Raw genomic sequence first — 57,671 nt, forward strand, 5'->3', positions numbered from 1 at the left:
GCCTCCCGTGAAAAAGCGTCTTTTTTGCAAAAACACTATACCACGGGCCTGCCCGTGAAGCTCATTTATTACACATGCTTAAACACCCAAAAAACACTTTTGCAAGTGGCTCAAATCGTCTGAAACTCTACCCACATTTCGGATTAATCTGAAAACTTAAAACTTGTAACCTCGAGGCGTTAAAAACCATCCATCAACAATCTTTGAAGACCTATTCCCGCTAATGACAATACTTGTCATTTTGATCTCAAGGTCAAGAAAATGGTCCACATCCGATAGCCGGATAATCTCTTCATCCATGTTCACCGCAGTGCCTACGCCCACCAGTGTAGCCCCGGCTTCAACGGACGAAACCGGGGCTACGTGCCAGCCGTGCCGATAGAAAATGTCGCACTCTAGAATTTGAGCCAAATCTTTTACTGTTAATTACCAGCTAGTTACATATCAGGACTTGACAAAGTCCCGTCTTGTTCGTTACAAGCAAAACATGACGCACTGGTCAGTCATTACATTTTAGGGTTATACCATTCGATTCTCATGATTGGAGATAGTCATGGACATTTCTCTTGAAACAGCAATCAACAGCGTAGTCAACAATACTAGGGCCCATCGCGATACTTTCGCCATCCCTGAGCTGATTAAAATTTTGAAAAATGAACTCCGCAAGCTGCCCAACGATGACGCTGTCAGGTCTGACGCGACCCGCTCAATAGTGGATATGGCAGCCAAGGCTCTCATGGCGTCACCGATTTATTCCGACACTCTCATACGCGAGTTCTACAGAAGCGCGATCGATTCCGCCGAAGCTAATGGGGTCCCCCGGGAACTTATTCTTGAAGACCTGCTTTTCCAGAGCCTGAGGCGGTCGGTTGAAGGTGAGACATCCAAAAGGAAAAAGCAGAAAGATGTCAGACACAGAATACTGCAGGCAGCGCTGACAGAGTTTTCCGACAAAGGCTTCCACACTTCTACAATTGATTCCATAGCTGATCGGGCCGATATAGCGAAGGGGACAGTTTACCGTTACTTCAAGACCAAAGAGAGCATTTTCACGGCCCTCAAAGAGGACACAATGTCCGAATTTGTCGAATTGGCTCGAAAAGACCTGAGTGTTCAGGATGATGTGCTTACCATAATTGAAAGTGTAATCAAAATATATCTCACCTTCTTTGAACAGAATTCTGCTTTTTTTAAAGTAATAATTCAGGAACACAAGGATTTCGGTAGAGAGTTCTCTGAAAAGTTTATCCAGGAACTGATCCTGGCCCTGCCTGGTCTCAAACGTCGATGCTGGAAAGCTTCACGCTCTGGTCGCCTAAAGCAGATGAATTACTTTACCGTGTTCTATGGAATAATCGGCTTTCTAAATGGAGTCATTCAAAAGTGGCTGCGAGAAGGGGCGGAGGGGTCTCTCCTCGATGAAGTCGATACTGTAAGGGAAGTGCTGTTTTATGGCTTCGCTATTCCTCCCAGCCAAGCTTTCAACACAAATCCGCTTAAGGTGATCTCATGAAAACGATTTCCGAACTTAATATCGTTACGCCCATAATTTTTGTCAATCCGTATTTCAACAAGGACTTTTCGTTAATTGCCAAGGTTAATCAGGCAGGTGGGATCGGAGTAATAGACCACGTAACAGTGGGTCCCGCTAGTTTTGAGCCCGATGACTCAACACCTTATGGGATAAGGGTCCATGTCGATGATCCTTTGCTCGAGGGTTCCAATAAACGAATAAAATTGGCGATTATTCCGCTGGAAGACAATCATCGCCTTGTCTCGTTTGAGGACGGTTTTTTTTCAAAACTGTCAATTCCGGTTTTCGTGGAAGTGGGAAGCGTCTCGGACGTTGCGAATGCCCAAAGAATGGGAGCTGCCGGCCTCATTGTTCGAGGTTCTGAAGGGCCTGGTTGGGTAAGCCCAACTCACGGTTTTGTGTTACTCCAGCAAATAATTCAGATAACAAAACTTCCCGTGTTCCAACAGGGAGGGGTCGGCCCTTACACTTCCGCCGGAGTTATTGGAGCAGGGGCTTCCGGAATAGTTCTAGATTATCATCTGTTGTTAACAGATGAATCGGCTATAGATTCCGAACTGAAAATGTTTTTAAGCTCACTCAACTTACCGGGTTCCACAATATTGAATGAAATCTCAGGACATCACTTCCGATCCTACTCTCGAATAGGCACAAAGAAAATCCGTGAACTCAAGAAAACAGAAGAGTCTCTTGCTGTAGATGAATCTACGCAATACCAGAAACTCATTTTTTCACAGATTGGCTACCCTACGGCTAAACCAGACAGCGATGATTCAATCTTCCCGTTTTCCGAAGACCTGATAATCAACAAGATATTGCTTCAAAAATGTCACTCGGTTTCTGAAGTTATCGCCGCATTTGATAGCGCTATGAAACTGTGCTCCGGCGCTTGGCCATTTAAAGAGGGATCGCCACTGAGCGTTGAGCACGGGGTCAGGTTCCCCGTTGTGCAGGGTCCGATGGCTCATGTAAGTGACAACTCTGATTTTCTGAAAGCGGTTAATGACGGGGGTGGATTGCCATTCCTGGCTTTGGGCAATATGCCAGGACCGATAGCTCAGCAGACCCTTGAGCAGGCACGCGAAAAAAACGGATCAACATTTGGAGTAGGCTTGATAGGACTCGAGATCAATCGTAGCCGGTATGAAGCCCATCTGGAAATAATGCGCTCCAATCCCCCCAAATTTGCGATCCTAGCTGCCGGCGGTCCAGAACTCGCCTTAACCATTGAAGGTCTTGGCGCTCGATGCTACCTGCATTGTCCCTCACCCGGAATCCTATCGGAGGCGTTGAAGGCAGGGCTCAGACGATTCGTCTTTGAGGGCGGCGAGTCCGGCGGGCACATCGGAAACCTTTCCAGTCTCAACTTGTGGAACGCAAATCTGAACCAATTGGAAGAAGCTCATAAAAATGGCCTGGATTTGAATGAGGTAAGTGTTTTGCTTGCCGGTGGAATTGGTTCACCTCAGGGGTCTGCATTTATAGCGGGCATGACAGATCATCTTACCCAAAAGGGACTCAAGGTTGGACTTCAGCTTGGAACGGCTTACCTTACGACAGCGGAAGCAGTCAATGCCAAGGCCATTACTGATTCCTACCGGAGGTTGACTCTCGAATCTCGTGACACCGTAGTAGTAGGCCGGACAGTAAACACTATGACAAGAGTCGCGTGTTCGCGGATGGCCAATGAGCTTGTTGAACGAGAGCTTGAACGTCTCCGGGCCGGGATGCCGCTGCGGGACCGTAAGGAACTTTACGAACAGGATAACCTCGGCGGTCTTCGTCTAGCTTCAAAGGGATGCGCCATTGATCCTGCGACTTCACAATCCGATTGCCCCCAATTTTATGAGTTAAGCCCTCACGAGCAAGTAGAAAGAGGCCTATACCTGATGGGACAGGTAGCCTGCCTGTTAAACGAACCGACTACCATTGCTCAGGTCCATGAAAACCTCATTTTCAAAGGACAAGAAATCTATAGAAAACCAGCTAGCAAGCTCGAATTTGTTGAACCAGCTCACACCGGGCCATCAACGCAATTGAGTCCTTTCAAACAAGTTGAAGCCATTCAAACAGGAGTTAACGCTATGAATTCTAATGAACTCGGCGAGAATTCCGAACAAAGGCAAATAGTGGAACTGAATTCTGACAATGAGCCAATAGCAGTAATTGGAATCGGGTTGCGTCTTCCGGGATCCGATTCACCGGAAAAGTTTTGGCGTCAGATAGTTGAAAAAAAGAGTGGCATAGGCCCAACACCTGATGAAAGGTGGGGCTCGGTAGATCTTTACTACGATTCGGACCCGCGGGTTCCGGACAAAACCTATTCAAAGATAGGTGGATTTATTTCTGATTTCAACTTTGATCCTCTCAAATACCGGATTCCTCCGACAGTAGCACAAAAAATGGACCGGACTCAGAAAATGGCCGTCGCTTGCGTGGCTGACGCGTTGACAGATGCAGGGCTTTCTCCTGAAGCTCTCAAGGGACAGCGGGTAGGAACTGTTATCGGAAATAGCATGGGGGGAGAAATCACTGATTTGTACGCAGAAAGGGTAGGATTACCTAGAACTCTGCTGCGGATGCGTGAAGCGATGGACGCGGCAAATGTTGATTCATCGATTAGCGAGAAAATTCTCGACGATTTCCGAGGCCGTTTCCTTGCCGGACTTCCAGAAATTACTGAGGACTCCTTGCCCGGTGAATTGGCTAATGTGATTTCCGGCAGAATTGCCAATGTGTTTAACCTCGAAGGCCCTAACTTCACGGTAGACGCTGCATGCGCATCATCTATGGCGGCAATAATGAACGCTGTCTCAAGTCTACGATCAAGAGTAATGGATTGCGCTATTGCCGGGGGTGTTGACACCTCGATGCAACCATCAATATTCGTGAAATTTTGCAAAGTCGGCGCCCTTTCGCCGGATGGAAGCAGGCCCTTTGACGCTGCGGCTAACGGCTTTGTCATGGGCGAGGGCGCTGGTGTCATGATTCTGAAACGACTTTCCGACGCATTGTCCAGTGGAGATAGAATTTACGCGCTAATTCTTGATGTGGGGTCGTCTTCCGATGGACGAGGCAAGGGCATAACAGCGCCGAACTCTGCGGGCCAGGAACGGGCAATCCGAGCTTGTCTGGAAAATTCAGGTGTGGATCCAGTCACAATCGGACTCATTGAGGCTCACGGAACCTCTACCGCCGTTGGCGACAAAACCGAACTTATGATTCTTGACAAATTCTTTAGGAATGCCGGATCTCCGTCGGGCTCAGTAGGAATCGGATCCGTAAAATCGCAGCTTGGACACTTGAAGGCGGCAGCCGGTTCAGCAGGCATGATTAAGGCAATTCTCAGCCTTTATCATCGATCACTGCCGCCAACCATAAACGTTACTAATCCTAACCCGTGCATAGACTGGGAATCGTCACCTCTTTCCCTGGTTACATCATCGCGCCCGTGGAAGTCTACCAAGGGGGTTCCGAGACGAGCTGGGGTAAGCGCTTTCGGATTTGGGGGCACAAACTTCCATGTTGTTCTTCAGGAATACTCACCGGGATTACAACTTGTATCGTCCAACAGACCGGCGACACTTCCTTCCGTAGAATTTGCCAAACCCAACTGGCCCAAGCCTGACAACTTGAATGTCAGTGGCGAGATTTGGGCTATCGGAGGTAATAACACAGAAGAACTAGTTCGAAAAATTGAGACGGTTCTCGAAACAATCAATCCATCAACTTACAAGACACTAGCCTCGTCGCATCGAAACGAATGCCGGAGTTTCCAGTTGAGATTCGGTTTCGCCTCAGCGGATATTGAAACTACCTCAAAAAAACTTGTGTCAATACTTGAAGCTTTACAAGACCCGGCAAAGAGAGGCTTCCTGACTGCAAGAGGGGTCCATTTTTCAGAGGGTAAACCCTCAAAGAGTTTGACCGGCGCCGCGTTCCTTTTCCCAGGTCAAGGGTCCCAGTACCCATACATGCTGAGGGACTTGTGCGACAGGTTTCCTGTTGTAGCGGAAACCTTTAATGAAGCTGATAACATAATGAAGGGGCTTGGGCTCAAGAAGATAAGTTCCCTCGTGTTTCCAGATCCTGCTGAACTTGCGGAACCTGGCGCAAATGACGTCCTGAAGGACACCCAGAATTTACAGCCTATGATATTGACGGCGGACACAGCCATCTTCCGGCTGTTGAAGCAAATGGGGTTGTACCCTGTGGCGTGCGCGGGACATTCATTAGGGGAGTACGCCGCATGTGTCGCATCGGGTGTTTTCACTTTTCCAGACGCATTGGAAGCAGTGGCCGTTCGTGGCCGGGAGATGGCGAGAGTTAGCATAGCTGACCCTGGTTTAATGATGAGCATTCCTGCGGACGCCAGATTAGTCGAAGAAGTTATCGCTCAGGTGGATGGATATGTAGTGGCGGCCAACAAGAACTCCCCAAAACAAACTGTCATTTCCGGTGAAACTGCCGCTGTTAAGAGAGCTGGAGAGCTTTTCCGAGAGAGAGGCTTGGAGGGTATGCTCATTCCTGTTTCCGCCGCTTTTCATTCAGGTGTTGTCGCCCCCGCCAGGGAACCGTTTATGAAAACACTCGAAAAGCTCTCGGTATCATCGCCGGCGATAGCCATAATCTCGAATGTCACTGGTGATTACTATCCGGTCGGACCGGGCGCTCCTGCACGCATTAGAGACCTCCTGGGCAAGCAGTTTGCGGCGCCGGTCGAATGGGTCAAAACTCTCAGAAGATTGCATGGGGATGGGATCCGCGTCTTTGTGGAATGCGGCCCAAAGCGTGTAATGACAAATCTTACGATCGACACCTTGTCCAAGGAAGTAATCGCGTTACCCACCAATCATCCCAAGAAGGGTGGAGTTCTGCAATTGTTAGAATCGCTCGCAGCCTTAATTGTAGAAGGCTTTGAGTTGAATATTCACGCTGCGGAGATTCCCCATCAAACTCCACATACGGAGCGATTGCGACAGCGAACGAATCTGGCCGTTGTACCTACCGGTATCGAACAGGGCCATCCACAGGATGTTACGGTTACTGTCACTGAGAAAGCGACTTCTCCATTGGATGCGCTTCTCGACGCCGAATTGGAGGATATTGCATCCAAACCCGAATTCACAAAGTTTGTAGAGCTTCAGGGAAACCCCATCAGGAGCCTTATAAAATCGAGCTTCAACACTTATGTAGATAACATTTTGCCTCTCCAAAAAACGGTTACAATGGTGAAAACTGAGGAAATTAATTTCAAACCGGTCGTCATTTCAGGCATGGCGGCAGGTCTACCGAGCGACGTTCGATTTCCTTTTGACAAGGAAAATCTGGATGACCTTATCCTTGGGAAAAATTTCATCAAGAAGGTTCCGGAAAACAGTCGTAGGGAAATGCTCGAAAAGAACGTGGAAAGGCTTTTCAAAGGCCCGTCCGGGGAAGCTGAATTACAGATCGTTCACGACGTATCCGAAGTCATAAAGCTAGCAGGTTTTTTTGAAAACGACGATTCTCTAGTTGAGGGATTTGGGCTGGAAAGACGTCTCATTGAAGCAATGGATGTTACGACCAGGATGGCCGTTGCTACCGGGTTGGAAGCTCTCAGGGAAGCAGGGATTCCATTGGTCCAACAAACCAGAACAACCAGCGCCGGTATTGAATTACCTGAGGCATGGGCGTTGCCACAGGCTTTAAGGGCAGAAACAGGGATAATTTTTGCCTCGGCCTTCCCGGGCATGGCATCACTGGTCGATGAAGTTACCAGAGAAGCAAGCGCTCGTTTCGGCGCCGGGGCCAAAAAGAGACTCATAGATTTCTACACTGGAATTGTCCAACGGATAAAAGACGATGACGAAAAAGAATCCATTACCAGATGGTTCACCCAAGAATTTGACCGGTTGACTGGATCAGGTTCCGGAGAGTTGTACACATTTAATCGGAATTTCCTGCTGAGAGTAATGAGCATGGGACACGGCCAGTTGGCGCAGCTCATTAAGGCCCAGGGGCCCAATACTCATGTTGACGCAGCGTGCGCAGGAACAACCCAGGCGATTCTTCTCGGTAGAGACTGGATAAGAACCGGGCAGGCCAAGAGAGTGCTTGTGGTGGCGGCTGACGACGTCGCAGGCAGGCAGCTTTTCCCGTGGATCGGTTCCGGGTTTCTGGCAATGGGGGCGGCAACCACTAACGCGAATGTAAATGAAGCGGCGTTACCCTTTGACGACCGCAGACATGGTCTGATACTGGGGTCGGCCGCGGCAGCGATCGTCCTGGAGAGTGAGGACCTGGTCAAGAATAGAGGCATGGACCCAATCGCCTCCATTGAAGCAGGAGTAATCGCAAACAGTGGCTTCCACGGTACACGCCTTGATGTCGATCATATTTCTACCGTAATGGAGAAGATGATTTCAAAATGGGAAGAGCAGTCCGGAGTTTTGCGCAGTGAACTTGCGAAGAAAATGTTCTTCATGTCACACGAAACATATTCTCCTAAACGTGGTGGGAGTTCTTCCGCTGAAATAAAGGCTTTGCGTTCAACTTTCGGGTCGGCGGCCACCATCATTCCAATAGCTAATACAAAAGGATTTACGGGTCACACCATGGGTGTCGGTGTAGAAGACGTAGTCGCATTGAGATGCCTCCAAAAACGCACGTTGCCGCCAATCCCCAACCTCAAGGTCCCCGATCCTGAATTTCAGGACATGAACCTTAGCTCTGGTGGCCCTTGTGACGCTCGATATGCTTTACGTTTAGCCGCCGGTTTTGGCTCACAGATAGTGATGTCTCTCTACAAAGTAGCTTCCCATGAAGAAAATCGTGTCACTGATTACGGGGCCAATAGAGTGTGGCTAAAACAAATCTCCGGGTACGAGGATCCCGTAGTTTCAATTGAAAACAGAACTCTAAAGGTTTCAGAACGTGTTATAGCGGAAAAACCTAAAGTGGAGGGCTCTCCTGAAAAGGTAGCGGTTTCGAGCAAAGTTCAGGTCGAAAAAAAGCTCCCAGGTTCCGGTTCTGAGACAGGAATGGAGCAAATCAAGCAGATCATACTGTCGCTGCTGTCCGCAAAAACAGGCTACCCACCCGATATGCTCGACACTGGCCTTGATCTGGAGGCCGACCTCGGCATCGATACCGTCAAGCAGGCTGAATTTATTTCTGATGTGCGGGATAAATTTAATATCCCCAGGATAGAGGGCCTAAAAATAGCGGAATTCCCCACGATTGAGCACATAATTGGTTTCGTAGCCGAACACACCGCAACATCGCTCCAACCGGCAGAAGATGTGAACCAAAGACAGATATCTGTTCCTGCGGAAAAAGCTTTAACGGACGAACTTGAAGTTCGAACAAAAATACTTGAGTTGCTTTCAGCCAAGACAGGCTACCCACCTGATATGCTGGACACTGGACTCGATCTGGAGGCCGACCTCGGCATCGATACCGTCAAGCAGGCTGAATTTATTTCTGACGTGCGGGATAAATTTAATATCCCCAGGATAGAGGGCCTAAAAATAGCGGAATTCCCCACGATTGAGCGCATAATTGGTTTTGTGCTCGAGAAGAAAACTCCGATAGTCGCTGTACCAGTAGTACAAGAGATGACCGAGTCAGTTCCGCTCGCAATGGTTTCCGGAAATATCCAAACTTACGAAGCCAGACTAGTTAAGATTGATACTCGAGTAACATCGGCGTTTCCGGATGTGGATGAAATAGTTATTTTCGGCGCAGATGATTTGTTTTTATCAGAGATAAAGAAACTAGTACAGTCTATAATTGTGACGCGGTTGGACGGGCCTATTGAAATTCCGTCTCGACAAAACAAACGCGTCGGGGTCATTAATGTCACAACTGCATTTAACATGCAGACCGCTCTGTACCCTTCTTTCGAACTGTTTCGAGCCCTGGCGACAAGTTTTGAGGACGGGCCGGTCTTCTTGGTAAACATCGTCTCCGAAGACGGGGCATGGGGATTTGAAAATCCTCAACAGACAGGATACATCAGCGGGGCAATAACGGGGGCAGCCAAATCATTTTCCAGAGAGTATCCCAAGACCGTGTGCCGATGTCTCGACATTTCTCCGAGCATACTGGAAACACACGGTCCTAAGCTGGCCATTCAAAGTCTTATTGAAGATTTTCCTCTCGAAACCGGGGTGGCGGATAATCTTGAATTCCGGTGTATTAGATTCGCCCCTCCACGGACCACTGAGCATGAATCCGGCTCAGTCAATCAAGGCGAGGTCATACTGGCAACCGGTGGGGCTCGCGGCATAACAGCGGCCTGTTTAACAGGGATTGCAGAGCAGGTTCCTGTTACCTTTGTCATACTGGGGCGCACTGTATTGTCTAGCCGAGCCGAGACCTTGTCTACATTTGGGGCAGACGAATGGAACCAGGAAAAAATCAGGATAATAGAGCGTTACAAACGTGAAGGAAAGCCACCAACTCCGGTCTTGGTGGAAAAAGAGTTTTTCAGGCTAAAAAATGAGGTCGAAGTTTTTCAAAATGTCAAAAAACTCAAAAGTCTTGGATCCGAGGTGATTTATAGGGGAGTTGATATCGTGGATTCGGAAGCTGTGGATAACGTAATCGCCGAGATAGGACGACTTTGTGGTCGTGTGGATGTGTTTGTTCATGGAGCTGGTATCGATATAAGTCGGGCCCTTCGCTCGAAAACGATGGATCAAATAAAGTTGGTTTTCAACGTCAAGGTCGAAGGAGCAAGAAATGTTATGGCGGCTCTTGACAGACACGAATTGCCTCCCAGGAGGATAGTAGGCTTTGGAAGCGTTGCAGGCCGATTTGGCAATATGGCGCAGATTGATTATTCTGCCGCTAATGACGGCCTTGCCCATTTGTTACGATGGCTTGCCAGGGAATACGATATCCGCTCGACAGTCATAGACTGGGCCCCTTGGGCCGAAATAGGAATGGCTACTAGAGGAAGCGTTCAACAAAGCCTTGAAGACGCCGGTATAGACTTTATACCTCCGGAAAAAGGTGTGTCAGCCTTTATGCAGGAGCTAGCCAGATCGTCGTCATCACCTGAAATCCTGGTGGCGGGAAAGCTTGGACCTTTTGAAGAAGACGCACTCGTCACCCTTGGTGAACAATCAGAGAAAATCTTTTTCCTGGCGGGGCAAAAAGCAACTATCGAGTCTTTGATCCCGGGCGAACATCTAAAGATGAAGATCGAACTCGACCCGTCTCACCCGCTGCTCAATGATCATCGAATCGATCGAGCAGCCGTGTTCCCTGGAGCGGGCGGCATAGAGATTATGAGAAAAGCTGCGGAAATTCTTGATCCTTCCACGTCCGAAATGGTGATTCAAAATGTACGGTTCATGCAGCCGTTGAAGATATTCAAAAACGAGAAGTTTGTGGCTGAAGTTGATGTTTCCCGAGTTTCCGATCCTATGATCAAATTTAAGGCCCATATATCCAGCAGTCTTTTGGATAAAGAAGGCCGACCTTTCGGGGAGCCAAGATTCCATCACGAACTGTTTCTCGCTTCAGGCGAATCCGCCCATATAGATGTGCCGGATCACAATTGGAAACAGACTATCTTTGTTCCGGAACAAGAGATTTACTCGGTATTTTTTCATGGTCCTGCCTTTCGATTCCTTGATTATATTTCAGTTGAAGGAAAAGGTAAGGGAGTCCGCTTCCGATTCAAGGACACTGAGCATAGGCCGGATATGTTCCCCGATATTATTCCAGCGGCGATTGAAACAGCTTTTCAGGCTGGAGCAGCATTCGGACTGGAATCTTATGGAGTAATACCTCTACCCGTAGGAGTAGAAAAGATTGTGATTCTGAAGCCAAATGGCGCCCCGACTCACGGAGTTGTAATTCCGACCAATATGATTTCAAAAACTGGGACAGAGGGTCGTACTAAGATACGGTTTGACGGAATTCTTAGCGAAGCCGACGGGACTCCTGTGATTTTCTTGAAAGGTTTTGAGATGGTAGAGTTACAAAGGGCAAATTCCTTTCCAAACCGGATTTTTGAAGAAATTTGTCCCATCGATGAGCTTGGCGTCAAATCAGACCAGAAACTGGACTTGGGAAAGTCCTTCCAGCTAGATGACGTTGAGGCTATTCTTAAAAACGCTACTCCGAAACGTCGCAAAGAGTGGATAGCCGGCCGCATGCTTTTGGGGAGAGCCCTGGACCGGTTGATGTCGAATAACGGCAACGGGTCCAAGAAAGGCCTAAAGCTCCAAATAGGATCAAACTCTTTGGGTAAACCTGTCGTTTATTCTTCTAAAGACCCTAAGTCAGAATTCGCCCAAGTCACTGTGACCCATTCAAATGGACTGGCAATGGCTTCAGCGACGTTATCCTCAGCATTTCAAGGAGTTGGCGCGGATATTGAGAAAGTAGAGAAGAGGAACTCTTCATGGGGAAAGGATTATTTTAATGATTCTGAACTTGAACTTGCGGATTCCTCTGGTGATCATGCCAGGCAGTTGACGCGTATATGGAGCCTCAAGGAAGCTGGACTAAAGGCTCTGGGCGTAGGGTTGAGATATGACTTGAGGGATGTCCTTGTAGTTGGAATTGACAAAAACGGTAAAGCTAGACTTGAATTTAAGAATGAGGCCGGTAAGTTTGTGCGTGATAATGGTTTGAATGAAGTTGAAGCGCGAGTTGAGAATATCGGCGACAGTGTTCTGGCAAGGGCGTATATCAGGAGATAATGATAAGATGTTTTATCAATTTCTGTGGTACTATTAAGAATTGTTTTCCTGAGCGCTTTGTTTCATAATCAAATTTGATTTTCAGGCCTCCGGAAGTAGAAGCTAGATCTCATTTGAGGGCTAGGCGAGGTTGTACAACATACAATCCTGGCTAGCTGCGTGGCTGTGGCCTTATGCCCAATTATGCGTTAGACATTTCTTCCAAAGACATAAGAGACCATCTTCCCGGTCCGCTTAGGCGTCTCGCTGATGAAAAAGACATTATTCATGAGTTTGAACAGGGCGCTTTGATTCTTGACAAAGAAACTTCAGCCAACCATGTCGCTTATGTGGTTTCAGGATCAGCCGGTGTTGTCCTAAAAAATGAGGATGACGAAAGGATGGCTGTAGATGTCTGCGGTCCCGGCGATATATTTGGCGGGGTTGAATTTTTTACAGGTGTGCCCTGGAAATCGGACACGGAACTAATTGCGGATGAGTATGTTATTGCATTAGTCATTTCATCTCTTGACTTTGAAAATCTGATTCGCCTCAATCCGGATTTCACAGTCAACCTGACGAAGAACCTTGTTCGAAAGATAATGTCTCTTGATAGGCTGATGCTAAGGAGCAAACAGAAGCGGAGGGCGCTCCACTCTCTTATAAGTCAGGAATACGAAATATTTCCAGATTATGTGATCGGGGAAAGCATCCGGAAAAGTCTGGCCCCCAAAATTGAAAGGCTGGCGGAATCGGATGGCCCTACGTTGGTTATAGGTGAGAGTGGGGTAGGCAAAGAGTTAATTGCTCAACAGATGTACAAAATGAGCAGGTATGCCAAAGAGGTATTCCTGGTACTGGATTTACATCGTGCTTCCGACAACTGGCTAACCGGTTCACTAGAGGGCTCCGGCAAAGAAAATGAATCCGAAATCACGGAAAAACAGTTAAGGCTGATTTTTGGACATGAAGAAGCGGGCCGTGACGGATCAATCAAAGAAACTCCCGGTTATTTCGAATTGAGCGACGAAGGAACGCTTCTCATACGCGGGATTGAGAAACTGACCCCTGTATGCCAAATGAAGCTTATGGAGGCAATAGTCACGGACACCTTTCGACGTCGAGGGGGGTTTGCTCAAATGCGAGCAAAGGTCCGTCTGCTGGCCACTACCAGGCTTTCCAAATCCCAAATTACATTGGAGAATCATCCTTTAATTTTTGGACTGCTTCAGAGATCCGTCACTATACCCCCGCTTAGACAGCGACGTCGTGAGATACCCGGTCTTATCCGCTATTATTTGAAAAAATATCAGGAAGAACTGGGGCGAGAATTGAGCGATCTACCTAGAGAGACGCTGAAAACACTTCTCAACTACAGTTGGCCTGGGAATGATTTGGAACTTTCAATCACATTGAAACGAGCCATACTTGTTTGCGAAGGGGGAGTTTTAAGGCCCCAGGACATATACTTTGACCTTCAGCACGTTCAAGGCAAATGGAAGGTAAATCTTTTCAAGTTTGCGTCGATCAAAAAGGCGTTTCTCAGTCCCCTATATCCGGCTTTGCTCCAAAGCGCCGTAACTCCATTCTTTTTTCTCATACTATTGTTCCTGTTCTTGGGGCCATCCGATCCTTTAAATAACCCTGCGGCCCTTATAAGTTGGGCTCTTGGATGGCCGATCCTAATTGGAGGGTCCCTTATATGGGCCAGATTCTGGTGCTCATTGTGTCCGATAGGGGTAATCTCGAATCTCGCCCAGCGCTTGGTTTCTTTCGAAAAGCCATTCCCCGCTTTTTTGAAAAGACATTCTGATTTTCTTATTGCGGGAGCGGTTCTTTTTGTTATCTGGTTCGAAACAGCCACAAACATTAGAAATTCGCCTGCCAAGCTTGGCTTGCTTCTTCTAACAATGCTACTGTCCGCCATACTTGTGTCGATCGTTTACGAACGTCAGTCGTGGTGTCTATACCTTTGCGGCCTGGGTGGAATGGTAGGAGTGCTTTCAAAAACTTCTTTTTTGGAACTCCGCGCCAACAGCGCTATTTGCATATCACAATGCTCCTCAAATGAATGTTACCTCGGAACAAGCGAGAATGTCGGATGCCAGTTTGGGCATGCTGGGCCTAGGTTGAGGAGCAACCGGGTTTGTAGATTATGTGGCCAGTGCGTCAAGAACTGCCCTCATTCCGCGATAACTCTTAATCTACGGCTACCTGGTGAGGAAATATGGCAACTCAGCCAGAGACATGCGGGTACAGCTTTTTTGGTTCTTGGAATGATAGGGGGATTGTTTAGCGAGATGGTGAGCACAATGCCGGAGTATAAAGCGCTAGCCGTACAGACACCCTTTTCTCCGGTTGTATTCTTCACCATGGTCTTTTTAACGATTATCATCAGCCTCAACCTGATGACCCTGGCGGCGGCGCAGCTATCCCGACGGATTTTTGGCGATACGTTGAGACAAAATTTCGCGCGTTTCGGGTTGGCTCTACTTCCGATCACGCTAACCTGTTTTCTAGCTTTTCATGTATATTATCTCATTAACCTTGGCGTGCAGATACCTATCCTGATAAGTAAGTATTTTGACATAGAAATTCTTAGAAGTTTGATCATAACGGTTGAGCCGGACACAACCAGGCACATTCAGTACGTGACAGTCTTGATTGGGTTGGTTTGGACTCTAATCACCGATTTCAAGCTTGCTCAATGGAGCGACAAATCATGGTCCAGAAAGTTTCTAGGCCTGGCGCCTCACGCCTTGGTCGCAATAGTTATTTCTGGCTTGATGATAAAGGCCGTCAATGCGTTCTTTTACAGTGTCAAGTGATATGAACGTTCTCGGGGTATAAATTTGGACCTTTTAGAATCAATACAGTCCACTATGGACCAATTGGAAGATCAACTCATACAACAGTTGCGTAGTCGAGTTCCCGTCGCTTTTGAAATAGGCGCTCACATTATGAATAGCGGAGGCAAGAGAATCAGGCCTCAATTAACGGTTATAGCAGCGAGAATGGGTGGCTACACGGGTATTCACGCTGTAACGCTGTCCGGCGCGATTGAGTGCATACATACGGCCACGCTTTTACACGACGATGTAGTGGATTCTGCGGACACGCGTCGAGGCAGACCAGCGGCAAACACCCTTTGGTCGAATGAAATGTGCGTCCTAGGAGGTGATTTCATACTCGCCAAGGCGTTTACCGCCCTCACATCGATCCAGAACCTGAGAATACTGGAAATTGTGTCACGAACCACTGAGCGACTCAGTGAAGGTGAGCTTTTTCAAATGATGAACATAGGCAACATGGATTTTAGCGAAAAAGATTACCTCCAAGTCATCACGGATAAAACAGCGGTCCTTATGGAGGCTGCCTGCAGAGGGGGATCAATTCTGGGCGGCCTTGATTCGGAGAAAGAAGAAGCCCTGGCCAGGTTTGGTTTCAACCTGGGGATCGCTTTCCAGATGACGGACGATGTCATCGATTACAGGTCCGAAAAAGAGACGATGGGGAAGAACCCTGGAAAAGATCTGGAAGAAGGGAAATTGACACTTCCGTTGATCGCTTCTCTGAGAGGGGCAAACCCTGAGGAAAAGGCTGCGGTAAAGGAGATGATTCATGGGAAGACCGTGACGAATGAAGATCTTGCATGGGTGCGGAAATTTCTTGATCGCAGAGGCGGACTAACGGAGACATTGTCTCGCAGTAGAGACTACCTCAACGCAGCGGTGGAGTCCTTGGCCATATTCCCTGATTCCGAAGAGAAAAGGGCGCTAATCAAGCTCTCAGATAGAATATTGCACAGAACCTACTGACCATTTCTTGACATAAGGGAGCCAGATTGGTAAACAGCGCATTATATGTTTGTTTTTTTGGGGACTTTTTAGAGTGATTTTGTTTGTCCGTTTCTTATTAGTGACTATACTTGCCGTTCTAATGTCGGGTTGTCCTGCTTTATGGAACTCCGATGTCAAAGACAAAAGCGTTTCGCCTGAAGAGCTATTCAGCAAGGCCAAGGACAAACTAAAGGAAAAAAGCTATGCCGACGCGGTAAGTTCTCTTGAACGATTGAAATCGGCTTACCCCGAATTTAAGCAAATGCCCCAAGTCTATTTATCAATAGCTGACGCTTTCTACGATGAAGGTTCATACGACAGGGCGATAGCAAGATATTTGCAGTTTCTCGAACTTTATCCCGCCGACAAAGACGCCTCCAAGGCTCGCTATCAAATAGGCATGTCATATTTCAATCAGATCAAAGGAACGGACCTTGATAACCGTGTGGTCAAACAGGCCATAAGGTCCTTCAAAGCAGTCTCAGAAGCGCCGGATGCCGGAGAATGGGGAAAAAAGGCCGAAGAAAAAAGTCGGGAGTGCCAGAGAAAACTCGCTGACAAGGAGTTGTACAAAGCTCGCTCTTATATCAGTCTTGGAAACTATAAGGCTGCTCGCTTGGCTGCTCAACGGGTTCTCGATCAATATCCTAAGCTGGGCCTGGATGACGAAGCCAAGCAACTTCTGGCAAATATCAAAAGCAAGTAGTTCCTGCCTTTTTGGTTATCTACACGTTCTTGAAAACAAAAAGTGACGATTCTGGGTTCTTTTTAATTCATTGAGATTGTTCTTTTGATGGTCTTGTTGGAGGAAGCTCATGTTCGAAAAAAATATTCTCTGTATTGGCGCAGGTTACGTGGGCGGCCCTACTATGGCCGTGATAGCGCGCCATTGCCCCGAGTATAGAATCATGGTTGTTGATCTGAACCAGGAGCGTATCGCCCAGTGGAATTCATCTCAGTTGCCGATTTTTGAGCCGGGCCTCGATCAGATAGTGTCGCAAGTTCGCGGAAAGAACCTTTTCTTCAGCACTGAGGTTGATGATCACATTGAAGAGGCCGACATAATCTTTGTGAGTGTAAACACCCCTACCAAGACATTTGGCATGGGAGCAGGGAAAGCGGCGGATTTACAATTCTGGGAGAAAACTGCCAGACAAATTCTGAAAAACAGTTCACGAGGAAAGATAGTTGTTGAGAAAAGCACTCTTCCCGTCAGGACGGCGGCGGCGATAGGGCGAATACTTGATTCAAACGAAAAAGGGATCCACTTCGAGGTTGTATCCAATCCGGAATTCCTCGCAGAAGGAACGGCAATCAGGGATTTGGAAAATCCGGACAGGGTCCTAATCGGGGCTCGGCAGACCGAATCCGGTCAAGCGGCCCTTCATGAAATAGTCAATATTTATAGACATTGGGTGCCAGAGGACAAAATAGTTACTTCTAATGTGTGGTCCAGTGAACTGTCAAAATTGGTGGCTAACGCATTTCTTGCTCAAAGAGTGTCATCGATCAACACGATCTCGGCTCTTTGTGAAAAGACCAACGCAGACATAGAAGAAGTCGCTAGGGCGGTAGGAATGGATTCCAGGATCGGCCCCAAGTTTCTCAAAGCGGGCGTTGGTTTTGGTGGTTCATGTTTCAAGAAGGATATTTTAAACCTGACTTACATAGCTGAAAACTATGGGTTGTTTGAAATTGCCCGATATTGGGAACAGGTCATACAAATCAACTCTTACCAGCAGCGAAGATTCGCCAACCTTATAATCACTAATATGTTTAATACCGTTGTGGGCAAGAAAATAGCAGTGTTCGGTTTTGCATTTAAAGCCGACACGGGTGACACGAGGGAGTCACCGGCAATACAGGTATGTAGATCGCTTCTGGAGGAAAAAGCCGATCTCGCCATTCATGACCCCAAAGCTTCTGAAGGAGCCAGGCAAGACCTGAAAGATTACCAAGGGAAATTTACCCTCGAGTCCGATCCTTACAATGCGGCTTTCGGAGCGCATGCTATTGTGATAACTACCGATTGGGCTGAGTTTGCAAAACTTGATTACCATAGAATTTATAAAAACATGGAAAAGCCCGCCTTTATTTTTGACGGCAGGAATCTGCTCGATCACAAACAAATGTTTGAAATAGGATTTACAGTCCACCGGATAGGCAAACCGCCATTGTCACGATTGTGATAGATGTGAATTTTTCGGCGTCATAGTCTCTCCATCGTAATCTCGGAGAGATTCGCAGAATACTCGACAGTTGATGTTCGGCTTAATTGACGACGTTCAAACAAAGGCAGGGACGCCTGATAGACTGCCCGTGCCTTTGTTTGATCCAAAATAAGTTGTTAATTACTTGTAAACTCCCTCGCCAACCTGTTGGCGTATAACCTTTTTATTCAGTTTACCCACACTGGTCTTGGGTATCTCCTGAACCAGAAAGAACCGGTCCGGTATCGCCCACTTTGATATTACGCCTTTGTCAGCAATTCCCTGCATGTAAGCCCGTAAGACATCCTCGGAGAAAGTGTGGTCAACCTTCTGTACAACCAGGGCTACAGGTCTTTCCCCCCACTTGTCATCAGGAACACCTATGACAGCGACTTCAGAAATTGAAGGATGTTGACTTATGAGACTCTCCAGTTCGAGCGATGAGATCCATTCACCACCAGTCTTTATAACATCCTTGAACCGATCTGTGATCTTCACATAGCCTTCAGGATCCATATTGGCAACGTCACCTGTGTGAAGCCATCCATCTTTCCATAGTTCCTCAGACTTCTCCGGTGACTTGAAATAGCCCTGGGTAAGCCAAGGAGTTCTTACAACTATCTCCCCTGTTGTTATCCCGTCATGCGGAACTTCTTTTCCCAGTGAATCAACAACTTTGAGGTTCACCAAAGGTGTCGGCAAACCTGTTTTGGTAATCACATCGATCTTGTCTTCTAGACTCCAGTCGGCCATTTTTGGCTTCAAATTGGCGGCTGTAAGGAGTGGACAGGTTTCAGACATACCGTACGCCGCAATAATTTCGATGCCCAAATCCATAGCAGCCTTTGCTAGCCCCCTGGGCAAAGCGGATCCTCCAATTACGACTTTCCAATTGCTCAAATCTACCTGTTTAGCCACAGGACTGGAGACTAACATGTGAAGAATGGTCGGAACACAGTGTGAAAAAGTCACTTTTTCGGTTAGAAGAAGCTTGAGCAATAATGCCGGCTCATATCTTCCCGGATATACCTGTTTACAACCCAAAAGAGTAGCCAGGTAGGGAATGCCCCACGCATGGACATGGAACATAGGTGTGATCGGCATATACACATCGGCGGACTGGAACCTTACAATGGACGAAAAACCGGAAAGGGCCATAGACATGTCGAACGTGTGAAGCACAAGTTGTCTGTGACTATAGTACACACCCTTAGGATCCCCTGTTGTGCCTGTTGTATAGAAAAGGGTAGCCATAGTATTTTCATCAAAATCCGGAAATTCAAAATCGGGAGAAGCTTTGGCAAGCAATTCCTCATATTCCCCGGCGAAATTCAGGCTCGATTTTGGGCCTTCGTCGGAATCTTTCATCAGAATGATTGTTTTGACTGTCTTGAGCTGATCCTTAATGCTCTCAACGAGAGGCGCAAACTCTTCATTGACAAGTAGAACCGTGTCCTCAGCATGGTTGACCGTATATATTATCTGTTCGGCTGAAAGCCTGATATTAACGGTGTGAAGCACTGAGCCCATCATCGGAATAGCGAAAAAGCACTCCAGATAACGATGCGAATCCCAATCCATGACTCCAATAGTGTCGTCAGACCCGACACCCAAATCGGTTAGAGCCGAAGCCAACCTGTTTATGCGCTGGTACAGATCTCTGTACGTCATTCTCAGTTTATCCCGGTATACTATCTCTTGGTCTGGAGCGTAAAGAATAGGCGTAATCAGAAGATTCTTGATCAACAGGGGGTATGAGTACGCGCTGGGTGTTCTTTGAATCAGTCTGGGCTTCTTGTCCATTATAAGACTCCTTGAATTTTTTGTAGAAACGGGAATTTTGCCTTTTTCGGGTAGTCTTTATTTTGGAGCGCCCGGAACAACCCGAAAAAGAGCACAGATAAGCATAGAATTATTAGTCTAATAAGATTGATCCTCTTGTCAACGAATTTAAATATGGTAAAAGGATTCATCAAAGTCAGGATTGTTTTCGTACTTTTTCATGAAAGAAGCTGGAAATTTGTCCAGGTTTTTAAGTATATAGGGGTTTATTTCAACTCCACTGCTGGCGAAAGCTTCGACGATCTTTTCAGGGTTGGGCGGACAACTTTTCACAAATATCACGTCTTTCAAGTCACCGGTGTTTTTGTTCGCTTCGAAGAGACATTTTCCAATCAATATCGATTTCTTTCCCGGCGTAGGTTTCATGAGCTTGCCGGTTAAAACCTCAACATTGGGCCACGGCGCTCCTTTCCAGGACATGGCAATGGTAGTCAATACCGCTCCGGTCAGCAAAGAACAATATGTGCACAGACTCGAATCATATTTTGGGTATGAGACGCCGGAGATTCCCATTTTTGCCATCGGCGCGGGAAGCGAATTGTCTTGAGTGTAAGGGAAAGTATATTCATGGAAACTTGCGACGGATTCTATATTGAGGCCCCTGACCTCGATTTCGGACATGTCCGTGGGTCTTGAGCTGAACTCTGCCGCTTGTTTCAGATGAGGAACCTGATCCGGTCTGTATCCCAAAATCTGGGCCCCGACGAAATCGGCTGAAAGAACATCCCACGACGCAACGAGAAGGTTCGTTCTTCTGGCTTTCCCATCGAACCCTGGTCCTCTTTCATTAGAATAGACACCGTCAATGAGGGTTAACATTTTGGGAAAATTTCTCATCAATGTTGAAACATAGAAATTAAGATCCCTCTCTCCGCTGACAGTGTGGCACTTTTTACGTGAATTGATGTCAATAGTTCCCTTGAGATTCTTGACTCCCAGACTGACAACCGCCTGAGCATGCGTTTTCAAGACGGGTAGGTTGATGACGACATCGCTGTGTAGAATATCTGTATTGAAATTGAGGCTAACGCCCTCCCCAACATCGACTTTTTCAAACGGCCGATCAAAGACATTGATGAGTCTTACTCCAAATCGCTTTTCCAAAGATGTGTAACCTAAATAACTGTAGGCATGGGCTTGGGTCTCCCTGTCTTTGGGATCAAGCACGACCGTTCCTTCCCCAATTGTTATGTCGTCTACTCCCTGATCTTTTAAAAGCTTTACGACATCCATTACGACTCTGGAGGTAGTAACTACTCCCCATTTTGGGAAAGGCGCCGATTTGCTCCAGAAAACAATATTGGGTTTTATAAACACCTTTTCAGATTTCGAAATTTGGCTAATTCCACCGGCCAGTTCCACCACATCTCGAACAGAAATAAACGGAGTCTCATATCGAGCCACTCCGACCACTTTCTTTTCCATTTAACTACCTTCATCCGGGCCACATGGCCCTGGTTATAAATGACTGACGCTTGATCAGTCATCCAAACAATTTTCATCAAAGTTCACTGTGAGGCCATCATTTTCGGAAAGACGTTCTAACAGCCCTTTTGTCTTGGGAAGCTCATAGTGGAAGAAATATTTCATGGTTACCAGCTTACCACTATAAAAAGCTCTATCCGACTCGCCAGGAGAAGAGTCAATACCCCTGGATGCAACAATAGCCTGTTTTAACCATTGCCATGCGATGGTGACTATCGAGAACAACTCCAGGTATAAGGTGGCGTCCGCCAGAAAATTCTCGATCCGGCCTGAAGAGCCTATCTTGGTCAGGCCAAAGGTAATGTCTTTCAACGAATTGAGAGCATCTTCGAGCCTATCGCCGTAAAGTTTGAGCAAGTCCCTGTTTTGGGCTGATCTTATGGTCGCCCCAACTTCTTCAAGAAACAGTAAAAAAGCCTTCCCACCGTTCATTACGATTTTCCGGCCCAGTAGATCCATACCCTGGATTCCTGTCGAACCCTCATGAATAGGATGTATCCTGATGTCTCTATAGAATTGCTCCAGAGGGAATTCATCACAGAAACCATAGCCCCCAAGGACTTGCAACCCCTGACTGACCGATAGTACTCCCATTTCCGACGGATATGTCTTGGCTGCCGGCGTGAGTAGATCCAAAAGCAAGCTGTAACGTTCCTTCAGGTCGCCAGTTCTGACATGCGCCAGATCGGAGTACAGACAACATTGGAGAACAAGGGATAGAGATCCTTCAACTACAGCTTTCTGGAAAAGTAACATTCTACGCACATCACTGTGTTCGATGATTCTGACAGGCTCAGACTCAGGATTCTTTTCCGACACTTTTCGACCCTGGCGTCGTTCCCTGGCGTATTCCAGGGACGCGTGATACGCTGCTGAAGCTATCGCTGCCGCGCCGAGGCCCACCTCTAACCTGGCCTCGTTCATCATTTGAAACATGTAAGAAAGACCCTTGTTCGCTGCGCCTACCAGATAGCCATGGCAGTCGTCGTTTTCTCCCAGACTGAGTTGCACTATCGGCGCCCCACGATAACCCAACTTGTGGTAAAGGGCTGAAACATTGACATCGTTCGAAACCAGAGCGCCTTCCTGATTGAAGCGTCTTTTAGGAACCACAAAAAGGGAAACGCCTTTAGTCCCTGGAGGAGAGCCCTTAATCCTTGCCAACATTAGATGAACCACATTTTCAACCGCATCATGGTCGCCCGCTGAGATAAAGATCTTTTGGCCTCGTATTAGGTAATAATCTTTGTCAGTATTGACAGCCTGTGTCCGCAGATCTCCCAGTGAACTTCCGGCCTGCGGTTCAGTAAGAGCCATTGTGCCCTGCCACTTCCCCGAGAACATTCGAGGAATGAATTCACGTTTAAGATCCTCCGACCCAAAAGAATCAATCAAATGAGCCGCCCCGTACATGAGCAAAGGATATACGGACGCTGAATAATTTGCCGCGCCAAATATGAAATGGCAGGCGGACGTTACTGTAAAGGGTAGTTGTTGGCCATCAAGTTCATATGAAGCGTTTGCGGCTATCCATCCCCCCGCCCCACATTCTTTTATAAATTCTTTAACTAATGGGTGAACGCGCACTGCGCCGTTTATGAATTCGGGCGGATTTTTGTCCATCTCCTGAAGTACTGGTTGAAGAAGAGCCTTCGATATCTTAAGCGCCGTATCCAACGCGAGATCAAAAGTCTCCCTCGAATGATCGGAATAGTACTCAAATTCTGTTAGACGTTCAGTGTGGAACATTTCGTGAAGCAAGAATCTTAAATTCCTGATACTGACGAATTTCTCAGCCATATGGAATCCTTTCAATCATAATCTTTTACATTTATGAAAGATTAAGCGAGTTGTCCACCCGAAAAGCCCTGCTTTCTAAAATCTAATTTCCGGTGATTAAATTTATTCAGTTGAAGGTTACTGAAAAAGAAAAAGATATTCAATCAAACTATTCTGTCGTATGAGGTGAGAAACCGGGCTGACGCGGTTCTCAGGGTTGTCCGCGCTGTCCCTGAGAACCGGAGTAAAAGGATATTATTGGCTTAAGTAAGAGCCTGTCTAAAAATTTGGCTCATCAGTATTTTACAAATTACATTCCTTTGGTAATTTTATCCCACAGAGAAAGGATATCAGTCGTGGCGCTATCTTTTTTTTCATCTAGCTTCTTGTTCAGCGCCGAGAATTGATCGGAAAGAGCCTTCACCTTCTCTGAGAGTTCTTTGCTCCCTTTGTCCTTAAGGGATTTCAAATTTTCACCGGCTTCTTTTACATAGGTCTTCGCGTCGGTCCAATCTTTGTTTTCAACACTTTTGAGAGCGTCCCACAAGTAGGATCTGGCTCTCACTATCGGCGCATCCCATTCATCATATTCAAAAATAACCAATCTGTTCTGGATGTCGGCTAGGCTTTTGTTGGCAAGCTCGCCGTCCTTATTGTTAATAGCTTCAGCCGCTTTCTTCAGATCCAGTTTGGCCCCGCCCACATCTAAAGACGCTCTCGTAAAAATAAAATCTACATCCATCGGCGCCGAGCCGTTCTTTGCCGCAGCCTGAGCGGCAGCCTCCTTTTTCGCCTGTTTTATAGGTAAGAGCACTGACTCTGCCTGATCCATTTCCGCGTATATTGGGACTATCAATTGCTCCACTGTACGTTTGTCCGTGTACGTTGTGTCTCCAGATTTTATGTCAGCGTCAATCTCGTAAGTCGGAGCGGCGTTTTCGATGATCTTTACTAAAGTGAGTCCCTTGTCCACTTGTTCTTTCGCCGCATCAAGCTTATTGTCCGCAATAGCCTTCCGAGCAAGATTGACATGGCTCAGTAGTCTCCCTGCAGCTTCAGATAGAGCCCTGTGTTCCGCGTCAGAAAGTTTCTTCTTGGGGGTAATTTTTACATTTGATGTGATACTATCGTCGGCCATTGCCTGTCGTTGAGCCGACAAGCTAAAACAAAACAGACAGACCAATAAAACAAGACCAAGAGTTTCTAACTTTTTACCTGTCATTAATAATTCCCCTTTCTCTAGTCGAATTTATCGCCAAGCTCCAGAAAACCCGCTTCGGAAGATTTTTGCTCGCTTGAGCTTACCGACAAACCAATCTTGTTTTTGTTCTTGAAGGGATCGCTTAATCTTGTTCTAGAAAAAATTCAGAGCGACGAAACGGGCTATGGCCGGCGCCGAAGTGAATCCGGGACTGTCTATCCCGACAAGATGTATGATGTCAGGGCAGACTTTGTCCCTATCTATGGAGAAATCCGAGTACCCATCAAGTCTGGCCTGAATCCCTCCAAAATTTGGGGATAGGTCGCAAGACTTCAGGCTTGGGAAAAAATTGGTATCTTCAACAAAAAGGTCAGTCTTGGGCATAGGGGTCTGAAAATCCGTTGGGCTTTTTACAGGAGTCAACCTGGGGCCTACCATCACGATGTCACTGATGGCGAAGTGGCCGTCGAAGTAGTCAAATGTAGGAGTAAGATGAACTCCAACCGTCCGTTGAAGACCAAACGGAGTCTTCGCAGTTTTGGGCGTCGGGTAAATGTTTGTCCCATTCAGATACAGATCTTGTCTCGATTTCCGATTGAATTTCATGGAATCCCCTCTGATTAGCGCGGCCTTGAGTGGGAAATCGCAGTCCATCATGCGAGCCACACCGACACCGTTGACACCTGCTGCGTTGACAATATTTTTAGGTTCTATCCAATCGGTGGAACCATCACGATATCTGATTTCCATTCTGGGTCTGTTCTTAACAAGAGTCAGTTTTACCACTTCAGTCCCTGTCATGAACTGAACACCCTGGTTTGAAGCCAGGAAATATACTTGCCTAAGCAGCGAAGTCGGTTCGAAAATCCCCGAACTTGGAATATAGAGCGCCGAAGCGGCAACCACATTTGGTTCGATCTCACGTACCCGAACTCCCGAAATTTTCTCGACATCCGGAACCCCATTCTCCATGGCTCTTAGAAGATATTGATCCAGTTCATTTTCTTCCTGTTCGTTGAAAGCTACCATCAGTTTTCCAACTTTTAGAAATGGAAGTGAATGTTTTCGGCAAAATTCTTCCCACAGCCGGTTTCCCTCGACGCAAAGCCTCGCCTTCAGAGGCCTCGTGAGCAAGTCATAATTTAGTCCAGCGTGGTTAACCCCAGAGTTTCTGGAGGATTGGTTTTCTCCCTGAGTTATCCCGGGGTTTTTTTCAAAGAGAAATACATCCTGGTTCTTTTTTGAAAGTTCCAGAGCGACCCAGCATCCAACAATCCCTCCACCTATGATTGCGACCCCGATTTTCTCAGACAATCAATCCTCTCCCTCTGGCATTGCGCCTATTGATAAAGATCCTGAATTGTACCATCGACAACCTTCCGATCCCTTTAATAGCCTGTATATCAATTTCTGACTAATTGTGAATCAAGTTTTAATCTCGGGCATCTATATAACCGAAACAAAGAATAATAAGCCCAACTGGAGGATATATATAATGAGCGCATCGAGAGAATTTGTAGGGGCCATAGTTGATGGCCTAAATGAAAGAATTGAGGAACAAGGTAATCGTCCGAATATAGAAGTCTGGCCGGATGAAGATGGTTTTGGCAGATGGGTAGCGTGTCATCGTGACAAAGTTCGATCAACAGTTTGCTCTACTCCTGAATATGCGGATACGCCTTTCTGTGGTCGAGGATTTCATTAGTAAGGAAATAAATTATTACAATTATAATTGTTGAACTGGCCCATCTCGAAGTGGCAGACATTAATTAATATAGAATTTTACCACAACGGGATGGGCTAATTATTACGATTATATGTTCCTCAAATGTGCAGGAAACTCATGGCTAAACAAGCTAAATTGACAATCAAGTCATTAAAAATCTTCTCAAATTCTAACAGCCCTTCGGATTAATCTGAAAACTTAAACCTTGTAACCCCGGGGTGTTATAAACCATCCATCGACAATCTTAGACGATCTGTTCCCAATGATCACAATACTTCTCATGTTGATCTCAAGGTCAAGGAAATGGTCCAGGTCCGATAGCAGGATAATCTCTTCATCCGTGCCCACCGCTGTGCCTACGCCGACCGGTGTTACCCCGTTCCTATATTTCCTGAAGATCTCAGCGGCTTCATCGAGTTGTCGCGTCCGCCCTTTACTCCTGGGATTATAAAGAGCCACCACAAAATCAGCCCCGGCTACGGCTTCCAGTCTCTGTTTAATCATAGACCATGGGGCCAATAAGTCGCTCAGGCTGATACATGCGAAATCCAGCATCAAGGGGGCCCCGAGTCGAGCCGCTGTAGCGGTAGCAGAGGTAACCCCGGAGACAATTTCAATAGGAAAAGACTTTGCTGAGCCGCTCGCAAGCTCTAACGCAAGACCAGCCATTCCGTAAATCCCGGCGTCACCGGACGATACCAGGGCAACCGTGGCTCCCTGGTCGGCTCGATCAATGGCCGCTATACACCTCTCGGTTTCCTTGGTCATGCCGGAGGAAATGAGTTCTTTTCCTTCAGTAATGTCCTTTATTAGATCTAGATAACGTTTGTAACCAACAACGACCTGACTTTGCGTCAGCGCCAATTCCGCGCGCGGGGTTCTGTCCAAAGGGCCGCCTGGTCCTATTCCAACTACAAAGAGTTTTCCTTTGCCACCGCTATCGTTATCCCGTCGAAGATCCGCTTCTCGATTATTAATTTTGTCCTCCTTCCCGCAAGGAGAGCCGCGGGCTCCGCCACCGCAGGTAAACCAACCCTATTTTCAACAAAATCCGAATGTTTGAATTTAAGAACGCAGTTTCGTATCTCTTCAGAAGATATTATTCTCAAGGGTATTCCCAATTCCTGAGACGCTCTCACAATCCCTTCTTCAGCGGCTTTAATATCGGCTGAACTCAACATCCTCACCTGACTGAGGTTGAGATCAGCCTGGTCAAGAGTAACCCTAATGGCTTTTACGATCTCTTCAGATCCAATTCCCTTTCGGCAGCCTATTCCTACGATGAGAGTTTTGAGCGCTTCTGTGGTGGTTGTGATCACTGGTTCGGCCGACAAGATGTTTGCGACCTGCAAGGCGAGATCATTGGCGCCACCCTCATGTCCACTGACCAGACTTATGGACCATCGTCCCAGGACATCTACAACAACCACCGCCGGGTCCTGTTTTTTGTTTCTTAAATGTGGGGCCACAGAGCGAACCGCTACTCCACACGGGGCTATATATATGAGTCCTGAGTGTTGTGAAAAAATCTGCGCTGTCAACTCATACACACTGGTAAAGCGTTGAGCTTCCCATGCCCCTGGAACACTCGTATGCAACCACATCCCGGAGCCGGAAATATTGGACTTCAGTTTGGTCGCTACGTTAGCGCCTTCCTTGGACAGGGTAATGACTGCGACCGTCATGACTCCTTCCCAATGCGATACTCGTGTGAAAAAGCCGGATCATAGAGCCTGGAGGGAGGAATATCCCTGGATAGGGCCGGACCAACTATTATCATGGCGGTCTTCTTGATCCCCGCTTCAGACACTTTTGTCGATATATCGGCCAGAGTCCCCCTGACAATGATCTGATCCGGCCACGACGCTCTGTATACCAGGGCTACCGGACAATCTGATCCGTAGTGTTCGCTCAGTGTGTCCGCCACATCGTTCAACTTATGAGTTGAAAGGAATATGCACAAAGTCGAGTGGGTTCGGGCCAATATCTTTAGGTCCTGCTCCTCAGGCATAGGAGTGCGTCCAGATGTGCGTGTAAGGATTATCGTCTGCGCAAACTCGGGCGCAGTCAGTTCAGTCTTCAATGCAGCGGCCGACGCCTGAAATGAACTCACTCCGGGTATTACTTCATAATCTATACCCAATTGATCCAATTCATTCATTTGTTCCCTGATAGCGCCGTAAATGGAAGGGTCTCCAGAGTGTAAACGCACCACATCAATGTCCCTGTTTTTTGCTTCAAGGAAAAGTCCCTTGATTTCCTGGAGGTCCAGATTGGCTGAATCATGCATTTCGGCTCCTGCAGGCAGGAGACTGAGAATATCAGGATTTATCAATGAGCCCGCATAGATACAGATGTGAGTTCGGCGCAGCAATCTATCAGCCTTGACCGAGAGCAATTCGGGATCGCCAGGCCCGGCCCCAACAAAAAAAACTTTCATGAGATCTCCTCATCACTTCCGCGAACCAACATCACTGACAAATAACCCCTATCCTCAGCGCCAGTTTTCAGCGTCCTCAAGTCCTTGACGATTTTCTGATTTTCCAGTCCCACGTGAGAAACAAACACACCGCGTCCGAGAGCGGACGAGTCTTCCAGAATGTCAAGGATTCGATCAAGACGCTTGCCGATTTTCATTAATACAACAGTTCCTCCAGCGCCAATTGCCCTCTTGACTTCTTCGAGATCATCCGCCGTCGGGACAATGGTAACTGACTCTTTCCCTTGCCCTACGGGAAATTCCGAGACTGCGGCCGCAGCGCTGAAAGCCGTAATTCCCGGGACAGTGACTACATCAACGTCGGGGATTCTTCTACGAAGCGCCTTGAGCATATAGATATATGTCGAATACAGAAAAGCGTCCCCCAGAGTCAGGAAACAAGCGTCTGAACCGCTTTCGAGGACCTCGCCGATCTGCCGGGCCGAATCTTCCCACCGTCGGTTGAGTTCCTCTTTATCTGTTGTCATTGGGAAAACTATTTCGTGAATTTTGGCTTCCGGGTTGACATGCTTGCCGGCGATGGTGAGCGCTAGGCTTCCGCCCTCCTGCCTGGCTTTAGGAACGAACACATGAGAGCATGATTCAAGGATCCTGACACCCTTGAAAGTGATCAGGTCGGGATCACCCGGTCCCACTCCTATACCGTATAAGACGCCTCGTTTCATATGTTAACACTTCTTTCGGTTACAGGTAAATTCCGGATTTACTCATAGCCATGGACTCGTATCCCCGTCCTCGCCCAGCAAATCTCCAGCCATAGTCACTAGAACGACAGTGACGTCGAACCGTTGCCCGATCCGGTCGTAAATCTTGCTTCGGATCCGAGCTGATAGCTCGTCAGCCAATTTCTTTTGTTCCGCAGGCGGCAGCCCTCGAAAAACGCCCTCTACCGTCAGGGATTCTGGTGGTCTTGAACCGAGAACCCTTTCAGCAAGTTCCATCACCGCAGGCACGGCGCTCGGTGATCTCGATGAGTGCGTATCCCACCAACCGGCCATAAGTTTTGCGAGTTTCCCCGGATGTCCCAGCGCCAGCAGCCTTTCGAAGTCAACCTCTGCAGCGAGATCAAGCATGAAACCCCACTCATTGCTAACTTCGATCACCTGTTCATCCGCAGGTCTGAACAGCTTTTTAACCGCCTTGTCTCCTATTCGTCCAGGAACAAATGCCGGAAATTTAACTTTACATGCCACGGCCACGTTCAAAGCGCATTTTAGGGCGTCCTGAAGAGCGGCGCTGCTAAAAGGTCGTACTATACCTGATGTTCCCAGGATGGACAGGCCGCCTTCAATTCCCAATCTCGGATTAAAAGTCTTTGAAGCAAGCTCTTCTCCGCCTGGGATAGAAATAGTCACGATAACTGCGCGATCCGTAATGTCCCTGATCGCCGTCCTTATCATTAGCCTGGGTACGGGATTCACGGCCGGCTCACCGGGAGCCACTGAAAGACCTGGTTTTGTAACTGTGCCGACACCTCTGCCCGCCCTGAAGATTACATCATGGCCATCCGTCCATTGGACCAACACTTTTATCGAGCAGCCATCCGTAACATCCGGATCATCTCCGGCGTCCTTACGGACACAAGCCTCGAAGAAGTCTTTGCCGCCGTCCATGGACACGATCGGAATTTTTACGTTTGAGCCATCTGGTAAAGTTATATTTACTTCTGAGGGTGATGGTCGGCCGCAAAGAACCATTGTAGCGGCTTTGGCCGCGGCTGCCGCGCAGGTTCCAGTAGTAAAACCGGTCCGTCCCGAACTCATTGAAGCTCAACCTCCGGATGCCTGGTAATGACATCTTCCGGGATGAGTTCCAGCAAACGCATACGGGCTTCACCTATAGTCAACGGCAGCCCGTTTATAGGCACACCGTCGCTCTCTTTCATCTTGTGAAGCAGAGCGGCTATGTATGGCAGTCTCAGGCAGGCCTGATTTATCATTTCATGATCACAGAATATTTCATCCGCAGGCCCCTGTTTGAGCACTTTTCCGTGACGCAGCACGTATATTCTGTTTGCAAACAGTGGCAGAAGGTCTACCGAATGGGTCGCCAGAATAACCGTGATTCCCTGCTCACGATTCAGACGATTCAAGAGTCTCATCATCAGGGCCTCTCCAGCCGGATCAAGGCCTGCGGTAGGCTCGTCCAAAATCAATATTGAAGGTTTCATGGCCAGTACACCCGCCATGGAAACACGCTTCTGTTCACCGAAACTCAAATGATGAATAGCCCGGCATCGAAGTTCGGAGGCTGCGACGTTTTCCAATGATTCCGTCACACGTCGTTGAACCTCGTCTCTGTCCAAACCCAAATTTTTGGGCCCGTAGGCCACATCTTCTTCCACTGTAGCCGCAAAAAGCTGGTCAACAGGATTCTGAAGAACCAATCCAATCTGACTGCACAAATCCTTTCTTGACAATTCTCTTATGTCATGTCCATTGACCCTGATCTTTCCCGCCTGAGGAGTAAGGAGTCCCACCAGAGTCTTTATCAGCGTGGTTTTTCCTGAGCCGTTGGATGCCAACATCGCGACAAATTCGCCGGATTCAACCCAGAAATCAACATTATCAAGGGCGCGGGTTCCCTCCTGGTAGGTAAAAGCCACACCAGAGGCTTCAATTGCAGGCGTCGGCTTCACCTGGACCACCATTCAACTATGACGTACGACATTAACACCATCGGCGCCCCGACAATAAGACCGGTGATCTCAGCCCCGGTCATTTTGGGCAAAGGATCAAAAATCAACTTTCCATGATATCCTCGGAGGGTCATCGCCTCATATGTCCTCATTGCCTGGTCCATTGATCTGGTAATAACGGTTCCGGCAAGGACACCCATTGATGAAATCGATTTACGAACGCTTGAATATCCCAGACGTAGCTTTTGCGCCTCCGCCACATCCACTGTCTGGTCCGCCAAGGTGAATGAATACCTGTAAATGAGCAAGGCTATCTCTACCCATGTTTCAGGGACCTTGAACCATCTCAACGCATGGAAAATCCTGTGAGCCGGAGTTACCGAACCCAGAAGCAAAATAACACTAACAGCCCCAATAACCCTGGATCCCAGTAAGGCTCCGTGAGCGAATCCCTCTCTCGTAGCTGTTAGAGTCCAGCCAAAGAGCGAAAAAGAAAACAAACTGTGGCCGGGTGCGCTGAACGTCTGAACGGCGACGAGAGCTGAAACGATTCCCATAGGACCTAAGAGTCTGACAATGACCAACTTCATCGGTATGCGTAACGCTATCATAGTCGAGACGCATGCGGCAGACACAACAAGAGGAAATATAATCTGTGTCGAGAATATAACGGCTAGAATCAAGCATGAAGCGACAATCATTTTCACGCGCGAGTCCATTCGCGTAAACACATTGTCCCTGCATGCGAAAAAGTCGGAAAAAAGATCAAACATGCGGTAACCGTTCAACGGGCTCTGATTTAGGTGGAAAAAGTTCCCGATATCGATACCCAAATATAAAGCCGCCTACAGCGCCTGCCACGAGGAAACAAAAAAGTAACAAATCTCCCTGATCTACGTTGATGAAAGGCTCAGAAGGCTGTCTACCCGCGTCTTTAGCGAACTTTTCAATTACGGCTTCATCGGTCCCTACCCATTTTGCGTCCTTTTGAAGAAAATAGCCCAGGGCTGTTCCGACGATCAAGGCTACAATCACACCAGCGACTAGTTTTTTCATGCTGCGCCTCCTTTTGCCAACATTTGGAGAAATTCCGGGCGGCGAGAATGAATAAAAGAATAAGCTCCAGCCGATACGAACCCTTCAAGGATTCCAAGCGGGATCTGGGTCGGTGTAAAGGCGAGACATATTGTTACAAACATTTTCCAGAAGGATCCTTCAAAATGAAGCGCTCCAGTCAATATGAACGCTGTCACGCCGTATGTAGCCCAATCGGAGATCAGGCCCGCGAGAAAAGCCGATATGACCCAGGAAGCCCCAAGCCGTCTGGCCAGAACGAATATTCCGTATCCGGCGAATGATCCAGCAACACCCATGGAAAAAGTATTAGCCCCTAGTGTAGTCAATCCCCCATGAGCCAGGAATAGGGCCTGTAGGGTCAGAGCAACGCTGGAAACAACCACGCTCAGCGTAGGACCAATGAGTATAGCGGCGATTCCCGTTCCGCAAGGGTGGGAACATGTTCCTGCCGTGGGAACCGGAATCGGCATGCAGGATATAATGAAGACACCTGCCCCTACAAGACCTACCAGCGCCTTGAGATGGGGTTCTTTCTCACTTCTGATCCGCAGATTCCTCAATCCCACAACAATTAACGGAAGAGACGCGAGGAACCACAGGACAGCCCATCCCATGGGCAGTATACCTTCTGCAATATGCATGGCGTGAACAGGTTCAACGGCGGCCCATAATACAATGACCGCCATCAGTGTTCCGACGATCCCAAAAAAATTGATCATGACTGACCCTCCTCAATGAGGCGCATCAGGGTTTTGCTCAAAGAACCTGGCAGCGTCTTCCGGAGTCATGGGGACAAATTCGTGCTGGCCTGGGGGAACAGGAAACTGTCGTCTCGGGGGTAAAACCAGTTCCCGGACGTCACAGATATTTTTTGAGGATGAGATCCTTTTCTCTACAAGATCCACAAGAGCGTCATCGAATCCCAGGTTTGCGCCCAAAACCAGTTTAATTTCCGGGTAATCAGCCGCGATTTCCTGCATCATCTCCGGGATGTCCAGCACAAGGTGCAGGCCATCGTGAAGAAAGTATGGAATGACCATTACATCTGTCGCCTCCTGAATAACACATTTCTTGAAGATTTCAGGAAAATGGGGACCAAGTCGGGACATATAACATATCTCTACAATACCATAACCATACTTTGCTCTCAGGCCCTCAGCCACTCTCTCCATGTGCTTTCCCGCGTCGGGCACGCGGCTTCCATGTCCCATGAGAATGATAGCCTTTTTATTTGAATCACCCAATTTTAAGCCTCCTTATTTAGCTGACGCAAGAGCGCAAAGGGCGTGAATTGCGCTAACGGCTAGAGGGCTACCACCACGACGACCGGCCACCGCTATATATGGGATGTCAAGCGCCATGATTTCGTCTTTGCTTTCCACAACATGGACGAATCCAACAGGCATGGCTATGACAATAGCGGGTTTGATACCCTCTTCAACAATCAGGCGGTTCAGTTCCATCAATGCGACGGGAGCGTTTCCAAATGCGGCGATGGCTCCGTCCAACATCGATTTTGCCTTGCGCACAGCGAAGAGGGATCTGGGAAGTCCGCTCTCTCTCGCAGCCGCAGCGATGTCCTGGTCAGCGACGTGACATACCAAATCTTCCGATGAATATCCCGGATAGACCTGCTGAAGCCTGGCCATGGATAAGCCGGATCGAATCATGTTGGAGTCGACGAAAATCTTTGCCCCTGATTTCAGCGCCCTCCGTGCAGATACTATTGAATCCTGGGAAAACCGTATGAAGTCAATCAAGCCGAAATCAGCCGTTGTATGAACCATTCTCCGAACCACCTGCCATTGATCGGGCGAGAAACCGTCTGACCTGGCCTCGGAGTCAATAATTTCAAATGATCTGGTCTCAATCGCTTCGGCGCTCATAGGGTTTTCGTACAAATCCCTTATTAGAGGTTTTCTGGTGGAGTGAGATTTAATAGGCGCCTCATCAACCTTGTTTTTCATGGTTTCTCGCTTTTGTTAGCATATCGACAAAATGTTTTACCAGTTCAGGTTTGGATGCAAAATGCCCGTGAACATAACTGACTAGAGTTTTGTCGCGCTGAAATCCCTCAAGCTGGTCAAGATTTGCTCGTCGTCGCCTGACTCTATAGGCCATGTTCCACTGGCCATCTTGAACAGGATTTCCAATCAGTTCCGAATAATGAAACTCATGCCCTCTGAATTGTTGTCCCGGGACCCCGAAAAGAGACTTTCCTGTAAGGGTAACCTCGACATAACCCAGGGACTTGCGTCGAGTCAGCATTCTGGTCCAATTCGGAAGTAACCCAACGAGTTCAAATTTGTCTCCATTCCTGGATTCAATTCCTTGGGACAGATACATCAAGCCACCGCACTCACCGTAAATCGTTCGGCCTGCTCGAGCAAAACTCCTCACCGAATGGATCATTTCCTGGTTTCTGGAGAGTTCGTCCGCATATTCTTCAGGGTAGCCTCCTCCGAAATAAACTCCGTCGAGCCCCTCAGGCAAGGATCTGTCCTTCAGGGGTGAAAACTCCTGCAGCTCACATCCCTCGGAAGCGAAAGCCTCCAGATTATCCTGATAATAGAAATGAAAAGCGGGATCTCTGGCTACGCCCAGTCGGGCTATAGTTTCAACATCCTTTAACCGCTGCTTCTGAGCGGTGGAAGAAATTTGTGGAGCGCTTCCCGCGAGGTTGACAATGTCGTCCACGCTGCCGTGTTTCTCCATGGCGTGAGCCAAATCATCCAGAATGTGATGGCTTAAAATCTGAGAGTCAGCGGAAACCAGCCCAAGATGCCTGCTAGGCAGTCCGGGGAGAGACCCTCTAGGAAGAGCCGCTACGATGTTGGGTAGTCGAAAACTCTTGAGAGACTCGGCCAACCAGTCCCCATGCCGTTCAGAACCTACCTGGTTGGCGACAATTCCGGCAATATTTATGTCAGGCTCAAAATCGGTGTAACCTTTTACAAGCGCCCCAACGCTTCTAGACATCCCATGTGCGTTAATTACAAGAAGTGTGGGAGCTTGCAGCCATGAGGCGATTTCGGCTGTAGAGCCTTCGCAGCCTACCGGGTCGCTGCCATCATAAAGGCCCATTACACCTTCGATGATCGAAATGTCAGCCTCAGACGCTTTAGCTTTGAACAACCGCTTGACGTAATCTTCCCCTGTCATCCAACCGTCAAGATTGTAGCAAGGGCGATCGGAAGCGATAGCCAGATACGTGGGATCAAGGTAGTCAGGCCCTACCTTAAACGTTTGCACTCGCAGGCCACGCTTTTTGAGGGCGCTGACGAGAGCGAGTGTAACGGAAGTCTTTCCTACTCCACTGTTTGTTCCCGCAACTACTATCCTGGGGCAGGTTAAGGACAATTATGTTTACCTTTGGATGTCGCTCTTGAAGCCTAAAGGCCGATTATTCCGTATATCCGCTCCATGTCGAGACTTTGACGGACGGCATCCGCAAGCCTGTCCAGAGCGGGCTCTAGATCATATATGGCCATGACTTTTCGTTTCGGGGCGAGACCACGTCGTTGACGAAGCCTGTCTATGAACCATCTTCGAAACTCGTCAGCATCGAATATCCCGTGGAGATATGTTCCCCATATCTGTCCGTCCCGAGATTTTGCGCCGTCAATCGAACCTGATCCCATCCTCAGCACGGGCTCGACATTTGAGCCTGAACTTTTTCCGTGATGAATTTCATAACCGTGCACAGGTAAACCGGACTCAATGTGTGTGCATGTGGCTCGGGTCAATGTTTTTTCAGGCGCAAGCATTGTTGTCACACCCAGAAAACCGAGTCCCTGGAAAGTCTTACCGTCTGATTCCAGACAGTGCGGATCGGATATTCCTCCTCCGAGCATCTGGAAGCCTCCACACACTCCAACCAACTCTACTCCCTGCTCCGTCAGTTGTTTCAATCTACCTTGAATACCTGTGTTTTTCAGGTAGGTTAAGTCTCCAATAGTGTTTTTGCTGCCAGGCAGGATTATCGCGTCCGGATGATTCAGGTCACTAGGGGATTTGACAATCTTTAGCGAAACGTCCGGCTCGGCTCTCAAAGCGTCAAAATCAGTAAAATTCGAAATGTGGGGTAGGTCTATCACAGCAATTTCTACAGAATCATCATGCATTATTGAATTATTAAACAACCCATTCTTGAAACTTACCGAGTCCTCTTCCGGAAGTCCAAGATCATGAAAATACGGCACAACGCCAAGCACAGGTTTTCCTGTGTGGCGCAAGATATAATTCTCCGCGTCCGTCAGAAGATCTTTGTTACCTCGAAAACGATTGACCACAAAACCCGACACCAAAGATCTTTCACACTCCGACAGCACTTCCATGGTCCCTACAAAAGAGGCGAAAACGCCTCCCCTATCAATGTCTCCTACCAAAAGAACAGGGGCCTCCGCATAGCGGGCCATCTGCATGTTGACTATGTCATGGTGTTTAAGATTGACTTCCCCCGGACTACCTGCGCCTTCCATTACAATTACGTCATATTCCTGTGCCAGGGCGTCGTAGGCCGCTTTTACAATATCGAACGCCTGGGGTTTGTACCGAACATATTCGATGACATCCATGTTACCCACGGGCTTGCCCATGACAATTACCTGACTGCCCGTATCGCTGTTAGGTTTAAGAAGAATTGGGTTCATGCGAACATCAGGATCCAGCCTGCACGCCTGAGCCTGAGTCACCTGAGCCCGGCCCATTTCTCCACCGGATATTGTAACAAAGGAGTTTAAAGACATGTTCTGTGACTTGAACGGCGCTACCCTGTAACCATCCTGGAGCAAAATCCGGCCCAAAGCAGCGGTCAAGACACTCTTGCCCGCGTTTGAGCTGGTTCCCTGAAACATTATTGCTGGAACTCTCTTTTTGCTGGATGGCTTACGAACGATTCCCAGGGCTCTTCCCAAGGACTCGATCAGCCTGTCATTTTGGCTCTCAGTTTTGACTGCCACCCTGAAAAAGCGTTTGTCGAGACCCTGGAAGTTGTCACAGACCCTAATTGCGATCCCATCCCCTAACAGTCTACTTGCTAGCGTAACAGCGTCAATGCCGGCGCGATCAATTCTTGCAAGAAGGAAGTTGGCTTTGCCGAGGTAAACGGTTAACCCGTCCATTGCTCTCAGTCGCTCTTCCAGAATTTGCCGTTGTGTGTTTACTAATCTCCTGCTCCGGTCAACATAGTCCCGATCTCTTAAAGCGACAGCCCCTACCGCTTGGGCAACTGAGTTTACCGACCAGGTGGGTTGGATGAGTTTTACTGAGGCGACTATTTCCAGTTCGCAAATTGCGCAACCGATTCTCAGGCCTGGAACAGAGAAAATCTTGGTTAGAGACAAAAGAACCAGGACATTTTCAGGGCGCTTCAAGGTTAACGAGTCAAAACCTTCTACAAAGTCTCCAAAAGCCTCATCCACAACAAAAAAAGTGGAAGGATTCCGGTTGGCGAGTTGCCTGAAAGCCTCTGAATCAATAAGTAAGCCCGTTGGGTTGTTGGGAGAACACACAAAGACAAGTTCGTCTCCCCTTAGAGATGACTCCAGACGTTTAAGATCCGGGATGAAGTCGGAACTCTCGTCCAGAAACAGAATGTCGACATCCAGTCCGGCGGCTTCACACGCGAAAAAATAATCCGAGTAAGAAGGCGCCAGAATCAATGCCCTCGGTTTTCCCAATGCTCTAGGCAATAGATGAAGGATTTCCGATGATCCGTTACCCACTAGAACCTGATCCGAGGAGCATTGATATCGTTCGGCCATTGCCGCTACCAAGTTCAAAGATTCCGGGTCGGGATAATGGATTATTGATTCAAGTGTTGCGCTCACTACCGGACGCAGCCAATCAGGTAAGCCCATAGGATTTATGTTGGCGGAAAAGTCTAGAATCTTATCTGCAGGAAGTCCTGAGATGTTCATAAGATGTGTAAGATTTCCGCCGTGCTTGGACGTTTTCATGGATTTCCCGGAGCCTGTTTTGCGAGTCAAACCCCAAAATTTAAAACTAATGAAATCTGAACTACTCTTGAGCCTTGGATACCGAAGCTTCTTCAAAAGTGGCGACTTCCGTCAGTATCCGAACTGCCGCCTCAACCAGTGTCATGGATAATGCTGCGCCGGTTCCTTCGCCCAGTCTCATGTTTAGATCTATAAGAGGATCCTTGTTCAGATGCTGAAGAGCCGTTTTATGGCCCTGTTCAACGCTACGATGCGAAGCAATCATGTAATCAGCGGCGCTAGGACAAATTGCGTGCGCAATGAGCGCAGCCGCAGTGGATATGAATCCGTCTATGAGTACGGGCTTCTGAAGGGAAGCCACCCCCAGTATGAGACCGGCGATTCCGCCGATTTCAAATCCACCGACCTTGGATAAAATATCTAGACCATCTTTAGGGTCAGGATTGTTCACTTTCAGAATTCTTTCTATGACCTTGACCTTCGTCTGGAACTGGGTATCGTCAATTCCTGTGCCGTGTCCGGTGACTTCAGAAGGGGCTGATCCGGTGACCGCGGCGACAACGGCGCTGCTGGGTGTAGTGTTTCCTATGCCCATGTCACCAGTGCCGAAAAGGTTGTAAGTCGAACCTAGATCCAGAGCGATTTGGATTCCCGCTTCTATTGATCTCACGGCCTCATCTCGAGTCATAGCAGGACCAATGGCGATATTCGAGGTTCCAGGTCTGATTCGCTTTGAAATGAAACCCGCGTGGTCCTTTACCCCCTCAATTGCGCCGGCAACTCCCATGTCAACCACCACAACGTGTGATCCGCTGACTCGCGAGACAGCGTTTATTCCCGCCCCACCATTTATAAAGTTGTAAACCATCTGCACGGTGACTTCCTGGGGGTACTTACTCACACCTTCCATCACCACTCCGTGATCTCCCGCCATTACTACAACCACTCGCTTGTCTATTTCGGGCTTGGTGGATCTAGTCATGCCCGCCAGATCAAGAGCCAGATCCATCAGACGACCTAGCGCCCAATAGGGCATGGTAAGCTGGTCTAACCTTTCCTGAGCAATTTGCCGTGATCTTGAATCAGCAGGTATAATTCGTTTTAAAGTCTCGTCAAGAAGGCCCATTAATCAATTCCTTTCTAGCTGGCAAACCTGTCGATTCTCATCGACCCGGCGTTTTTGATGGATGTCAGGACTGTGAACTTGGCGAGCAAACGTCAGGATGGGAAGTGGGATGCAGGGCGCAAAAAATCCTCGAGAAAATTAATCCCCGAGGATGCCGTTTTTCATCCCATTTGCCAAGCTCTCGGTCCGCGAAGAGCCGACATCTCAAGTCATGGGCAGGTCTTCTGACTTCCGGTTCATCCTAATCGCCGTCCTTCCCATCCTTTCGGACAGTGGCGTCACACGGCTTTCGTCCCCGGTCACAGCGGCGGGTCCGCAACGGATTTTCACCGTTTTCCCTTGGTCCTCATAAGGACAGCCCATGAATAATCTCACTAAAATTAGCAGAGAGATTGGGTGAAGTCAACAGCCGGAACCTGACCCCCAAGAGAGAGGTATTGCGGAGACTGAAACCGCCTGGTAAGGACAAAACTTTCAAAAGGTTCAAAACAACTGTTGCGGGATAGTGACCGCAATGTTTTGTTAGCAGCCCAGTTCCTGGGTTATCGCTAGAAGGGCCTTTGCGCTTTCACCAAGAGCCGCTTTCTCAATTGGAGATAGAGTTGGTCTCAATGTTGAGATGACTCCAGACGCTCCAACTACGCGCGGTAAGGAAAATGTGGCGCCGCCAAATCCATCAACCTCCGATGTTGGAGCCGATACGGTGAAGAGCGCTCGTTCGTCTCTGCGAATAGCCTTGGTGATCCTTGCCAGAGCGGCTCCAATCCCGTAGTTGGTGGCTCCCTTTCCTTCGATTATTCGATAAGCCGAACCCCTCACGCGGCTGTCAATTGCGCTTTTCACTTCTTCAGACAGATCTATCCCTGTCTGGCCGGCAAAGTCCGACAGAGGAACACCAGCAATTTTAGCGTTTGACCATATCATCACTTCAGAATCCCCATGCTCACCCAGCACATACGCGTGAACAGATTGGGGCGAAACTTCAAATCGTTCACCCAATAGGGCCCGAAAGCGGGAAGTATCTAAAATAGTGCCTGATCCAAGTGTCTTCCCTGGGGAAACGCCTGAGCAACGCGCTACAAAGTGGGTCATGATATCGACTGGGTTCGACGCGACCAGTAAAACAGATTCCGGAGCAAACTTGGTTACTTTAGGAACAACCTGTTCAAAGATCTCAATATTCCTCTGCAAGAGCTTGATCCTGGTTTCTCCGGGGCGCTGAGCTACTCCACATGCCAGGATAACGACTTCCGAGCCCTCCAGGTCTGCGTAATCACCTGCGCTGATTCTGGAAGATTGGGAAAAAGGTGTCGCATGCAAAATGTCTTCTGCCTGCGCCGTCGCCAAGGCCTGATTCACATCCAGGAGAACGATTTCATCCACCCATCCCAGAAGAACCATTGCGTAAGCCGCAGAGCTTCCAACCAGACCGCTTCCAACTATGCCCACCTTCATTTCGTGACCTCCTCTTTTCTTCAAGCGTCTAATATGTTGACAACAGGGCTGCGTATCTTGATTCATATAAAACGTGTCGATGAATTTGTTGAATTGCTGCGCTGAATCACACATATAAAGACTGGATAGTAGGAATCGTTCGGAGGAGGCTAATCAAAATGACCGGACCACACGGCTTCAATGGATTTCCCAAAGAATGCGTAGATTTTTATACGGAATTGCGTAACAACAATAATAAAACATGGTTTGACGCTCACAAACCGGATTTCGAGAAATACGTGATGGAGCCCGCGCGTCTTTTTGTGATGGATATGGGAATGGCGCTCAGGGAAATTTCTCCAGGCGTCATTGCAGATTCCCGCTATAGCAAGTCAATTTTCAGGCCGTTCAGAGACACGCGGTTCAGCAAGGATAAGACACCGTACAAGACTCATTTGGGAATCTTCTTCTGGGAAGGTCAATTGCCAAAAATGGATTGTCCTGGATATTACTTTCATTTGGAGCCACCGTTGTTGATGATCGCGGCTGGAAACCACTGCTTCTCCAAACCGATTCTGGATCTTTACCGTGAGTCCGTAGCGGACCCAAAATACGGAAAGGCTTTGGCAAAGGCGGTCCGGGACATCAAGGACAAGGGCTCATATCAAATAGGTGAGAAGCAATACAAACAGGTTCCACGTGGTTACGACAAGACTCATGAAAACGCCGAACTACTGCTTTTTGGAGGATTGACGGCCTGGACCGAGGTGAGTATCCCCGATGAATTTTACTCCTACGATCTTATAAATTACTGTTTGGACAAATTTAAAGACCTCGCTCCCATTCATAAATGGCTTTTGGAAATGATTGGAAGGATCAAGAAATAGTGATTGGACGCTTCAGTCCGCCAGGGGCAACAATGAATTTTTCAGAAAAACTTGGAGAATACAATATAGACTGCCAGCATTGTTTGTTTTGGGAACAACTTTCCATGAGGGTAGGAGATGGCTATTGCCGCAGATTCCCTCCCGGTCCGGATACCCCGCTTGTTTCCGCTACACGCTATTGCGGTGAAGGAATATGGATACTTAATGGCCAGGCCATGTCTATAACCGAAGCGGTGACTGAGATCCTTGAAGGGGCAAAATCCAGTGAGCCTGTCTCGTTCCTTGTCGATTAAATCCCGAGAGACAGGCGCCCACTCGACGTGACTCTCATGACTGAAACAGCCGAGCGAAAATAATTGATAGTATGAAAAATCCACCATCTGATTTTTTGGTGGCTACCGTAACATATTAACGATGAGGGAATAATGTCCAGAGCGCATCTATACCTGTTCAGTGACGCATCCCCTTCTGACTGGATGGTCAAGGGAAACGACGAGGCCTGGCGAACGGTCGTCAATCTGGTGTTTCAGTCGGACCCGGATCTGCAAGAAGAAGTGGACAGCGGCAAGAATCACTTTGAGGTCCTGAGCCAAGATCAACTGTATACTGACTTTATGACCGACTTCCTATCCCACCTGCCGTCCGGAGTGTTGAGAAAGTGGAACACACGGGGTGGATATAAGTCCAGGCTTTGCTACGCTCTTGGTATGGTACAGCATAAATACAAACCTATCGTATCCGCATGCTCGTTTCAGGAAAAGACGCTTCGCGCCTCGAAGGCTATGCTATTGGAGTCGTACAACAGAAACATCGGCGCCGGCGGCGGGACTGGGCCTGAGAAAATGAAGGACACAAAAAAGCGCATACAAAAGAGCCGATTCGGCGCCAATTTCCGTAGTCATCAAGAAGCCCAGTCCTCCGAAAATCAATTCCTGGTCCTGTTATTCATGGCCTGGTTCATTGCCGGCCAATACACATTCTATCGAAAAAACATGGTCACGAGAGGCCCTCAAGGCTTTGACCCTTTGGATTTGACAATCATCTCGGATAAGTTGAGTGGCGATGACGACTCTCGTCGGAACCATGAACAAAACCTGAGAAAACTGATAGATCCTGAAAGTGGAACCGCCAGGGTCACGCTTACTCGTTCCACTCTGGATGTCCCCTATTCAGGAGATATATTGGCCAACAACATTACGGGGTGGTTGAATGCGGCGATCAGTGATCCTGGTGGGGAATTTGCGCAAAAGGCTAAGGCCATAGATTACAAGAATGTCTGGGCGGGGTGGAAAATACTTCTCGGGTCAGTTGACAAACCTCAGTTCATCCCAGCGTTGTCTCGCCTAACGGCGATTGACAACTCGTAAGGCAGCAACGCAACCAAACGCCATAATTGCATCCGGAGACGTTTTGACCATGAAACAGATTTTCTACGGGAGCGCTATTTAATTACATGTGGGTCTTTTCAACGAGTTCTCGTTACCTTTTTACCTGAGTAAAGATTACTCCCTTACTTATATTTCTAAATGTCCAGACTTTCTTGACAAATTCCTTAATACTTTTAGGCAGGGTAGATCCATCCAACTTTCCTATCAATATGGCCTCGGTCGTTGATGGTTCTCCAATTGGCCACTGGACATCTATAATATTTTTTCGTGCGTTATGTTTTTCGCGAACCCACTCGAAAAAGATATTCTTGGCCCCCCCTACTCCGGTAATTGAAAATCTACCATGATGCGCTATATATAAATTGTTTTCGTTCTCCTGGTCTCTCAAAAAAATGCCCTGAAATGTACTTAAACGCCCTTCAACAGGCGCGTTAATCTCGCAGGTTATGCTCATGCCTTTGTGTTTCAGTGGCCTTTCTATTCCAAAAATATTACGGTGTAGATTGTTACCAGCCTTGTATCCATAGAAAAATTTAAATTCACGGCTCCAGTACAAATCGGTAGGTTCATTGCCACCTTCATACACCACCATGCATCCTAAATGAGGTTCGCTATTTTCGGTCAGGATGGAAGCGAAAAGCCCCTGCGCTTTATCAATTTCTTCCCTAGTGGTAATCGCTTCATATATCATTGGGTTATGTATTCCTTTGTAAGATTTTGGTAGGTCCGCTTACAAGAGTGTGCGCTTCTCTGTTTGGAAACTTTTGATAACACCAACTGATCTTCACTTGCCAAGATGATTTTGGAAAAAACGGGCTAACTCCTGGAAAGCTTCCCGAGACTCAGGCGAATTGAATACCAGGATATACTGGGCGTGAGACATGCCCTCGAATACCTGTAAGTAGGCCTCTACTCCTGCCTGGCGCAGCTTGCGGTGAACCCGAACGGTGTCACTAAGAAGCATATCACGTGTGCCGGAGGTGAGCATAGCCGGAGGAAATCCTTTCGTAAAGTCGCCATAAACTGGAGAGATGAGCGGATCTTTCATGTCGTGAGAGCCGGTGTACAGTTCCGCGCAGGCCTTTAACATGCCATTGTAGGTGACCAGGACATCGTCAATGTCTTCGTTGGTGTACAGGGTATCACCGGTTCTGGTGAGGTCCGCCCACGGGGTGCCCAGTCCTACGGCCCCAGGAAGCGGGACGTTCATCTCCCGAAGCTTGAGTACTGTAGCCATGGTAAGGCCGCCTCCGGCCGACGTCCCAAAGATACCGATATTGCGAGGCTTGTACGTTTTTAGAACTTCGTTGTAAATGGCTACGGAGTCCTCCAAAGCCGCGGGAAAAGGAAAGTCAGGGGCCATGCGGTAGTCTACTGAGATCACACGAATCTTTCCGTGGAAGGCCATGAGAATCGCTTCACCCAGACCGGTCTCGCCACCATTGAAGACATAACCTCCGCCATGCAAATGAATCAGGACCCGATTGCTGTTTTCTTCAAGAATTGATTCGGGCGTTACAATATATGTTTTGATTCCGGCTTTGATCTCGCTCTTGATATCAACCGGAAACAGCTTGCGTAACTGGGCCAGAACAGGCTTATCCTTCTCAGTCGCCATTGTGACAATGGCCCGCCATTCCTCGGTGGTCTTGGGAACCATACGCAATTGGGGATTTAATGGGCGAGCGATAACCGCCTGCAATTCAGGGCTGACGGTAGTTGGTACAGGAATTAATCGGGCGGGTACCTGGCGCGAATTCTTGTCGCCGCCTGGCGCGACAGCGCCTTGCTGTTGTGCCTGGGCTATCAGGATTGAAGTGATGACCATGAATAAAGCGACTATTGTAATGATAATGTTTCTTTTCATGGTTACCTCTACAGGCTGGAATTCCTGTTGACATGCTAACATTACTCTGGTTCGCCAGTCAAACCTTTGTCCTGACTATGTCCCAGGATTTTTTCCAATGCGCTCCAATATTGTTGTATTGCCAACCAACACACTAGATTCTATACTAGCAGAGTGAACCATTATTAAAGCATAGAGGTATGCGCATGATTCGAACTATTGAAGCTACAATTGACGAGAGTGGAAATGTGCGACTTCACGAACCTGTGCAACTTCTGTCCACACAACGTGCCCTTGTAACCATACTTGAAGACGCTCCACTTGTAATGGCGGATGAAATCCCTTTATTGAGTGAGCTGGCGCTTGCAGAGGACTGGAATCGGCCTGAGGAGGAAACGGCGTGGTCACACTTGCAGCCGGCGCAGTAGCGCTTGTTCCATTCCAATAGAAATGACTGATGCCAGCTTTGATAAAGGGTCTCTTCGTATTGTCAGTTATGCTAGACCAGGAAAACTCTTCACAGCCAACAGGGAATTGATTGTATCTCAAGTTGCGACTCTGAGCCCTTCGTCGTTCAGGATAGTCATCGAGTCGGTAATCAAAATCCTGAAAAGTGGGCTCTAAAATTGTTCGTGTCGCATACATGATGCAATATCTCGTTACATAAAAGAATCGCCAATTTAGGAAGCGCCTGTTGCTCTTTAATATTATCCGGGCTCCTTCGTCTCGTCCATTCAGCAAAAGTAAGGCGCATATCATTGTTCCAGGATCTTCGCTTGAACGAGCGCCCTAAGCTCATCAATCGCCGGCTGAGCCTGGCGATAAACATCCTCAACCTTATTGAAGTCAAACATTCTGACGTCGCTGATTTCAGGGTGGATATATATGTCGGGCTTCCGATGCTTCATCTTCTCGGTTAGGGCCGCCATTTGCATAATTTCGAAAGTGCCGAGAATTGACTCCAGAACGGTGGGTGGGTCGCTTTTGCCTGGAGTTCGGGCCTTGGCGACGTTCACGACTATCGACACGTCGCACCGGTCAAGGAGGATAAACTGAGATAGTGTTTTGTATGCACCGATGGTAACGTATATGAACTGGAACTTGTGGATTACCACAAAGGATAAGAAATATGGGCACAAAACCGTTGATAACACCTGGTGAGATTCTTCTTGAGGAGTTTATGATTCCTCTGAATTTGAGCAAAGAGGATTTGTCCGCCCAGCTAAACATCTCTCTGATTGAAATGTCCGACATTTTGGAATGCCGGTCAGTTATCCATGTGGACCTTGCCACTAAACTCTCCGAGAGGTTCGGAAATTCGCCACAGTTTTGGCTTAACCTTCAAAGTGACTATGAATCTGACAAGAAAGAAATTTCGGAGAACCAATCAACTGAACTCAAATCCTGCTATGCATAAGCCGCTTCCCGGCAGTTGAGAATATCTTATTTGCTCGTCTTGTGTTCTTTTTTCCCCCGATGTCAGCTTTCCGACTCAGGAGGGCTCCCACCTCATTAAACCCCTCTGAAGAACGAAAGTTTCGATATTACGGACCAGGCCGGCGAACGCCGGCGCCTGCCAGTTCCCAGGGTCATATCCAGAAAATCCTACGAGCGATCTTCCCAGTTACACTACAAAGCGATTCTCATAGATTGAAACGAGCTTGTCGGATTTGGAGGAATTAACTTTGGTGGTGGCCAGGAAAACGTTCCACTACCAGCACGGTGTAGTTGCTGATCTCATGAGTGAGTTCCGCCCACCTCACGATAAACGATTCGCTATCTGTAAATTTCTTTCCTGTGACGCACGCCGGATATGATTATTTGATGAGCCTTAGAGTCAATTCGATAGACGATTCTATAATCACTGTAGCGAACCCGATAAGATTCATCGGTAGTAGATAGTTTCTTACAACCTTTAGGGTATGGATTGTGTCCGAGGGATTTAATTCTATCAAGAATCGGTGTCAGAAAATTTTTTTGGCAATAACAAAAGCTGCTTGTGGATATTCTTATCGACTATTACGCTATAAGTCGGCGGATCAATCGACACCTAGAAGGGCCTCTAGCTCGTCCAGAGTGTAAGTCCCATCTTGCTTGACTCTCTCGATTGATTTCACAGCCTCAATATAATCAATTCGATCCTCATTATCCGTCAAAGCGTCAAATTCCGCCTGATGTATGGAATCATCAAATTTATGAGTAACTAACCCTTCGACATCAATTGTCATGTCCCTCGCAAGAACTGCGTTCATAGCAACTCCTTATAAAGTAATTTTAGACATTTTGTTGTCCTCCGTCAAACGATTTCAGATTCAATGTCATGGGAGTGAGAAAATTCCCAACTCAAAAAGTAGCTGTGGAATCCCAACCGTTCAAAAAGTAGCTGTATTTCTTCAGGGGCCATTTCTACGATTAAGCGACCGTGTTCATCCCTGTTTTCTTGTGAAGGCAGGGTTCGGATCGAACCTGATAGAAATAAAATGCCATCTGGCGCAACGAGATCGCGAATTTGGGAAGCGAACTCAAACAGATACTGCAATTAGAAATGCAGCGTCCCGACCCGAACCGCATCCTGTCTCCAGGACACAAACTTTTTCCGGTAAAAACCGAAGAAGTAGGCTGTGGAATATCGACATATCAGTCGTTTCATAAAATTCGGACAATTTTTCAGCGTTTTCGTTGCAGAAGTGTATTGTTGATCAGTCCATGAGACATGGCTCCAATAATGGCAAAATTCTTTAGCAAGCCTGGGACTGTGAATTTAGAATCAGAGATGTTTAGTGGCGCCAAGCATTGAATTTAAACACATGTTTCCTGATCAACATCATTGAGTGGCTTCTCCGGATCGGTTATAGTGATGAGTCTGATGATGAAGAAATTGTTAACGCATGGCGCCAACCTTTCTTGTAATGTGAAGTAGCTGATTAACAGAGGAGAATACTTAAAATGGCCGGACAGGAACAATTTGTTATTGATGCAAAGGGCAAAAAGACTGGAGTTATTTTACCGGTAAAGCATTATCAGAAATTGCTTGAGGATCTGCATGATCTGGCCGTAATCGTTGAACGACGTGAAGAAAACCCCATAAGCTTGGAGGAAATGCAACGGCGGCTCCAGGAAAAAGGAACCTTATAAAGTTGCATTCAAGCCGTCTGTTGAGAAAGACCTTCGCTGTCTTCCCCACACCGTATTGACTCGAGTCCTCTCAAAAATCCAGCAACTTAAGGCTAATCCCGTTTCAAGGGACGCTGTCAAAATTAGCGGAGCGGAACACTATTACAGGGTTCGTGTTGGCGACTACCGTGTGATTTATTCTATAGATAGGGACAAAATGACGATAATAATTCAGTATGTCCGGCACATGGATTATGGTCCCGATGCACACGACCGCTCTGAACTGACGCGACAACAGGCGGTCAGAATCCCGCAGCGGCACACTGGCCGGAATGATGCGACCAGCCAGTTCAGGATGTAGACGCTGGGCGACATCTATCATTTTGGGAGAAGCTTCAATCGCCGTAACGTCGTAACCTTTCGCAACTAAAAAGGCGGCGTCACGGCCGTAACCGCACCCTATCTTCAGGATCCTGGCCTTTTCGGATAAGAACCGGACAGGCAGGGCGTGAATTGCCGATTGTTGATCGTTCCATAAGCAGCGGCTCCAATAATGGCAAAATTCTTTAGCGAGCTTGGGACTGTGAATCTATAGTAAGAGATGTTTAGTGGCGCCAAGCGTTGAATTTAATGCCCTTACTACCTCCTTCAGTTTTGGACTATCAAAGGAGCGCATTAGGCTCAGAGATGAGATTATAAACCAGATAGTCTCTTATCGAGAAAGGATTCAATACCTTGCCGGAATCCTCAAGAAGTCCAGAAATAAGGAAGATCTTTCCTGATCATACAGGCAGGATTATTACAGTTCTAGATGAAAGGCCTCAGGATATTCCATAGTGGAGTCCCTGTGTGACTCATATATGTCCGCCATGTTCTTGGCTCCGTCAGTTCCGACGGTAGCTTCCCAATTTTGCCTGTCTTGCGAATCTCCTTCATTAGTTTCCTCACCTGAGCGTCAGTCGTCTGCAAAACAATGCCCCCTTCCAACAAATTATGGACATCTCTAACAGACAACTACTCACAGAAAGATGCACAAATGCAATTGTCGTTGACGCTCAAGTGTAATTGTCGCTGAACAAGCAGGTTTACCATTCGTTGTGGGTTGATTTTTCTCAAATCTTTTATAATCCGAGGCGTTCCTGTCTCTTGTGCCGCTAAATAAGAACAAGGTTTGGAAAACTGCAACCATTGCACAGATTTCTTGTGGATGACCATGTTAGTGTGTATGATTTAGGTAAGAAAGGGAATACTTGTCATGTCCTCCAATGAAATCCTGTTAATACTGAAAGATTACAAAAAGGAAAAGGGGCACGATTATGGAATCATTGATCTGGGCATTTTTGGTTCCACTGCCCGTGGGGAGGATAATGAAGATAGTGACATAGACGTCGTAATCCGATTTCAAAGACCAAACTTGTTTGACATGGCGGGCATAAAATTCGATTTGGAGGAAAGGCTCCGTAAGACCGTTGATTTAGTGTCATATCGTGAAAACATGAACCTTTTTCTAAAGCAAAGGATTGATAAGGACGCTGTGTATGTATGATAAAGAATTGGTCGTGCAGATCCTTAATCAGATTTTCAATGCCTCATTGACAGTCATGTCTCGTTTTGAACTTGTATCTGATGTGTCCGATTTTTCCGATAGCCCATCAGGCATGGAAAAAATGGATTCTCTTTGTATGCAGCTCATCGTCATAGGTGAGGCCATAAAGAAGCTTGACAAAATCACTGAAGACAGGCTTCTGCCCCAGTATCCGGATGTTGATTGGCGAAAAGCAAAAGGCATGCGAGACATCCTCACACACCACTATGCTGACGTAGACCCCCATGCGGTCTTTTTTACGTGCTCGGACAAAATACCGGTTTTGCACAAAACAATAGGAAAAATTATTGAGGACATTTCCTGATTCAGCCGGTTAGGAGGATTTTTCCATCAACGGAAAAACAATGGCTGAGCGGGATATCCGGATGGTACACCAGGTTATTTCGTGCCTGGAGGCTTTATTTTATGGAGCCTCGGAGGCCCCTCTCTGGCCAATTGACATTCAGATTCAAACGTAGGTTGGACCGTGTCCAACAGTCCCCTTGTCCCCTCGTGGTTTCACCGAGTTCTGGAACTCAGAAGCTGCCCAAAGATCACCCATAGCGTTTCTACGGGCTAGTCTGCGTAACCCATCCAGGGTTAATATGATGCTCTCTCAAGATTAATTTATCTGAGCCTATTTAGAGGCAGGACCAGGATAGCCCTTGGCGTCGCCGTGGGAAGATAGAGTTGGGCGGCCACATCCCGCCCGCCCAACTCTAGCCGCTATGTCATCTCGAGCGAGCGCAGCGACGAGAGATCTTGCGGAGACAGTATGAAGCGAGCCATAGAGTCTTATAAAACAACAGGTTATGACCCGGACAACCATTTTCGTGGCGGCACGAAAATGGTCAGACTGGGCAGCGGGGCCGAACTTGCCATTAAAGAATTCAATCTACAACTTCCGGATCGTCGTGGGAGCGGCGTCCCGACCCGCATCCTATGTCCATGATCCTGGCCTTTTCGGATAAGAACCGGACAAGCAGGGCGTTAATTTCCGACATGTCAGCGGTTTTGTACAATTCGGCTAACTTGTCGGCGTTTTTGTTGTAGTAGTGTATTGTTGATCGGTCCATGAGACATGGCTCCGGGATTGATCATGAATGATGAAGCCAAAAGGACACAGGTATAGGTACATGAGTTGATCTTGACTGATGACGTCAGAAAGATCCATGGAAAGTATGACCAGCTTGTTTCAAATAATCAGAAATGACCACCTATTGATTTTAGATTCAATGCTATGGACTTAAAAACGGCCCGCCAACTTAGAAAGTGTCAATTGCTCCTTAATAGCCTACAGGGCCTCCATGGTCTTGAAAGTTGTCCGTGATTCTTTCTGTTTCTCCTTGTTGTTTTCGCTGTTTCTTATAGCTTAATCGGTTTGGAGCGGCTTATGCGCTTATGTCATTGGCTAATTTTGTTAGACCTTAAAGAGCTAGCGACGGAGATCTGATGTAAGCATCGCTAACGTTCTTGACAATAAAACATGATTGGTGATAACATATTAACATTACATAGCATTACACATATCGCTGATTTTCTTTGCATTCAGGCTGAATGATGAGGTACTGTAGGAACCTGCTGATCGGGCATAGGCAAATTTTCTAGGCGTGCATCACACCGTCACGTGTCCGTTTCGCCGTTGTGGTCGATTGTCAAGGCTTGACGAATGTTTTAATATAAAAATAGGAGCGAACTCCATTGCCGAACATCTGGGAGGTCAACATGCCCCGCAGGATATGCCGTGAACTGAACATCAAGATAGATTGGGATGCGTATGAGCTACAACTTAGACAGCGGTTGGGATCACCCGAGGGAAAACAGGAGCTTGAGACAATTCGGGAATGCTCGCGAGCTGCACGAAAAAGGTTCGAACGAGCCGAGAGGGTTGATGCACAATTAATGAGAAGACCGATGACAAGCTAGGGGCAAGGTAAATGTTGTCTTATCGAGTCCACCGTTATTTTTTTAGGAAACTGGTGGATCTCGTGACGGAGCATAAAGACACCAACAACGCCGCTGTTCATGATAAAGATAACTTGAAGTATTTTGAAAAATATTTCGAAGATGTTAAGGCTGGGACCATAGTTGTTGAGTACCCCTATATTGATCGCGGTTTTATCGAGGATTATGCTGGATATTATTCACGTTGTTTCCACCAATACGAACGGTTCTGCACTCGGCTGCATTTTTTTGATGACACAATATCTACGCGGCAAATCGGCCATTTCTTAAAGTCCCTCCTAAAGATACCTCCTACCGCGGAAGATTCGATGGTGCAAGCGCTCAACAATGCATATTTGGGTTTCTTTGTGGTCAAGCCTCTTCCCAACACTGTGATAGGTCGAACATGTCTGAGAACCTATCCTGAGGAAGATCGACGAAATTACCCAACGATACGCGATTATACCGCAAACTTGTTCGGCCTAGAGTTGAAGGTCCAAACCTTGGCTTTCCAGGAACAAGACCTTACGATCTCCAGATGTGCAACAAGTGCGTTGTGGTCCTTGTTGCAAGCATCTTCTGTACTCTTTCAGCACCAAGAGCTTTCTCCCGTTCAAATAACAACTGCCGCAGCTGTTCGATTCCCTACGGAGACGCGCTATTTGCCTAGTGACGGACTGAGTGGTGTTCAAATCGCCGACGTAATCCGTACCGCTGGTTTAGAGCCTACAGCTATAGACGCCAAAGACGATTATGTACTCAAGAGCACCGTCTTCTCCTACCTGATGGCTGGCATCCCTATAATAATGTGTCTCGCCGTAGGTGAGACACCGGAAGAGACGGAGCGAGAACTGCATGCAGTAACGGTCACAGGGTTCAGTCTCGGAGGACAGTTGACTACCTGCCAGTGCCAATCCGACTGCCAATTCCTCCTAAGAGCATCCAGGATAGATGAATTATATGCTCATGACGACCAGGTTGGTCCTTTTGCAAAAATGGTTTTTGAATCATTTTCCGCAGACGATGATCCGGACGCCCAGCATAAACTGCCTCAACTAATAACCCCTGTTGGAAAAGGTAAATCAAGAACTTCCTGTCCCTTGCTTTTGATCATGCCTCTATACCACAAGATCCGAATTCCCTTTAAAGACGTCTTTCAGGCTACACATGAGTTCGATCATTACTACAGGTTCTATGCACCTGAGAACTTTCCGAAAGATCTCGAATGGCAAATAGCGCTCATAGAAATTAATAGACTAAAAGAGTCCATATTCTGGAATGATGATAAATGCGTAGCGCCAATAAATCGATCAGCAATTCTCAAGAGTCGGCTCCCACGTTTCATGTGGCGGGCTACGGCCTGTTTTGAAGACCAGCCTTTCTTGGAATTGCTATTTGATGCTACTGACATTGAACAGGGAAGGTTGTTCGTTGGTTCAATAGAGTACGACTCCTCACTTCCCAAAGTTCTGGCCAAAATGGCAGAAGAGCTTTTTAGAGAAAAGGGGGCAAACTTCAAAGAAGAACCAGCTGGAGCGGTTTTCTACTGGTACACAGGCGATAGGCGAAAGGGTTAGTATTCAATCAATAGGATCACTGGTTGAGCGCATTTTTTGCAGTTTAGCGCTTGTACCTTTCTGCAATATCTCTCGCCAGATTAGAGGCGATGACGCCCCAATTTGGAATGCCGCCAAGACAGGAAGTGACCTTTCTGTTCCGTCGTATCCAGAACAAATTGCAAAGGCGACCACCACATAGACCATAGATTTTACTAAGAAGGTCAACAATGGGACCCGCTCCGCTGGAATCAGTTTGTACCATTCGGAGAAGTCCCACAATACGTATGTGATTCCGCCCAGAAGACCAAAGCAAACTGATGGCGTGAAAAGATGCATATTCCAATCCTACCCCAACCGATTGGTGAAGAAACTCCGAAATCGTTCGACGAAGGAAGCTTTTTTTTCATAATTAGCTCTCGTGGTAAAGAGTTCTTCTTGATTCGGACCCGGAAAAGAAGACCTGATTACTTCGTCTACGTCATTCTCTATCACACTTTCTACGATTTCAGGTTCTATTCCTGTCTCCTTGGCCACACCTTGCACCGTACGCCATTTGTATTTCGGGTTACCTAATGCACCAATTACTTTGTTTCTTGTGGCTTCGTCGACAACCATTCGCTTCTCCGTGCCTAGTCACTATTTCATGTGGGTTACGATACAAAGTTTATGAGAGCCTTGCAACCTTAAAGCGTACCTTGTTTCCATACAACAATATCGCCTTTGTTGCACCTTTGCCATAGTGTATATTCGTGTGTTACCACCAACAAACGCTATTCCAAATTTCATGTCATCGTGTTGAGCGGACATTACCCCAAAAGCGAGATATGCCTTGCGATCAAACCCTAGTTGCAGGGTTTCATTCCGAAGCCGTGCAAAATGAGTCAGCTTGTTGAGGTGGCGATCTTTTCGTAAGCATCACACACAGCCGCAACTACCTTGCCGACTTCGTCTACACAGTTGTATGTACCGTAAGATATGCGAATCGCCGACTTTGCTTGCTGTTCGGTTAGGCCCAAAGCAAGAAGCACGTGCGACGGCTCGTCTTTACCCGAAGTGCAAGCTGAACTCGTGGACAAGCATACACCTTTCAGGTCAAGCAGGTACATAAGGGATTCACCCGAAACGCCGTCAAAACAAAGATTTACTGTGCCGGGCAGACGGTTCTCACTGTCCCCATTAACTCTCACACGGGGTATCTTATCTTTTATGCCATTCACGGTATCTCTGACCATTGCCTTTAGTCGATTTGCCGTATCAACCATTTCGCGGACACTTTCCTCAATGGCGTAGCCCGCCGCAACGATTCCGGCGATATTCTCGGTTCCGGCGCGAAGACCATGTTCTTGTTTGCCACCGAACACCAATGGCAATAATTCAAAGACAGACCGCTTGTATAAAATTCCCGTGCCTTTCGCCCCGTTGAACTTGTGTGCGGAGGCTACCAAGAAGTCAACTTGCAGGTCGTTTACGTCGACAGGGATATGCCCCACGGCTTGTACGGCATCGACATGGAACAAGATGTCTCTGTCTTTCAATAATCGACCTATCTCCGCAATAGGCTGAATCGAGCCGATTTCGTTGTTGGCAAGCATAATTGACACCAGTCTGGTGTAGGGCTTGATTGCCGCCTTAACATTCCCTGTCGAAACTTGCCCCAATGCATCAACAGGCAAATATGTTACCTCAACGCCCCTCTGTTCAAGTGAATGACAAGCATTCAGGACGGAATGGTGTTCGATTGAAGAGGTAATAATGTGAAACGGCTCATTGCGGTAAGTATCAGCGACACATTTAATCACCCAACTGTTCGCTTCCGAGCCACCGGAGGTGAAGGTGATTTCTGACGGTTCAGCGCCAATGGCAACAGCGACTTGTTTCCGAGCAAGTTCAACGGCGCGTTTTGCTTTTGCCCCAAGCGAATGCTGGCTGGAGGCGTTGCCGTATTGCTCGCGCAGAAACGGTAGCATCTTTTCAAAGACGCTGTCGGATATTTTCGTTGTCGCCGCGTTGTCAACGTAAATCACGGTCTCGCCTTCTCAAAATAATGTGCAGCCTTGCTCTTTGAACTCCTCGATCTTAGCGAGTAGGAACTCAGTATCGATTTCCAAATAATCGGCAAGACAATTAAGGCAATAGAACCGCATTGAATCCTTGTTGAGCAGTTTCTTGGTCAGCCCGATTTCGTTTTTGCTTAGGGCTTTTTTTTCGCAGATATAGCAGCATTTTGTCTCCACGCAATCACCCCGCTTCTTCGGGGTCAGGTCTGACGCTGAACGTAGGGATGTCTCTCCCGCGATACTCCACATCAAGCACTCCCAACTGGTACTTGATGGTATCCCTCATCTTTCGCGCCCTGTCGAGGCAATAACGCTTGAATTCTCGGGCGGTAATATCATTTGCGCTTCGAACCTGCGGGAACAGCAGTTTTAGGTAAGCCGTGGCAATACGTTTGACCGCCTCGGTGTCACGGGTATCTGCCGCTTCTGGGACTTCGATGAGTTCATCCACAATGGCACGGTAACTCATATCATCACGCAGTTCGTGCATAATCGAACAGAAGTATTCCGAGTTTAACGCCCAACCCGCAATCTTGAGGTCGTCGTTCATTCTGGGAATATTCCAACCTTTGATGAAGCCGTGGAAACGCTCAATCAAAGCCGATTCGTGGAACACAGAAGGTAGTTCCTCAAACATATTACCAAAGCCATCCTCGTCCATCGTTTCTTTCTTGATGTTGCCACAGAGAATAACGCCCGCTTCTGCGATTCCCTCGTAGTTGCCGACGGTGAAGATTCCCGATTCCAAGTAGCCCTTCAAAGCGGCGCGCATTTCGTCCACATCGGTAAATGAAATGGTCTGCACTTCGTCAAAGGTGATGAAGTCGTTTCCGGAAACCAAACCCTCGACGCGTTTATTCTGGTCGTAAAACATTTTTGCACGGCTCATAACGCCGCCACTCGAAAGCCATCCAAAGCGGCTGACGCGGCCGAACAGATATGACTTGCCGGTTCCTTTCGGGGCAAGTTCTATAAGATTCAGCCGTTTTTCAACGAACGGAAGGAGACGGGTGAGCATCGTGAGTTTCTTTTCCTCATCACCAAGGTAGCCACTCGCGTTGTAGTCAACCGCACCGAGCAGGACATCGAGCCACTCATTCGTAGTGAACTCACGACGTGCCTCTTTGTAGTAGTCAATATCGATAGTGTAAGGGCAGAAAGTCTTAAAGGCCGTCAGCTTGATTTTTCCACGGCCCGCACTCTTTCCCTTGTTTTTGGAAAACTCAATAGCGTAGTTGTCAGCCTCACGGTAGCCGATCTCAACCATTCCCCAAGTTTCACGGCCTCGAATCAAGTCCTCCTTGCAGTCTTGCCACACGAAATCCTCAATAATTGTGTCCTTGCTCGTCAAACCAAAGTCAGGCAAAGCAAACGATACCTCACCCGTCTTGATGTCGATATCAACCGACACCTTGGCGAGGAACTTCACTCGCTCGTGTTCGATTACCACCTGATTCTTTATTGCTGTCCAGTCGTCCTTCCGCGGCAAGTAAGTTCTTACAAAACGAACTAACTCGTCGGAATCGAAGTAACCGTCCATGTCCTCGAACTTCTTTAAGAGCCAGTCACGCATAAAGGAAGGCAGGCTCAAAGCGGAGAAGAAGTTGCTCTTCTTTAGGTCTTTGTACACAACCATCTCGTCAAAGCAATTCTTGAGTTTCTCAATCATCAGTAGGACCTCTAAAACAAGTCATCAAAAGCGTCATTGACTTTGCCGCTCCTGCCTTGCGCCTTAATTGTAATCTTGTCAATGAGGTCGTCACCCGCGTAAACGTCCGCTGGATATTCGCCTGCCCGTTTTGTGTCGGGCAATTTCACTGAGTAATGGTTCGCGTCTATCTGCGAGGCCGAGTAGCGCTTCGCGTTTAGTACAACAGAAACATTCTTTACAGGTGAGTTGACGAACAGCTCAATCTCCGTGCCGGTTCGGAAGTCTACGGTCACGGTTTCGTCGACCAGCTTAACCGTTATGCTTCTGTCTTTCAGAGACAGTTCAATAACGGGAATGAGGACTTCTTCCAACGATGCCCCACCGTGAACCTCGACATTCGCTGCTCGGCTGCCTTTGAAGCGCCCGTAATCGGCAAGTACGAGGTATCCATTCTCTTCTGCGGCGAACGGGAGGTCATAGGGTTGAAACAGCTTACAGCAACGCCCCGAATGCTCGCCTGTAGTATCGGTGTCGTATTTTTCCTCTTTGCGGCGCAGGACAGCAAGCCGAGATGAGCCGTGGTCGCTTACAATTAGGAAAAGTTTAT

The 57,671-nt window shown here is 47.7% G+C and carries 51 protein-coding genes and 1 riboswitch (1 of these 52 running past the window's edge); of the genes, 18 read left to right on the forward strand and 33 right to left on the reverse strand.

The window, feature by feature from the left end:
* Nucleotides 1–156: 156 nt before the first annotated feature.
* Nucleotides 157–411: a hypothetical protein gene (locus WC647_15950; protein MFA6223798.1), complete on the reverse strand. Its 255-nt coding sequence runs from the start codon at nt 409–411 to the stop codon at nt 157–159.
* 142 nt (nt 412–553) lie between these two features.
* Here WC647_15950 and WC647_15955 point away from each other — a divergent pair, with 142 nt between their 5' ends.
* From WC647_15955 to WC647_15980, 6 genes are all read left to right on the forward strand, one after another.
* Nucleotides 554–1,513, forward strand: a complete 960-nt coding sequence (locus WC647_15955; protein ID MFA6223799.1) for a TetR/AcrR family transcriptional regulator — start codon at nt 554–556, stop codon at nt 1,511–1,513.
* The gene (locus tag WC647_15960) at nt 1,510–12,237 is read left to right on the forward strand and encodes an SDR family NAD(P)-dependent oxidoreductase (protein ID MFA6223800.1); all 10,728 of its coding nucleotides are present in this window, start codon (nt 1,510–1,512) and stop codon (nt 12,235–12,237) included. The genes WC647_15955 and WC647_15960 overlap by 4 nt, the downstream gene beginning before the upstream one ends.
* A gap of 173 nt (nt 12,238–12,410) precedes the next feature.
* Nucleotides 12,411–15,044, forward strand: a complete 2,634-nt coding sequence (locus tag WC647_15965) for a sigma 54-interacting transcriptional regulator (GenBank protein MFA6223801.1) — start codon at nt 12,411–12,413, stop codon at nt 15,042–15,044.
* 24 nt (nt 15,045–15,068) lie between these two features.
* Nucleotides 15,069–16,034 carry a polyprenyl synthetase family protein gene (locus WC647_15970; GenBank protein MFA6223802.1) on the forward strand — a complete coding sequence of 322 codons (966 nt, stop codon included), beginning with the start codon at nt 15,069–15,071 and terminating at the stop codon, nt 16,032–16,034.
* A gap of 73 nt (nt 16,035–16,107) precedes the next feature.
* Complete coding sequence (gene bamD, locus WC647_15975) at nt 16,108–16,761, forward strand: outer membrane protein assembly factor BamD (GenBank protein MFA6223803.1); 654 nt, start codon at nt 16,108–16,110, stop codon at nt 16,759–16,761.
* A 109-nt stretch (nt 16,762–16,870) separates the two neighbouring features.
* Nucleotides 16,871–18,244 (forward strand): nucleotide sugar dehydrogenase, encoded by a 1,374-nt coding sequence (locus WC647_15980; GenBank protein MFA6223804.1) that lies wholly within the window; start codon nt 16,871–16,873, stop codon nt 18,242–18,244.
* Nucleotides 18,245–18,406: 162 nt separating this feature from the next.
* On the opposite strand, the gene WC647_15985 is transcribed toward WC647_15980, so the two are convergent.
* The 5 genes from WC647_15985 to WC647_16005 all read right to left on the reverse strand — a co-directional run bounded on the left by WC647_15985 (nt 18,407) and on the right by WC647_16005 (nt 25,886).
* Nucleotides 18,407–20,068: a fatty acid--CoA ligase gene (locus WC647_15985; protein ID MFA6223805.1), complete on the reverse strand. Its 1,662-nt coding sequence runs from the start codon at nt 20,066–20,068 to the stop codon at nt 18,407–18,409.
* A 147-nt stretch (nt 20,069–20,215) separates the two neighbouring features.
* Nucleotides 20,216–21,532: a DUF362 domain-containing protein gene (locus WC647_15990; protein ID MFA6223806.1), complete on the reverse strand. Its 1,317-nt coding sequence runs from the start codon at nt 21,530–21,532 to the stop codon at nt 20,216–20,218.
* Between the two features lie 54 nt (nt 21,533–21,586).
* Nucleotides 21,587–23,392: an acyl-CoA dehydrogenase gene (locus WC647_15995; protein MFA6223807.1), complete on the reverse strand. Its 1,806-nt coding sequence runs from the start codon at nt 23,390–23,392 to the stop codon at nt 21,587–21,589.
* 289 nt (nt 23,393–23,681) lie between these two features.
* A complete protein-coding gene (locus WC647_16000; GenBank protein MFA6223808.1) occupies nt 23,682–24,593 on the reverse strand; it encodes a YfdX family protein in 912 nt (303 codons plus the stop codon).
* A 132-nt stretch (nt 24,594–24,725) separates the two neighbouring features.
* The gene (locus WC647_16005) at nt 24,726–25,886 is read right to left on the reverse strand and encodes an FAD-dependent oxidoreductase (GenBank protein MFA6223809.1); all 1,161 of its coding nucleotides are present in this window, start codon (nt 25,884–25,886) and stop codon (nt 24,726–24,728) included.
* Nucleotides 25,887–26,067: 181 nt separating this feature from the next.
* Between WC647_16005 and WC647_16010 the strand changes: the two genes are divergently transcribed.
* Nucleotides 26,068–26,277, forward strand: a complete 210-nt coding sequence (locus WC647_16010) for a hypothetical protein (protein MFA6223810.1) — start codon at nt 26,068–26,070, stop codon at nt 26,275–26,277.
* A gap of 219 nt (nt 26,278–26,496) precedes the next feature.
* On the opposite strand, the gene cobJ is transcribed toward WC647_16010, so the two are convergent.
* The 15 genes from cobJ to WC647_16085 all read right to left on the reverse strand — a co-directional run bounded on the left by cobJ (nt 26,497) and on the right by WC647_16085 (nt 41,054).
* Nucleotides 26,497–27,186: a precorrin-3B C(17)-methyltransferase gene (cobJ, locus tag WC647_16015; GenBank protein MFA6223811.1), complete on the reverse strand. Its 690-nt coding sequence runs from the start codon at nt 27,184–27,186 to the stop codon at nt 26,497–26,499.
* 23 nt (nt 27,187–27,209) lie between these two features.
* Entirely contained in the window at nt 27,210–27,983 is a 774-nt protein-coding gene (locus WC647_16020) for a cobalamin biosynthesis protein (protein ID MFA6223812.1), read from the reverse strand.
* Nucleotides 27,980–28,738, reverse strand: coding sequence for a precorrin-4 C(11)-methyltransferase (gene cobM / locus WC647_16025; GenBank protein MFA6223813.1), 759 nt, complete (start codon nt 28,736–28,738; stop codon nt 27,980–27,982). The genes WC647_16020 and cobM overlap by 4 nt, the downstream gene beginning before the upstream one ends.
* Complete coding sequence (gene cobI, locus WC647_16030) at nt 28,735–29,463, reverse strand: precorrin-2 C(20)-methyltransferase (protein MFA6223814.1); 729 nt, start codon at nt 29,461–29,463, stop codon at nt 28,735–28,737. The genes cobM and cobI overlap by 4 nt, the downstream gene beginning before the upstream one ends.
* 42 nt (nt 29,464–29,505) lie before the next feature.
* A complete protein-coding gene (cbiD, locus tag WC647_16035; protein ID MFA6223815.1) occupies nt 29,506–30,561 on the reverse strand; it encodes a cobalt-precorrin-5B (C(1))-methyltransferase CbiD in 1,056 nt (351 codons plus the stop codon).
* Nucleotides 30,558–31,436 carry an ATP-binding cassette domain-containing protein gene (locus WC647_16040; GenBank protein ID MFA6223816.1) on the reverse strand — a complete coding sequence of 293 codons (879 nt, stop codon included), beginning with the start codon at nt 31,434–31,436 and terminating at the stop codon, nt 30,558–30,560. The genes cbiD and WC647_16040 overlap by 4 nt, the downstream gene beginning before the upstream one ends.
* Nucleotides 31,433–32,209, reverse strand: a complete 777-nt coding sequence (cbiQ, locus tag WC647_16045; protein MFA6223817.1) for a cobalt ECF transporter T component CbiQ — start codon at nt 32,207–32,209, stop codon at nt 31,433–31,435. Before cbiQ ends, WC647_16040 begins: the two co-directional genes overlap by 4 nt.
* Nucleotides 32,202–32,492 carry a hypothetical protein gene (locus WC647_16050; GenBank protein MFA6223818.1) on the reverse strand — a complete coding sequence of 97 codons (291 nt, stop codon included), beginning with the start codon at nt 32,490–32,492 and terminating at the stop codon, nt 32,202–32,204. Before WC647_16050 ends, cbiQ begins: the two co-directional genes overlap by 8 nt.
* Nucleotides 32,489–33,232, reverse strand: a complete 744-nt coding sequence (locus WC647_16055) for an energy-coupling factor ABC transporter permease (protein MFA6223819.1) — start codon at nt 33,230–33,232, stop codon at nt 32,489–32,491. Before WC647_16055 ends, WC647_16050 begins: the two co-directional genes overlap by 4 nt.
* A gap of 12 nt (nt 33,233–33,244) precedes the next feature.
* Entirely contained in the window at nt 33,245–33,757 is a 513-nt protein-coding gene (locus tag WC647_16060) for a CbiX/SirB N-terminal domain-containing protein (GenBank protein MFA6223820.1), read from the reverse strand.
* A 12-nt stretch (nt 33,758–33,769) separates the two neighbouring features.
* Nucleotides 33,770–34,480, reverse strand: a complete 711-nt coding sequence (locus WC647_16065; GenBank protein ID MFA6223821.1) for a precorrin-8X methylmutase — start codon at nt 34,478–34,480, stop codon at nt 33,770–33,772.
* Complete coding sequence (locus WC647_16070) at nt 34,464–35,873, reverse strand: cobyrinate a,c-diamide synthase (GenBank protein ID MFA6223822.1); 1,410 nt, start codon at nt 35,871–35,873, stop codon at nt 34,464–34,466. The genes WC647_16065 and WC647_16070 overlap by 17 nt, the downstream gene beginning before the upstream one ends.
* Nucleotides 35,874–35,905: 32 nt before the next feature.
* A complete protein-coding gene (locus tag WC647_16075) occupies nt 35,906–38,473 on the reverse strand; it encodes a cobyric acid synthase (GenBank protein ID MFA6223823.1) in 2,568 nt (855 codons plus the stop codon).
* A gap of 61 nt (nt 38,474–38,534) precedes the next feature.
* On the reverse strand, nt 38,535–39,599 hold the full coding sequence (gene cobT / locus WC647_16080) for a nicotinate-nucleotide--dimethylbenzimidazole phosphoribosyltransferase (GenBank protein ID MFA6223824.1): 1,065 nt from the start codon (nt 39,597–39,599) through the stop codon (nt 38,535–38,537).
* A gap of 196 nt (nt 39,600–39,795) precedes the next feature.
* Nucleotides 39,796–39,977: riboswitch (cobalamin riboswitch) on the reverse strand.
* Between the two features lie 144 nt (nt 39,978–40,121).
* A complete protein-coding gene (locus tag WC647_16085) occupies nt 40,122–41,054 on the reverse strand; it encodes an L-lactate dehydrogenase (protein ID MFA6223825.1) in 933 nt (310 codons plus the stop codon).
* 158 nt (nt 41,055–41,212) lie between these two features.
* Here WC647_16085 and WC647_16090 point away from each other — a divergent pair, with 158 nt between their 5' ends.
* The 3 genes from WC647_16090 (at nt 41,213) to WC647_16100 (ending at nt 43,287) form a co-directional block, all read left to right on the forward strand.
* The gene (locus WC647_16090) at nt 41,213–41,920 is read left to right on the forward strand and encodes a DUF2461 domain-containing protein (GenBank protein MFA6223826.1); all 708 of its coding nucleotides are present in this window, start codon (nt 41,213–41,215) and stop codon (nt 41,918–41,920) included.
* A 32-nt stretch (nt 41,921–41,952) separates the two neighbouring features.
* Nucleotides 41,953–42,213, forward strand: coding sequence for a hypothetical protein (locus WC647_16095; protein ID MFA6223827.1), 261 nt, complete (start codon nt 41,953–41,955; stop codon nt 42,211–42,213).
* A 132-nt stretch (nt 42,214–42,345) separates the two neighbouring features.
* The gene (locus WC647_16100; protein MFA6223828.1) at nt 42,346–43,287 is read left to right on the forward strand and encodes a hypothetical protein; all 942 of its coding nucleotides are present in this window, start codon (nt 42,346–42,348) and stop codon (nt 43,285–43,287) included.
* A 112-nt stretch (nt 43,288–43,399) separates the two neighbouring features.
* On the opposite strand, the gene WC647_16105 is transcribed toward WC647_16100, so the two are convergent.
* A complete protein-coding gene (locus WC647_16105) occupies nt 43,400–43,999 on the reverse strand; it encodes a hypothetical protein (protein ID MFA6223829.1) in 600 nt (199 codons plus the stop codon).
* A gap of 93 nt (nt 44,000–44,092) precedes the next feature.
* Nucleotides 44,093–45,175: an alpha/beta hydrolase gene (locus WC647_16110; protein MFA6223830.1), complete on the reverse strand. Its 1,083-nt coding sequence runs from the start codon at nt 45,173–45,175 to the stop codon at nt 44,093–44,095.
* Between the two features lie 185 nt (nt 45,176–45,360).
* Between WC647_16110 and WC647_16115 the strand changes: the two genes are divergently transcribed.
* Nucleotides 45,361–45,582 (forward strand): hypothetical protein, encoded by a 222-nt coding sequence (locus WC647_16115; GenBank protein ID MFA6223831.1) that lies wholly within the window; start codon nt 45,361–45,363, stop codon nt 45,580–45,582.
* Between the two features lie 327 nt (nt 45,583–45,909).
* On the opposite strand, the gene WC647_16120 is transcribed toward WC647_16115, so the two are convergent.
* The gene (locus WC647_16120; protein ID MFA6223832.1) at nt 45,910–46,182 is read right to left on the reverse strand and encodes a hypothetical protein; all 273 of its coding nucleotides are present in this window, start codon (nt 46,180–46,182) and stop codon (nt 45,910–45,912) included.
* Nucleotides 46,183–46,283: 101 nt separating this feature from the next.
* Here WC647_16120 and WC647_16125 point away from each other — a divergent pair, with 101 nt between their 5' ends.
* A complete protein-coding gene (locus tag WC647_16125) occupies nt 46,284–46,571 on the forward strand; it encodes a HigA family addiction module antitoxin (protein ID MFA6223833.1) in 288 nt (95 codons plus the stop codon).
* Between the two features lie 622 nt (nt 46,572–47,193).
* Here the strand turns inward: WC647_16125 and WC647_16130 are convergent.
* The gene (locus tag WC647_16130) at nt 47,194–47,406 is read right to left on the reverse strand and encodes a hypothetical protein (protein MFA6223834.1); all 213 of its coding nucleotides are present in this window, start codon (nt 47,404–47,406) and stop codon (nt 47,194–47,196) included.
* Between the two features lie 694 nt (nt 47,407–48,100).
* On the opposite strand from WC647_16130, the gene WC647_16135 reads away from it, so the two are divergent.
* Nucleotides 48,101–48,289, forward strand: coding sequence for a hypothetical protein (locus WC647_16135; protein MFA6223835.1), 189 nt, complete (start codon nt 48,101–48,103; stop codon nt 48,287–48,289).
* A 103-nt stretch (nt 48,290–48,392) separates the two neighbouring features.
* On the opposite strand, the gene WC647_16140 is transcribed toward WC647_16135, so the two are convergent.
* The gene (locus WC647_16140; GenBank protein ID MFA6223836.1) at nt 48,393–48,857 is read right to left on the reverse strand and encodes a methyltransferase domain-containing protein; all 465 of its coding nucleotides are present in this window, start codon (nt 48,855–48,857) and stop codon (nt 48,393–48,395) included.
* A gap of 19 nt (nt 48,858–48,876) precedes the next feature.
* Between WC647_16140 and WC647_16145 the strand changes: the two genes are divergently transcribed.
* From WC647_16145 to WC647_16155, 3 genes are all read left to right on the forward strand, one after another.
* The gene (locus WC647_16145) at nt 48,877–49,050 is read left to right on the forward strand and encodes a hypothetical protein (GenBank protein ID MFA6223837.1); all 174 of its coding nucleotides are present in this window, start codon (nt 48,877–48,879) and stop codon (nt 49,048–49,050) included.
* A gap of 473 nt (nt 49,051–49,523) precedes the next feature.
* Nucleotides 49,524–49,814 carry a nucleotidyltransferase domain-containing protein gene (locus WC647_16150; protein MFA6223838.1) on the forward strand — a complete coding sequence of 97 codons (291 nt, stop codon included), beginning with the start codon at nt 49,524–49,526 and terminating at the stop codon, nt 49,812–49,814.
* Nucleotides 49,807–50,178: a HepT-like ribonuclease domain-containing protein gene (locus WC647_16155; protein ID MFA6223839.1), complete on the forward strand. Its 372-nt coding sequence runs from the start codon at nt 49,807–49,809 to the stop codon at nt 50,176–50,178. Before WC647_16150 ends, WC647_16155 begins: the two co-directional genes overlap by 8 nt.
* A gap of 565 nt (nt 50,179–50,743) precedes the next feature.
* Here WC647_16155 and WC647_16160 read toward each other — a convergent pair.
* Entirely contained in the window at nt 50,744–50,929 is a 186-nt protein-coding gene (locus WC647_16160; GenBank protein MFA6223840.1) for a hypothetical protein, read from the reverse strand.
* Between the two features lie 649 nt (nt 50,930–51,578).
* On the opposite strand from WC647_16160, the gene WC647_16165 reads away from it, so the two are divergent.
* Both WC647_16165 and WC647_16170 read left to right on the forward strand, forming a co-directional pair.
* Nucleotides 51,579–51,779: a hypothetical protein gene (locus tag WC647_16165; GenBank protein ID MFA6223841.1), complete on the forward strand. Its 201-nt coding sequence runs from the start codon at nt 51,579–51,581 to the stop codon at nt 51,777–51,779.
* Between the two features lie 11 nt (nt 51,780–51,790).
* Nucleotides 51,791–53,374: a hypothetical protein gene (locus tag WC647_16170; protein MFA6223842.1), complete on the forward strand. Its 1,584-nt coding sequence runs from the start codon at nt 51,791–51,793 to the stop codon at nt 53,372–53,374.
* Between the two features lie 3 nt (nt 53,375–53,377).
* On the opposite strand, the gene WC647_16175 is transcribed toward WC647_16170, so the two are convergent.
* The 6 genes from WC647_16175 to pglZ form a co-directional block, all read right to left on the reverse strand.
* Nucleotides 53,378–53,692: a hypothetical protein gene (locus WC647_16175; GenBank protein ID MFA6223843.1), complete on the reverse strand. Its 315-nt coding sequence runs from the start codon at nt 53,690–53,692 to the stop codon at nt 53,378–53,380.
* A gap of 9 nt (nt 53,693–53,701) precedes the next feature.
* Nucleotides 53,702–53,971: a hypothetical protein gene (locus WC647_16180; protein MFA6223844.1), complete on the reverse strand. Its 270-nt coding sequence runs from the start codon at nt 53,969–53,971 to the stop codon at nt 53,702–53,704.
* 266 nt (nt 53,972–54,237) lie between these two features.
* On the reverse strand, nt 54,238–55,380 hold the full coding sequence (locus WC647_16185; GenBank protein ID MFA6223845.1) for a cysteine desulfurase family protein: 1,143 nt from the start codon (nt 55,378–55,380) through the stop codon (nt 54,238–54,240).
* 12 nt (nt 55,381–55,392) lie between these two features.
* On the reverse strand, nt 55,393–55,590 hold the full coding sequence (locus WC647_16190; protein ID MFA6223846.1) for a hypothetical protein: 198 nt from the start codon (nt 55,588–55,590) through the stop codon (nt 55,393–55,395).
* 4 nt (nt 55,591–55,594) lie between these two features.
* The gene (gene brxL / locus WC647_16195) at nt 55,595–57,082 is read right to left on the reverse strand and encodes a BREX system Lon protease-like protein BrxL (GenBank protein MFA6223847.1); all 1,488 of its coding nucleotides are present in this window, start codon (nt 57,080–57,082) and stop codon (nt 55,595–55,597) included.
* An 11-nt stretch (nt 57,083–57,093) separates the two neighbouring features.
* A protein-coding gene (pglZ, locus tag WC647_16200; GenBank protein ID MFA6223848.1) for a BREX-4 system phosphatase PglZ crosses the window boundary here: on the reverse strand, nt 57,094–57,671 show its end. It continues 1,663 nt past the right edge of the window; only the last 578 of its 2,241 coding nucleotides appear in the window; the start codon falls outside the window, past its right edge; its stop codon occupies nt 57,094–57,096.

The organism is Desulfomonilaceae bacterium, assembly GCA_041662605.1.
GTDB lineage: Bacteria > Desulfobacterota > Desulfomonilia > Desulfomonilales > Desulfomonilaceae > CAJBEZ01.

Bases quoted from the DNA above. Each gene is read 5' to 3' on its own strand.
- WC647_15955 (MFA6223799.1), top strand. From the start codon at position 554: ATGGACATTTCTCTTGAAACAGCAATCAACAGCGTAGTCAACAATACT.
- WC647_15960 (MFA6223800.1), top strand. From the start codon at position 1,510: ATGAAAACGATTTCCGAACTTAATATCGTTACGCCCATAATTTTTGTC.
- WC647_15965 (MFA6223801.1), top strand. From the start codon at position 12,411: ATGCCCAATTATGCGTTAGACATTTCTTCCAAAGACATAAGAGACCAT.
- WC647_15980 (MFA6223804.1), top strand. From the start codon at position 16,871: ATGTTCGAAAAAAATATTCTCTGTATTGGCGCAGGTTACGTGGGCGGC.
- WC647_15985 (MFA6223805.1), bottom strand. From the start codon at position 20,068: ATGGACAAGAAGCCCAGACTGATTCAAAGAACACCCAGCGCGTACTCA.
- WC647_15990 (MFA6223806.1), bottom strand. From the start codon at position 21,532: ATGGAAAAGAAAGTGGTCGGAGTGGCTCGATATGAGACTCCGTTTATT.
- WC647_15995 (MFA6223807.1), bottom strand. From the start codon at position 23,392: ATGGCTGAGAAATTCGTCAGTATCAGGAATTTAAGATTCTTGCTTCAC.
- WC647_16000 (MFA6223808.1), bottom strand. From the start codon at position 24,593: ATGACAGGTAAAAAGTTAGAAACTCTTGGTCTTGTTTTATTGGTCTGT.
- WC647_16010 (MFA6223810.1), top strand. From the start codon at position 26,068: ATGAGCGCATCGAGAGAATTTGTAGGGGCCATAGTTGATGGCCTAAAT.
- WC647_16020 (MFA6223812.1), bottom strand. From the start codon at position 27,983: ATGACGGTCGCAGTCATTACCCTGTCCAAGGAAGGCGCTAACGTAGCG.
- cobM (MFA6223813.1), bottom strand. From the start codon at position 28,738: ATGAAAGTTTTTTTTGTTGGGGCCGGGCCTGGCGATCCCGAATTGCTC.
- cobI (MFA6223814.1), bottom strand. From the start codon at position 29,463: ATGAAACGAGGCGTCTTATACGGTATAGGAGTGGGACCGGGTGATCCC.
- cbiD (MFA6223815.1), bottom strand. From the start codon at position 30,561: ATGAGTTCGGGACGGACCGGTTTTACTACTGGAACCTGCGCGGCAGCC.
- cbiQ (MFA6223817.1), bottom strand. From the start codon at position 32,209: ATGTTTGATCTTTTTTCCGACTTTTTCGCATGCAGGGACAATGTGTTT.
- WC647_16050 (MFA6223818.1), bottom strand. From the start codon at position 32,492: ATGAAAAAACTAGTCGCTGGTGTGATTGTAGCCTTGATCGTCGGAACA.
- WC647_16055 (MFA6223819.1), bottom strand. From the start codon at position 33,232: ATGATCAATTTTTTTGGGATCGTCGGAACACTGATGGCGGTCATTGTA.
- WC647_16065 (MFA6223821.1), bottom strand. From the start codon at position 34,480: ATGAAAAACAAGGTTGATGAGGCGCCTATTAAATCTCACTCCACCAGA.
- WC647_16075 (MFA6223823.1), bottom strand. From the start codon at position 38,473: ATGAAAACGTCCAAGCACGGCGGAAATCTTACACATCTTATGAACATC.
- cobT (MFA6223824.1), bottom strand. From the start codon at position 39,599: ATGGGCCTTCTTGACGAGACTTTAAAACGAATTATACCTGCTGATTCA.
- WC647_16085 (MFA6223825.1), bottom strand. From the start codon at position 41,054: ATGAAGGTGGGCATAGTTGGAAGCGGTCTGGTTGGAAGCTCTGCGGCT.
- WC647_16090 (MFA6223826.1), top strand. From the start codon at position 41,213: ATGACCGGACCACACGGCTTCAATGGATTTCCCAAAGAATGCGTAGAT.
- WC647_16095 (MFA6223827.1), top strand. From the start codon at position 41,953: ATGAATTTTTCAGAAAAACTTGGAGAATACAATATAGACTGCCAGCAT.
- WC647_16100 (MFA6223828.1), top strand. From the start codon at position 42,346: ATGTCCAGAGCGCATCTATACCTGTTCAGTGACGCATCCCCTTCTGAC.
- WC647_16105 (MFA6223829.1), bottom strand. From the start codon at position 43,999: ATGATATATGAAGCGATTACCACTAGGGAAGAAATTGATAAAGCGCAG.
- WC647_16110 (MFA6223830.1), bottom strand. From the start codon at position 45,175: ATGAAAAGAAACATTATCATTACAATAGTCGCTTTATTCATGGTCATC.
- WC647_16115 (MFA6223831.1), top strand. From the start codon at position 45,361: ATGATTCGAACTATTGAAGCTACAATTGACGAGAGTGGAAATGTGCGA.
- WC647_16125 (MFA6223833.1), top strand. From the start codon at position 46,284: ATGGGCACAAAACCGTTGATAACACCTGGTGAGATTCTTCTTGAGGAG.
- WC647_16130 (MFA6223834.1), bottom strand. From the start codon at position 47,406: ATGAACGCAGTTCTTGCGAGGGACATGACAATTGATGTCGAAGGGTTA.
- WC647_16135 (MFA6223835.1), top strand. From the start codon at position 48,101: ATGGCCGGACAGGAACAATTTGTTATTGATGCAAAGGGCAAAAAGACT.
- WC647_16150 (MFA6223838.1), top strand. From the start codon at position 49,524: ATGTCCTCCAATGAAATCCTGTTAATACTGAAAGATTACAAAAAGGAA.
- WC647_16155 (MFA6223839.1), top strand. From the start codon at position 49,807: ATGTATGATAAAGAATTGGTCGTGCAGATCCTTAATCAGATTTTCAAT.
- WC647_16160 (MFA6223840.1), bottom strand. From the start codon at position 50,929: ATGGACCGATCAACAATACACTACTACAACAAAAACGCCGACAAGTTA.
- WC647_16165 (MFA6223841.1), top strand. From the start codon at position 51,579: ATGCCCCGCAGGATATGCCGTGAACTGAACATCAAGATAGATTGGGAT.
- WC647_16170 (MFA6223842.1), top strand. From the start codon at position 51,791: ATGTTGTCTTATCGAGTCCACCGTTATTTTTTTAGGAAACTGGTGGAT.
- WC647_16175 (MFA6223843.1), bottom strand. From the start codon at position 53,692: ATGCATCTTTTCACGCCATCAGTTTGCTTTGGTCTTCTGGGCGGAATC.
- WC647_16180 (MFA6223844.1), bottom strand. From the start codon at position 53,971: ATGGTTGTCGACGAAGCCACAAGAAACAAAGTAATTGGTGCATTAGGT.
- brxL (MFA6223847.1), bottom strand. From the start codon at position 57,082: ATGATTGAGAAACTCAAGAATTGCTTTGACGAGATGGTTGTGTACAAA.